The sequence below is a fragment of the Tianweitania sediminis genome, from assembly GCF_017813335.1.
In the GTDB taxonomy this organism is placed as follows: Bacteria; Pseudomonadota; Alphaproteobacteria; order Rhizobiales; family Rhizobiaceae; genus Tianweitania; species Tianweitania sediminis.
Genome location: NZ_JAGIYY010000005.1, coordinates 115343 through 172763 on the forward strand (window position 1 = coordinate 115343; position 57421 = coordinate 172763).

A 57421-nucleotide genomic window follows, 5' to 3' on the forward strand; every position below is an offset into this window, starting at 1 on the left:
AATCGGAAGGATGGGTGGCGATGCAATGCTCGCTCCAACCAAGAACGGCATGAAGCCGGTTTTCGCCGTTCAAAGCGTCGCAGCCAGATCCCGGCGATCTGCGGTTGCAGGCGCTCGAAAGATCATGGAAATAAGCGCAGCGTGTGTGTTGCATCACGTTGCCGCCTGCTGTGGCCGCATTGCGCAGCTGAGGCGATGCGCCTGACAGCAGCGCCTCTGCGACGGACGGGAAGCGTCGTGCAAACCGCTCGTCATAAGCAAGATCGGCATTGCGAACGAGGGCGCCAATTTCGACGCTTCCATCCGGCAGCCAGTCGATCCCGTCGAGACCGGGTAAACGGGTGATGTCGACCAGGCGCTCCGGCTGAGCCGACCCGATCTTCATCATGTCGAGCAGATTGGTGCCGGCTCCAAGGATGGCAGATCCAGGGAGGGCAGCCGCCGACACCGCCTCTGCGATGCTGGAGGGGCGGACGTAGTCGAACCGCTTCATGCCGCGTCCTTCCGGTTGCGCGCAATCATCTCACGCTGGGCTTGCTGCACCGCTTCCGTGATGCCTTGGTAAGCGCCGCAGCGGCAGATATTGCCGCTCATCAACTCGCGAATGCGCTCGGGATCGTCGCCGGCCTGCGCTTCCGCGATCAGACCCGCAGCACTCATGATCTGGCCGGGTGTGCAGAAGCCGCATTGGAAACCATCGTGCTCGATGAAGGCGGATTGAAGCGGGTGCAGCGTGTCGCCGTCAGCCAGACCCTCGATTGTTGTGATCACGGCCCCATCAAGGCTTGCCGTGAGCGCCAGGCAGGAATTCATGCGCCGGCCGTTCACGAGAACCGTGCAGGCTCCGCACTGGCCGCGGTCGCAGCCCTTCTTTGTGCCGGTGAGATCCAGCCGCTCGCGCAGGAGATCAAGGAGCGTCACGCGGGGATCATCGAGCGTGATGTCGCGCAACTGCCCATTGATGGTCAGGTTGATGGAGAGTGACATGCGTGTCTCTTCGAAAATGAAAGATGGAATGGTTCGGTCGAAAATGGCAGAAGACCGATCATTCAGGTGGCACGGCGGCCGGGCACCCGAGATCATCCGGCGGGAGTTCGTACCGTCTCCGTGCACCCGCGCAGGGGTAGTTATACGGAGGTTGCCTCCGTTTATCAAGAGTGCTGAAATCTTTGCAAGACATGGGACCGGAGCCACAAAAGCAGAAACGAAAGGTTCGCGCGGACGCGGCGCGCAACCGAGCGCTGCTGCTCGAAGCGGCAACCGTGATCTTCAGCCAGGGCGGTCCGCAGGCCAGCCTTGAAGACGTTGCTCGCCAAGCGGGCGTCGGGATCGGCACACTTTATCGCCATTTCCCGGCGCGCCAGGATCTCTTTGAAGCCGTGTACCGCCATGAAGTGGATCAGCTTGGTTTATTGGCCGAAAAGCTCGCGCAAACGCCGGGTCCTGTTGAGGCACTGCGATCCTGGCTACATGCCAGCGTGCGGCTCGTTGCAACTAAGAAGGGTATGGTGGAGGCGCTGCAGCTCGTGGCCCATGGCCCAACCGAGCTGACCGCCTACTCACTGCAGCGCATGACGGGCGCGATCGCTTTGCTGCTCAGCCGCGGAATCGAAGCGGGTGTTCTGCGCGATGACATCTTCGCGGAAGATCTCTGGCGAACGATCATCGGCATCTACAACGCGCAGCCAAAGGGAAACTGGCAACCATTGGCGATCAAGATGGTCGACGTCTTGGTTGATGGCCTGCGCCGCTCCTGAGGGGCGGGAATTGCTGGCCTTAGATAAATCTAACGCAGTTTCTTGACACACAGGAACAAGAGCCGCTTCCTGCCGTGTAAACAGCAAGGAGCCAATTGCATGCTGCATGCCTTCAGGCTCTGATCAGCAGCAAGAAGGTCTACGATGTTCACCACCCGGCCTGAAATACTGGGATCAATTGGTGTCGTGACCTCAACCCATTGGGTCGCGTCTTCGGTGGGCATGGCAATGATCGAGCGCGGCGGTAACGCCTTCGACGCAGCCGTCGCCACAGGCTTCGTACTGCAGGTCGTTCAGCCGAACTTATGCGGTCCGGGCGGAGACGTTCCGATCATCTTTCATTCCGCAAGAACGGGAAAAACAGAGGTGCTGTGCGGGCAGGGCACAGCACCGAAGCGTGCCACTATCGAGCATTACCGCAGCGAGGGGCTGACGCTGATCCCCGGCAACGGCCTGCTGGCCACGGTGATCCCGAGCTCGTTCGACGCCTGGATGCTGCTCCTGCGCGATCACGGCACGCTCACCGTTCGGGATGTGCTGCAGCCCGCGGCTCATTATGCGGAACACGGGCACCCCGTTTCGAACCATGTTTCCGGAACGGTCGCCCGCCTGCTACCTTTCTTCGAAAAGAACTGGCCGACCACCCTGTCGCTTTACGCCCCGAACGCGACCGCCATCGAGACGGGGAGCCTGCTGCGTAACCCGGCGCTTGCCAATACCTGGAACCGCATCATCCGTGAGGCCGAGAGCGTTAGCGGACGCGAGGCACAGATCGAAAAGGCGCGAGACGCCTTTTATCGCGGCTTCGTCGCGGAGGCGATCGAGCGCTTCATCAACGAAAGCGCCGTGATGGATGACAGCGGCCACGTTCATAAGGGCGTGCTGGGCGCCGACGACATGGCGGACTGGCGTGCGACTTACGAGAACACCGAGAGCTACGATTATCACGACCACACCGTGCACAAAACCGCAGCCTGGGGGCAGGGGCCGTCCTTCCTTCAGATGCTGGCCTTGCTTAAACGGACGGATATCGCCGCACTGGACCCTGTGGGAAGCGACTTCGTCCATCTGGTTGCGGAAGCCATCAAGTTGGGCTTTGCCGATCGCGAATACTTCTACGGTGATCCGGAGTTCAATGCAGTGCCGATGCGGCACCTTTTGTCAGATGCCTACAACGATCAGCGCGCAACGCTGATTACCGACCAGGCGTCGATGGAATTCCGGCCGGGCCTCGTTCCGGGCTACGAGAAACAGGTAGAGCGCGTGAGCTCGGTGTTGGCGCACTATTCGAAAATCGCAGCCGCTGACGCCGCGATCATGGAGCCGACCCTTGCCGCCATGCGTGCGGAAGGGCGCGGTGACACGGTTCATCTCGATTGCGCCGATGCACAAGGCAACCTCGTGGCGGCCATGCCATCAGGTGGTTGGTTCCAATCCTCTCCCGTCATTCCCGAACTTGGCTTTCCCCTGAACAGCCGTGCGCAGATGTTCTGGCTTGAGCCCGGTCTTGCCAACAGCCTGGCACCGGGTCGGCGGCCGCGCACGACATTGACGCCAACGCTGGTCCACCGGAGAGGGAAGCCGTATCTCGCCTTCGGCAGTCCCGGCGGTGACCAGCAGGAGCAATGGCAGCTGCAGTTCTTTCTGCGCCTCGTGCACGGCAAGATGGGGCTGCAGGAGGCGATCGACCTTCCCATGTTTTACACAGCCCATGCGCCGAGTTCCTTCTTTCCGCGCGAACAACGCCCCGGGCATCTCGCGGTGGAGGAAAGCTTTGGCGCAGAAGCAATCAGCGCCCTGCGGCGGCGCGGCCACTTTGTCGATGTGGCTCCGCCCTGGACTATTTCCAGCATTGTCGCTGCAGCGCGCGACGAGAACGGCATCCTGCACGGGGCAGCAACACCGCGACTGATGCAGGCCTATGCGGTGGGCCGATAGCGTTGATCACGGCTCACCGTCGACTGCGCCCTTGACGAGACGCGCCGATCTTCCGCACGCCGCGAAAGCCCTGGCTGTCCAGTGGCCGCAGTTCCTCTCTGATGTGTTCTGTCGCCTTTCACAAGAACGACCTTGCTCGCTCCAGAGAAGTGATATATCATCGCTCAGATTAGATGTGGCGAGAGCAAGATCGAGTGACGACCACGAGAGCTTCATTTCCCGAAGGCGGCCGCGGCTGGAATGAGTTGCAACAGGCGATGCGGGCCACTTCGAGCGGCGACATCGACTGGAAGCGGGGCCGCTCTCCGCTGTTCGTATTTCTCAACGATGCCGAAACCTACGAGATCGGTCGCAAGGCCTATTTCGAGTATTTTTCGGAAAACGCGCTGGGTGGCAGCCGCGCCTTTTTTGGCATCGGCAAGATGGAGCGCGATGTCATCGACTACGGGCTCAGCCTGTTTTCGGCTCCGGATGATGCGACGGGTGTTTTCACCAATGGTGGCAGCGAAAGCATCTTCCTGGCCGTCAAGGCTGCGCGAGATGCCCACCGTGCCCGCGTTGGCTCTACCGGTTCGATGAACATCGTCATGCCGGATACCGCCCATGCGGCCTTCGACAAGGCGGCCAATGCGATGGACCTCGAGATCCGCCGTGCCTCGCTGCGGGCAGACAAGCGCGTCGACGTCGAGGCCATGGAGCAACTGGTCGACGGAAACACCGTGCTGCTGGTCGGTTCGGCGCCGTGCTATCCCCACGGCGTCATCGATCCGATCGAAGAGATCAGCAGCCTTGCTGTGCGCTTAAACATCTGGATGCATGTTGACGCCTGCGTCGGGGGCTGGATCGCACCGTTCTTCACGCGCATCGGCCGACCAACGGCTCCTTTCGATTTTAGGTATCCTGGCGTTCGGTCGATTTCGGCAGATCTGCACAAGTTCGGCTTCTGTCCCAAACCTGCTTCAACGGTGTTTTACCGGTCGCTGGAAGATCAGCAGCGGGCGACTTTCGTTTGCGACCAGTGGCCGAGCGGCGTTTTCCGCACAGCCACTTTGTCCGGAACACGGCCCGCCGGCGCCATTGCCGCGGCCTGGGCCGTGCTCAATCATTTGGGAACCTCCGGCTATGAACGCGCGGCGCACAATCTCGCTTCGATGGTTGATGCCTATGTCGATGACATCAATGGGATTCCTGAGCTGGAATTCTGGGCCAAGCCGGAAGTGTCGATCATCAATTTCGGGTCCAAGGAGCTCGACATTTTCGAGGTGGCGGAAGGCATGGCTGCCCGCGGCTGGCTTCCGGCGCTGACCCGCCGCCCGAAGGGTCTCCACCTGATGATGTCGTTGTTCCACGAGCCGGTCCGCGACGAATTCATCGCCGATCTGCGTGCTTCGGTGGCGGACGTGAAGCGTGGAAGTACCGGCACTCCGAAGATCGAAGCGACCTACAGTTGAGTTCTCATGGAAGGAACAGCGCGCATGCCTCGGCAGGTTCTGATCGGATCCATCAAGCAAGAAACGAACGGCTTCAACCGGCACACGACGCCGCTGGCTGCCTTCGAGCGACAAGGCATCAATATCGGCGAGCAGATCTTCGCGGCTTACGAGAACGCCAATCTTGAGATCGGCGGGTTTATCCAGGTTGCGCGCGAAGAAGGCTGGACGATCATCCCCTCCGTTGCATCCTTTGCTCCGCCCGCGGGACCTGTTGAAGACGAGGCATTCGAGCATATCCTGGGCATCCTGATCGAGCGAATTCGCGCCGCATCGCCGCTCGACGGCGTTCTGCTGGCCCTGCACGGTTCCATGGTGACGGTAAGCCACGAGGATGCAGAACTGGAAATTGTGCGCCGGGTTCGGGAAGCGATCGGTCCAGACGTTCTCCTGATGACGTCTCTCGATCCCCATTGCAACATATCGCAGGCGATGGCGGAGGTGGTGGATGGCATGTTTGCTTTTCGCACAAGTCCTCACATCGACCAGCGAAAAACCGGCGTCACAACCGCGCGCATGATGGCGGAGGCCTTCAAGCGCGGGACCAGGCCCGAGGTGGTTTTGGAGCGGCGGCCGATGTTGATCGGTTTCGATGGCGCGCGAACCTACCATTCCTATGGTCCGATGCTGGAAGCGATCAGCCTCGCGGCCACTCATGAGAAAGACCCGGACATTTTGCCGATCTCGATCCATGCCGGCTACTCGAAGGCAGACTGCTCGATGGTGGGCCCGTCCGCCGCTGTGACAGGATTTGCGCCGAAAAGCAGGCTTCAGGAAATCGCGTCCGCCATGATGGACGAGTGCTGGCGCACGCGGGAAACGACGTCAGAGCGCATCGTGTCCGTTGAAGAAGCCATGGCGGCGGTCAAGGCCCACAAGGACGGCGACGCCCCGGTGGTACTCGGCGACTACGGCGACTCTCCCGGAGGCGGTGGCTACGGAGACGGCACAGCGCTTCTGAGCGCATTGATGGAAAGCGGCGTAGGAAATGCTGTCCTGACGCCCATCTTCGACCCGGAAGCAGTCGACCAGGCCCTGTCTGCTGGTGTGGGAAATCGCGTCACGATCAGCATCGGCGGTCGCAACGCGCCGCAACAGGGCGGCGGCCCTGTGACTGCGGACTGGCTCGTCAAGACCATTTCGGATGGCAGGTTCGTTTACACGGGGCCTTACGGCACAGGAACGACGGGCACCTTTGGACCGAGCGTCGTGCTCGAAAGCGGTGGTGTTCAGGTGATCGTCACCTCGATTCACAAGGGCATCTACGATCAAGAGCAGCTGCGGATTTACGGCATTGAGCCTCGTGACATGGCGGTGATCGTGGTGAAGTCGATGCAGGGCTATCGCGGCGATTTCCAGGGCATCGCCAGCGTTTGTCTTGATGTCGACAGTGGCGGCATCACCAGCCCCGATCCCGCGAAGTTCGACTGGAAGCGCATACCCCGGCCGATCTGGCCACTCGACCCCCTACGGCCTTAATTGTTGGAGAACAGCATGCGCAACTCTCTTTTCAGTGCCACAATTCTGGCTGCCGCCGCCTTGGCGGTTGTCCAGCCGGCTTACGCCGCCACACCGGCCGACACCCTGGTCATCGTGCGAGAAATCTCGTCCATCGCGGACTGGGATCCGGCAGTTTCCCAGATCCTCGACGTCAACGAGATCAACAACGACGTTTATGAGCGGCTGGTCGGCTTCGACCCGCGCAACCCGAAGGAACTGATCGGGACGCTTGCCGAAAGCTGGACCGTTGCGGAAGACGGCAGCTCGATCACCTTCAAGATCCGGCCCGACGTCAAATTCCACAGCGGTAATCCCGTGACCGCCCAGGATGTGCTTTTCAGCTTCCGCCGGCTGATGCTGCTTGGTCGCGAGCCATCGGCCAGCATGCGGGCCATGGGTTTCACCGCGGACAATCTGGACGCCGGCCTGCAGGCGCCGGACGACCTGACTTTCGTGTTGAAGCCTCCCCTGAAGCTGGCACCTTCCTTCGTGATCAACCTGGTTTCGTCGTCGCCCTTTGCGATCGTGGACTCGGAACTCGTGAAGAGCCATGAGAAGGACGGCGATTTCGGCTCCGCCTGGCTTTCGAGCCGCTCAAGCGCTGCTGACTCGGCTGGCTCCGGACCGTTCAAGATCAGTACCTACCGTGCCGGCGATCTGCTGATCCTCGACCGCAACGACGAGTACTGGCAGTTCACACCAAGCATGCGCCGCGTGATGTTCAGGCACGTTCCGGAAGCGGGAACCCAGCGCCTGCTGCTTGAAAACGGCGACGCAGATGTCGCGTTCAACATCACCGCCTCGGATGCAGAGGCGATGGCAAACTCCAAGGACGTGCGCGTAGACTTCCACCCCTCGCGAAGGCTCCTTTACTTCGGGTTCAACACCGCCAAGGAGCCTTTCGATGACCCGCGCGTCACCAAGGCGATGAAGTACCTGATCGACTATGAGGGTCTCGAAAAGACCATCATGAAAAACCTCGGAACCATCCAGCAGGGCTTTATCGCGCAGCCCTTCCTGGGGGCTACGGATGAACGGCCGTTCAAGCTCGATGTCGAAAAAGCCAAGGCGCTGCTCGCCGAGGCAGGACTGAGCGATGGCTTCTCCTTCACGTTCACGGCCTATAATCGCAAGCCCGAAATGGACCTGGCGACCAGCTTCCAGGCGACCGCCGCACAGGCTGGTGTGAAGGTCAACATCGTCAACATGCCGGTGTCGCAAACGATCCCGCTTTACCGCGATCGCAAGCTGGAAGCCTTGCAGCTTTCCTATTCCGGCGGTTATGGCGACCCCCATGCGACGGCAAGCAAGTTCGCCTTCAATCCTGGCGCCTTGCCGGGAGCGGATCCGGCCGCGCAATGGCCTTCAGAACTGAGTTGGCGCCTGGGCTGGGCTCCCAAGGAGCTTTCCGAACTCACTGTACAGGCGTCTCAGGAACTGGACGAGGCCAAGCGAGCCGAGCTTTATGCCGAGATGCAGAAGAAGGCTTGGGAGATCTCGCCTTTCGCCATCCTGTTCCAGGCAACGCAGGCGCTCGGAATGCGCGCCGATGTGCAAGGCTACAGCTATGGTGCGCGGGGCGCCGACATCAGCTTCGCTGCTGTGACGAAGAACCGGTAAGACATGGCGGCCCGATCCAGCGAACGTCTGATGCGTGTGGCGAAGATCGTCGCACGACAAGCAGCGATATTGCTGGCAACGTTTGTTGGGCTGCTGCTTGTGACATTCGTGATCGGGCGGGTAATGCCGCTCGATCCCGTCATTGCTGCCATTGGGCCGGACGTCAGCCAGGAGATCTACGATCGCACACGCGAACAGATGGGGCTCAACGATCCCATCTGGGTGCAGTTCTTGAGCTACATTTGGGCAATCCTTCACCTTGACTTCGGCGTGTCGTTCTTCACCAAGCAGCCGGTGGTTGAGGACATTGCGCGGGTGTTCCCCGCGACGCTTGAGCTTGCCAGTGTCGGCATTCTGATCGGCGCGCTTATCGGCATCCCGCTTGGGATGCTTGCGGCGCTGAACCGCGGCACCTGGATCGACGGCGCCGTGCGGGTGGTTACGCTTGCCGGCTATTCGGCGCCCGTGTTTTGGAAAGGTCTGGTCCTCCTGATCGTGTTTTATGCCTGGCTTGGCTGGGCAGGCGGTCCGGGCAGGCTTTCGATTTTCTACGAAGGACTGGTGCCGCAGGTCACGGGGCTGCTGCTGATCGACGCTGCTCTTGCAGGGGAGTGGGAGGTGTTTCGCGACGCGTTTGGCCATCTCGTTCTGCCCGGCTTGAGCCTTGGCTATGGCGCCGCCGCCTATATCGGTCGAATGACCCGGTCCTTCATGCTGGACCAGTTGAAACAGGAATATGTTTCCGTTGCCCGGGTGAAGGGAATGTCCGAACGCCAGGTCGTCCTGAATCACGTCCTTCCCAACTGTGCGGTTCAGTTGGTGACGACGGTGGCGCTGACCTACGGCCTCCTTCTGGAAGGAGCTGTGCTGACGGAAACGGTGTTCGCGTGGCCTGGCTTGGGCCAGTACATGACCAAATCCATGTTCAATGCAGACATGAACGCCGTTTTGGGCGGAACGCTCGTGATCGGCACGATCTTCATCTTGCTCAACCTGTTTTCCGATGTGCTTTACCGCATCCTCGATCCGAGGACACGATGAGCGAGGCAACTGCTACCACGCTGTGGGGACGGATCAGAAGCGATGTGCCTGCATCGTCACGCGAAGCGCGCCTGACTCGGCTTTATTTCGGATGGCGGCGCCTCGCACGCAGCTCAGCGGCCTTGGCGGGCCTCGCGATCATCGCGCTCCTGCTTCTGCTGGCGATTTTCGCACCCTTTATTGCGCCGTTCGATCCTTATGCTCAGGAACTGTCGGCACAGCTGCGACCGCCTTCGACGATCAATCTTTTCGGGACCGATGAATTCGGCCGCGACGTATTCAGTCGCGTCATCTACGGCTCGCGTTACACGCTCTACATCGTGGTGCTGGTGGCGGTGATCGCAGCGCCCATCGGCCTGATCATCGGTGCCGCTTCCGGCTTCCTGGGCGGCTGGGTCGATACCGTGTTCATGCGCTTGACCGATATCGCGCTCGCCTTTCCCCGCTTGATCCTGGCACTGGCGTTCGTCACGGCCTTCGGTCCCGGGTTGAACAACGCCATCCTGGCGATCGCCGTGACAGGCTGGCCGCCTTATGTGCGGATTGCGAGAGCGGAAACCCTGTCGATCCGCAAGAGCGACTACATCGCTGCCATCCAGCTGATGGGCGCGTCTCGCCTGCGCATCATCCTGTTTCACATCATCCCGCTTTGCTTTCCCTCCCTGCTGGTTCGCGCAACGCTCGACATGGCAGGGGTTATCCTGATCGCGGCAGGTCTCGGCTTCCTCGGCCTGGGTGCCCAGCCGCCCTCCGCAGAATGGGGTGTCATGCTGTCAAACGGCAAGGATTATCTCCTCAGCGGTTGGTGGGTGGCGACATTCCCCGGGATCGCGATCTTCCTTGTGTCGATGGGCTTCAATCTGCTGGGCGATGGCCTCCGCGACGTGCTCGACCCGCGTCAGGAGGATTGAGGATGCAAGACAGTCCGCTTGTTGAGATTGAGGATCTCCGGGTCACCTTCAAGGAGCGGTCCGGCAGCTTCGACGCGGTGCGCGGCGTTTCTTTCTCGATGGGCCGTGAAAAGCTTGGAATCGTTGGCGAGTCCGGCTCGGGCAAGTCGCTGACGGGCAAAGCGCTGCTTGGCCTGGTGCCGGGAAATGCTGTGGTCACAGCCAAGAAGTTAGCCTTCGATGGCCACGACATCCTTGCAGCAACGCCGCGGGAGATGCGCAAGCTTCGAGGCCGCCGCATCGGCCTGGTGATGCAGGACCCAAAATACTGTCTCAACCCAGTGAAGACAGTCGGTTACCAGATCGCAGAGTCGTGCAAGCTGGCATCCCGCGTGAGCAGCGCCGACGCAAAGGTCCGTGTGCTGGAAACGCTTCGGGCGGTGCAGATCAACGATCCTGAACGTGTCGCTCGCGCCTATCCGCACGAACTGTCCGGAGGCATGGCACAACGCGTCATGATGGCGATGATGGTGATTGGCGAGCCCGACCTTCTGATCGCCGATGAACCAACCTCCGCGCTGGATGTCACGGTCCAGCTTGAGGTGCTGGCGCTGCTTGATCGGCTGATTGCCGCGCGGGGCATGGGGCTGATCTTCATCAGTCACGACCTGCGCCTGGTTTCGCAATTCTGTGACCGGATCGTCGTGATGTATGCCGGCCGGATCGTGGAAACGCTGCCGGCGAAGGACCTGTCTCAGGCCACGCACGCTTATACACGCGGGCTCCTCAACTGCCTTCCTTCTCTGGACCGAGCGGCGGGAACGCGGCTGCCGACCTTACAACGCGAGGCAGGATGGCGGACATGAATAAGGGCAGCCTCCTTTCTCTGGATCGCCTCGTCGTCACCTATGGCGCAGTAAGGGCTGTGCGTGACCTTTCCTTCGCGATTAGTCCTGGCGAGTGTTTCGGCCTCGTCGGCGAATCCGGTTCAGGGAAATCGACCGCCTTGCGAGCTATCGCCGGGTTAGCGCCGATCGCGTCGGGCAATGTGATGCTCGCTGGCCAAACCCTGATGGGACCGCGCGATCTCCATTTCCATCGTAGGGTTCAGATGGTGTTTCAGGATCCTTATGGATCGCTGCATCCGCGCCAAACGATAGAACGTCAGCTGATGGAGCCGCTGCGCATCCAGCGTTTTCCCGATCGCCCGGATCGGGTGCGAGGCGTCATCCGGCGTGTCGGACTGCCGGAATCCTTTCTCTACCGCTATCCGCATCAGCTTTCCGGCGGTCAGCGCCAGCGCGTGGCAATTGCGCGGGCTTTGTTGATGGAGCCCGATGTCCTCCTTCTGGACGAGCCGACCTCGGCGCTCGATGTTTCGGTCCAGGCGGAAATTCTCAACCTCCTGATGGACCTGCGGGAGGAGAGGGTGCTGACCTATCTCCTCGTCAGCCACGACTTCGGCGTGATTGGAACGATGTGTGATCGTCTTCTGGTGATGCGCCACGGCCTCGCGGTCGAGGAAATGTCGAATGCGGACCTGCGCGCCGGACGCGCCACGAGCGCCTATGCCCGCCAGTTGCTAGAAGCCAGCCGCGGTTATCATCCAGAAGCTTTGGCCGACGTAGGCTGATAGTCTTAGATATCCTTGCGGCCATCCGCAGATCGCGGTGGAGAGACGCATCAGCCCTTTTCTAGGACCGGATGCGTTCGAGCGAAAGAGATCGCATCTGGGTCAGCTGCGCGCCTGCACAGACGTGACTGCGATCATATGGAAAATGTCGCTCACGCTGCAGCCGCGTGAAAGATCGTTGGCGGGTTTCGCCAGTCCCTGCAAAATCGGCCCGATTGCTTCCGCGCCCCCTATACGTTGAGCGATCTTGTAGCCGAGGTTGCCCGCGTTGAGATCTGGAAAAACAAACACATTGGCATCGCCGTGCAGCACCGAAGACGGCGCCTTGGATCTGCTGACAGCCTCAACAAAGGCGGCATCGAACTGAAGCTCGCCGTCGATGATCAGATCGGGCGCCGCCGCTCGTGCGCGTTCTGTCGCCTCCGTCACCTTTGACACAAAAGGGTGTGCTGCGCTGCCCGCCGTGGAAAAAGACAGCATGGCTACTTTCGGCACATTCCCCGTCAGACCGCGAAAGGAGTTGGCAGACATCACGGCAATGGCTGCGAGTTCCGCAGCACTGGGTTCAACCACAAGGCCGCAGTCGGCAAAGACGAGGACGCCCTTCTTCACGTGGTGGGGCTCGCAAAGCAGCATCAGGAAGAAACTGGAAACGAGTTCCACGCCCGGCGCTCGCCCGATCGTTTGCAACGCGGTTCGCACAGTTTCCGCGGTGGTGTTGGTGGCGCCGCCTACTGTTCCATCTGCAAAGGCCTCGCGCACCATCATGGCCGCGAATACAAGCGGTGATCGCAGGGCAAGCGCGGCCGCGTCAGCATCGACGCCTTTGTTCCGGCGAAGCGCAAGATAGGCATCCGCCAGCCGCGGCGAAAGCGGGGAGGTGGAGGGATCCTCGAGATGTAGCATATCGCTGCGCCCGCCCGCCGTCTCGATGAGACGATGAACGGCATCCGCCCGGCCGACCAGCGTGATCTCGGCGATGCCCTCGCGGACGGCGCGAACACCTGCTTCAACGACGCGCGGATCCTCACCTTCAGACAAGACGATGTGGCGAGGCTGCGCCTTGGCCGCCTCGATGAGGTGGACGAGCGGCTTCATCAGGCGTGCCCCAGATAATGGATTCCGGCGAGAATAAAGAGGCCGATGAACAGGGTTTCGGCGACGATCAGGATCACGGCGTCGCCGCCAACGTCGAGCAAGCGGCGCAGCGACGCTTTCATGCCCACCGCAACGATGCCGATCAGTAGTGCCCACCGCGAAGCTTCCGAAGCTGCGGTCGCAACGGCCGCTGGCACCATCCCGGTGGAATTCAGCGCAGCAAGCACAAGAAAGGCGATCACAAAACCGGGCAACAGGGGCGGCCGCTTGCCCGAAGCTTCGGGCGAGGCGACGTTGCGGGTTGCCAGCGAAAACACGATCACCACTGGCGCCAACATCGTGACGCGGATCAGCTTCACCAGCGTGGCTGTTTCGCCAGCTTCAGGAGAAACGGAGAAGCCTGCTCCCACGACCTGCGCCACGTCGTGGATGGTGCCGCCAAAGAAGATACCGGCGGCCCGCGCATCCAGTCCCATGCCTTCAGCAAGCATCGGGTAGAAGATCATGGCGATTGTGCTGAGAACGGTCACCGACAGCACGGTGAAGATCAGGTTGCGCTCTGAGAACTGGTTCTTGGGCAGAACGGCAGCGATCGCCATGGCAGCAGACGCACCGCAGATCGCCACCGCGCCGCTGGTCAACAGCGCCAAGCGCCACCCCCGGCCAAGCAAGCGAGCCGCTGCCAGCCCGAACAGGATCGTGGCGGCAATCGCGCAAACAAGAAGAAGAATGGTGGAAAGCCCGAGCCCGATCAGGAGGTCCACGCTGATGCGGATGCCGAGGAGGGCGACACCGAGGCGCAACACTTGGCGGGCGCAGAAGGCGATCCCGGCCACGCAGCGCCCTTCTTCGGCCAGGAAGTGAAAGGCGATGCCTAAAAGGAGTGCCATGAGCATGGCCGGCGCACCATAATGCTCCGACAGGAATTGGGCCGCCAGTGCAACTGCGCAGGTAACCGCTACCCCCGGCCATAGTGATGCGGCCGCGTCTGTTAGACCTTGAACGCTGGTGCGCGACTTAGATGGTGTGCTCATGGCGATCCTAGAGGAAGCAGGGAGGCAAGCGCCCGATCCAACTGGACCAGGCGCCTGCAACGTCAGGCGCGCTGCTGCGGGCGCATGTCGGCGCGGTCGATGCCCGCAACGGGCACCGGCTTCTTCATGGCGTCGCGGCGGAAAGGTTCGCCGAGTTCCTGGTTCAGCACGACCTCGATAAAGGTGGTTTGACCGTTCATCTGGTCCTCGATCGCTTGGCTCAGGGCTGCAGTCAGCGCTTCGGTGGAATCCACCTGGACGCCTTTCAAACCGCAGCCTTCTGCAACCTTGGCGTAGCTGAGGTTGGGGTTGAGTTCAGTGCCAACGAAGTTGTTGGAGTACCACAGCGTCGTGTTCCGCTTTTCCGCACCCCACTGATAGTTGCGGAAGATCACCATGGTGATCGCTGGCCAGTCCTTGCGGCCAATGGAGCCCATCTCGTTCATGGAAATGCCGAAAGCGCCGTCGCCGGCAAAGCCGACCACTGGCACATCCGGGCAGCCGATCTTCGCGCCCACGATGGAGGGGAAACCGTAGCCGCAAGGCCCGAACATGCCGGGCGCCAGGTATTTGCGGCCTTGGTCAAAGCTTGGATACGCGTTGCCAATCGCGCAATTGTTGCCGATGTCGGTGGAGATGATGGCTTCGCGCGGCAATGCGGCCTGGATGGCGCGCCAGGCCTGGCGCGGCGACATGCGGTTCGGTTCCCGGTTGCGGGCGCCTTCGTTCCATTCGGTGCCCGGATCGTCATCCTCGTGGTCGAGCGAGGACAGGAGCTGCAGCCAGGCCGAGCGCGTTTGGTGAATGGTGGCCTTGCGCTCCTCCCGGCCGGTGTCGCCGGCCTCTGGCGAAAGCTGCGCCAGGATCTGTTGTGCAACCTGCTTGGCGTCGCCGCAGATACCGACGCTGACCTTCTTTGTCAGGCCGATGCGGTCGGCGTTGATATCGACCTGGATGATTGCGGCGTCCTTCGGCCAATAATCGATGCCATAGCCCGGCAAGGTCGAGAACGGGTTGAGGCGGGTACCGAGCGCCAACACGACGTCGGCCTTGGCAATCAGCTCCATGGCGGCCTTGGAGCCGTTGTAGCCGAGCGGGCCGACGGCCAGGGGATGTGTTCCAGGAAAGGCGTCGTTGTGCTGGTAACCGCAGCAAACCGGCGCGTCCAGGCGCTCGGCAAGCGCCATCGAGTCTTGAATGGCGTTGCCGATCACCACGCCGGCACCGTTCAGGATCACCGGGAACTTTGCCGATGACAAAAGCCGGGCGGCTTCCGTGATCGCCTCCGGTCCACCCGCCGGACGTTCGAACCGCACGATCCTGGGCAGCTCGATGTCGACCACCTGTGTCCAGAAATCGCGCGGGATGTTGATCTGAGCCGGCGCGCTGCCGCGCCAAGCCTTTTCGATCACCCGGTTGAGCACCTCGGCGATACGAGAGGGGTCGCGCACCTCTTCCTGGTAGCAGACCATGTCCTTGAACATGGCCATCTGCTCCACTTCCTGGAAACCGCCCTGGCCGATCGTCTTATTGGCCGCCTGGGGTGTGACCATGAGCAAGGGCGTGTGGTTCCAGTACGCAGTCTTCATCGCGGTGATAAAGCCGGTGACGCCCGGACCATTTTGCCCGATCGCCATCGACATGGTGCCGGTTGCGCGGCTGTAGCCGTCTGCCATCATGCCGGCATTGGTTTCATGGGCGCAGTCCCAGAAGCTGATCCCAGCCTTCGGGAACAGGTCGGAAACCGGCATCATCGCCGAGCCGATGATGCCAAAGGCATGTTCGATGCCATGCATCTGCAGGACTTTGACGAAGGCTTCTTCCGTGGTCATTTTCATGGGTAGGGTCTCGTTCTCAGTTCAGAGGGACTGTTGAAGGGCGACGCCGGTCGTGGCGGGCAAGGCGAACTTGCTCGGTGGAGGGTTTGATCAGCATCGCGGACACCATCGAAACAACCGCGGCAAACACGACATAGCCGGCCAGCAGCCACGGTTCTCCGCCACCCCAGTCGAGAAGGTAGGTTGCGATGATTGGCGTGATGCCGCTCGCGAAGATCCCGGAGAACTGGTACACGAACGAGATGCCGGTGTAGCGAACCCGGGCGTGGAACAGGTCGGAGAACAGCGCTGCTTCCGGGCCATAGCACATGGCATAGATGATGCCGAATGGTACGATCAGCCCAAGTGCTACCCAAACGAGGTTGCCGCTGTCCATCATCATGAAGGCCGGGTAGGTCGAAAGCGCCAGAAGCAGGCTACCCACGGCGTAGGTCTTCGGCCGCCCCCAGCGATCAGACAGCGCACCGAAAAGCGGGATGGCCGCGATCATTACAAGCGCAGCGACGCAAACGAGAACCAGCGCCGTGGTACGCTCGATCTGGACATACTTCGACAGGTAAAGAATGGAAAAAACGGCGAAAACGTTGAAGAACACGCCGTCGATGTAGCGCGCGCCCATGCCAAGAATGATGTTTTTCGGATAGGTGCGGATCAGTTCGACGAAGGGGATCTTCACCTCTTCGCGTTCCTGTTTAACCGCAACGAAGTCCGGCGTTTCGGCGACCTTCAGTCGGATGTAGAGGCCGACGATGATGAGCACGATGGAACCAATAAAGGCCGTGCGCCAGCCCCAGGCCATGAAGGCCTCGTCCGGCATCAGGCTGAGCAGAGCAACCACGCCCGAAGAAAGGCACAGGCCAATGGCGAGGCCGATCTGCGGAATGGAGGCATAAAAGCCGCGCTTGTGTTCCGGCGCGAACTCATAAGCCATCAAGACCGCACCACCCCATTCGCCGCCAATCCCGATGCCTTGCGCGATACGTAGGATGAGCAGCAGGATGGGTGCGGCAACGCCGATCTGTTCATAGGTAGGCAGCAAGCCGATCAGAACAGTGGCAACACCCATGATGAGGATGGTGAGCACAAGCATCTGCTTGCGCCCGATCTTGTCTCCGAAGTGCCCGAACACGACGCCGCCGAGTGGACGCGCCACGAAGCCAACGGCAAAGGTCGCGTAAGCGAGGACGATCGACACCAGCGGGTCGCTTGCCGGGAAGTAAAGCTGATTGAAAACGATGCCGGCGATCACGCCGTAAAGGAAGAAGTCATACCACTCAATCGTCGCCCCGATCAGCGAGGCCATGACGACCCGCTTCACTTCCCGCTCTCTTTCCAGTTCTGCACTGTTCGACATGGTTTCCCTCCCCAATGTCCGTTTACTTGCGAAGATGGTCTGCTAGTTTTTCCCCGATCATGATCGCCGGCAGGTTGGTGTTGCCCGAAACGATGCGCGGCATCACCGAGCAATCCGCGATCCAAAGTCCTTCAAGTCCGCGCACCTTCAGGTTGGGATCGACCACAGCCCCTGCATCGTCTGCCGGTCCCATCCGGCAGGTGCTGGTCGGATGGAAGATGGTTGCGCCGTTTTGGCGGGCGAATTCGAGGATTGACGCGTCGTCCTGCGCCGCATCGCCTGGCAGGATCTCGGCATCAACGATGCCGCGCAGCGGCCCCGTTCGCGCAATGCGGCGCGCGAGCTTGATGCCCCCTATTGCCACCCGCCGGTCGAGTTCCGCTTCGAGATAGTTCGCGTTGATCAAGGGCTGCGCCGCAGGATCAGCCGAGGCCAACCGAATGGTGCCGGTGCTTTCCGGACGCAACTGGCACACTGACATGGTGAAGCCGGAATATGTGTGGACCTTGCCGCCAGCCATGTCGGCCGAAAGCGTTGCGACATGGAACTGGACGTCCGGCCGATTGGCGCCAGGCATGACGGAAGCAAACATCCCGCCCTGGTTGATGCCCACGGCCAAGGGACCGGTTCGCGTCATCAGCCACTGCAGCCCGATCTTCATCTTGCCGAACAGGCTGTTGAGCTGGTCGTTGGTGCTGATCGGCCGGTTGCAGCGGAAGATCAGCCGGAATTGCAGGTGATCCTGTAGATTGGCGCCAACACCCGATAGATCGTTCAGAACAGGGATCCCATGATCCTGGAGATGCCCAGCCGGCCCGACGCCGGAGAGCATCAGGAGCTGCGGCGTGTGAACCGCGCCCGCGCTCAGCACGACCCCGCGGCGGGCTGTCAGGCTGCGTGCCTGCCCGCCGCTGAGGTAATCAACCCCCGTCGCGCGCCGACCATCGAAGCGGATGCGGGTGACCCGTGCATCCGTCAGGATGTCTAGGTTCTTGCGTTTGCGCGCCGGGCGCAGATATCCAACGGCGGCGCTGCTGCGCAGGCCCTTGCGGGTGGTCAGGTGGTAATAACCTGCTCCCTCCTGTGACGGGCCATTGAAGTCGTCGTTGCGCGGAATGCCAACCGCGTTGGCCGATTGGATGAAGGCTTCGATCAGCGGATGCTTGTGGCGGATGGCATCCACGCTGATCGGTCCACTCTTGCCATGAAAGGCCGGGTTGGCATCCGAATTGAAGTGCTCCAGACGCTTGAAGTACGGCAGCACGGAGCGATAGTTCCATTGCTCGCCCCCGTAGTTTGCCCACTCGTCGTAATCGGCTGCTTGTCCGCGAATGGCGATCAAGCCGTTGATGGCGGACGATCCACCAAGCACCTTGCCACGCGGCCAGTAGATGCGGCGGTTGCCCATATTTGCATCCGGCTCGGTGAAGAGCTTCCAGTTAACGCGCTCGTCCCACATCGTTTTTCCGTAGCCGAGCGGGAGATGGATCCAGGGGCTGGTGTCTTTCGGTCCCGCTTCCAGCAGGGCAACGCGATATTTGCCGCCTTCGCTCAAGCGGGCCGCAACGGCACAGCCGGCAGAGCCGGCGCCAATGACGATGACGTCATACTGCGCTTCATTCACTGGTCGTTCCTCCCGAACAGCAGAAGGCAATTCGAAAGCAGGTCTCGTCAAAGGATCTGCAGAAGAAAGTCTCATTCTATGAGACATCTTGAAAAACAGTCCGGTAAATGCCACTGGTCGCGGAAGATGCATCTCAGCTGGTGAGATTTTCTGATGAAAGACGCTCCGGAGAATGCTTCGTCGGCTGTTACCCGCAGCCTGAATCTCATCGAAGCGATCGCTTTGGCCGCACGGCCCATGAAGCTCACTGAACTCGAAGCCACCAGCAATCTGCCTAAGGCTACGCTGCACCGGCTCTGCCACCGACTCGCAGCGGAGGGATTTCTGTTTCGCGAGCCTGGTCGCCGGCACTATTCGGCTGGTCCACGTCTTATTAAGATGGGGCTGAGCATCGTCGGCGAGGGTGTCAGCACCCAAAGACATGTCATCCTGAGGCAAGTGGTGGAGGCCACCGGCGAGACCTGCAACTTCGTGACCCGTAGCGGCTCGGAGGCGATCTATCTGGCGCGTGTTGAGTCGAAATGGCCGCTGCGGGTCCATCTGGAGCCCGGCTCCCATGTTCCGCTTCATTGCACGGCAAGCGGCAAGCTGCTGATGGCCCACATGGACGAGCAGGCGCGTGACAAGCTGTTCGCCACGCTGACGCTCGACGCGCAGACCCCTGCAACGCTCACCTCTCGCGAAGCGCTGGAAGCCGAGTTTGCCCAGATCCTGCGCGACGGCTACAGCACCGACCAAGAGGAATTCATGATCGGTCTGATTGCCATTGCGGTGCCGGTTCTCGACCGCAACGGTCGCGTGGTGGCATCGCTCGCCTGCCATGCGCCGGTAGCCCGATTGTCGCTCGACGCGGCAAAGCGCTATCTGCCAATGCTCCAGGCTGCATCGCGCAAGCTGGCGCAAACCTTCTAGCCGCATCCGAGCCAAACGGGCCGGGGCGGTGCCCGGCTGCAAGGGCGCGGTGGAGGTCACGCCTCAGAGGACCTCGTCCTTGAGGTAGTACCAGCGGTACATTCCCCATTGGCCAAGCCGCCGGAACGGTGTCAACGGGCCATGACCTGGCAAGGCAGAGGTGAAGATCGGCAGATCGAGTTCGCCACCTTTGCCTGCAACCAGCTGCGCAAGCCGGCGTCCGGCCTGCGCCGAATACATGACGCCATTGCCACCATATCCCATAGCGTAGAACAGCTGTTGCGCGGGATCAGGCTGGAAGATGCGTGGCATCATATCGTGGCTGACATCCACCCAGCCCCACCAGGAATAATCGACCTGGATATCCCGGAGGGCCGGGAACTTGCGGTGGAGTCCGGCCAGGAGAAGGTCGTAGTGTTTCCGATTGGCTGCGTCTCGGCCCGTGATGGCGCTGCGGCTGCCGATCTGGACGCGGTTGTCGGGCAGCAGCCGATAATAATGGCGCAACGTGCGCGTGTCGGTGAGCGGGATCATGGTGCGGAAGTTCAATCCCTCGCGCTCCGAAGCGGTCAGCGGGCGCGTCACCAAGGAGTTCGAGAGGATCGGCATCAGCCGGTGGCGGGTGAGCGGATGGAGACCGGGCGAGGTGTAGCCGGCCGTCGCGAAGCATACGGCACGAGCCCGAACGATCCCGCCCGGCGTGACGAGGCGAAAGCCCTGCTTGTCCCGGATGCACTGCGTCACCGGGCTTGACGTGTGGACCTTTGCGCCAAGCTTGCGCGCAAGCTTGAGATAGCCGAAGGCGAGCTTGGCGGCATGGATGCTCATCCCGTCCGGCTCAAACATTGCACCCTGCGCTTCAGCATCGTGCACATAGTCGGCGTGAACTTCCGCACGGCTGACCAGCTTTGCCTTGTAGCCGAACACCCGGTTCAGGAGATCCACTTCCTTGGCGAGAACCGGCATCACCTTGTCACGGTGGGCGATGTAAAGGTGCCCGCCGTCCTGCGGATCACAGTCAATTTCTGGCGCGCGGATCAGGTCGCGAAACAAATCAAAGGCTTCGACGATCTCGACGTGCAGCTTCTTTGCGACATCGACGCCCCAGCGCTCGATCCACTGAGAACGCTTCAAGCGGCCGGACGAAAGCTGCGCCTGGCCGCCATTGCGGGTTGAGCAGCCCCATGCAACCCCGTTCGCCTCCAGAACGGTGGCTTTGATACCATGGTCACGAGCCAGATGAATGGCGCAGGACAGGCCGGTATAGCCGGAGCCGATCACCGCCACGTCGACATCCATGTCAGCGGACACCGGCCCGTCGTCTTCCGGAGGCGTTCCGGCCGTCGCGATCCAGTATGTCGGGGCGTATTCCTTCCCGTGGCCTGGGTGAGGCGCATGGAGGGGATCATAGGCAGGATCAAATGGGCGCCTTGCCTGGACTGCCGAAATGCTGCTGTTCATGATCCTCCTCCCGCAGACGGCGTTAGGCTGCAGCAGCCGGGATCACCGGCCGGTTCTTCCGGAACGCCTGTTTGCGCACGATCTTGCCGCCCTGCAGCGTGAACAGGTCGCAGCCTTGGGCTTCAACACGGCTGCCGTCCTTGGCAGTTCCCTTGAAGGTCCATTCTGAGACGCCGCGATCGCCGGCGAGGAAGTGCGTGTGATCGGCCCATTGCGCGTCAGGCATGGCCGTCCATACGCCCGTGAAAGCGGCGGCGATCGCGTCTTTCCCTTGGAACCGCGTGCCGTAAACTTCCGCTCCGCCGATGGCATCGAAGGTGCAGGCGTCATCGAAGAAGCGCATGATTCCCTCGATGTCGTGCCGGTTGAAGGCATCGAAAAGATCGGACAGATCCGTGGCGTTGCTAACGGTCATGGCGTGGGTTCCTTGTTTTGAGGGAGCCGGACGCGCGCCTTCAGGCATGGCTCCGCAGGTGCTGCTGCAGCGCGCGTTTATGTTGAGGTGAAAAGACCGGATCAGCGAGGCGGGGCGTTGGCCTGGCGGATACGCCCCGACATCAGACCTTGCCTTTCCACGGGATGAGCATCTTCTCGAGGTAGCGGATCAGGAGGTCAAAGGCGAAGGCGAACACACCGATCACGATGATGCCCATGATCACGGTTTCGCTTGCCAGAAACTCGGCCGCGTTCAGCACCATGAAGCCGAGCCCGCGGTGAGCGGCCACCATCTCGGCAGCAACCAGAGTGGTCCACCCGACGCCGATGCCGATCCGCATGCCCGTGAAGATCTCAGGTAGCGCCGCTTTTAAGATCACATGCGTGATCACCTGGCTGCGTGTGGCACCCATCGCATAAGCGGCATGCACCTGTTCAGTGGACACGGAGCGCACGCCGGCACGCGCAGCGATCGCCAGGGGCGCGAAAATCGCGAGATAGATCAGAAAGACCTTTGGAAATTCGCCGATGCCGAGCCAGATGATGATCAGCGGGAGGTAGGCGAGCGGAGGCAGGGGGCGGTAGAACTCGATAATCGGATCGAACAGGCCGCGCACGACCCGATTGACGCCCATCAGGATGCCGATGGGAACCGCGGTCACCAAAGCAAGAGCGAAAGCGCCAAGAACACGGCCGAGGCTTGCAAGCGTATGTTCAAGTAGTGTCGAGTTCGAAACGCCGTCCGTCATCGCCGCCAGGAATTTGTTCCAGACGGTGAAAGGGGAGGGCAGAAACAAAGGCTTTACCCAGCCCATCTCGGTGATCAGTACCCAACACGACAGAAGCACCAGGGCTGTGACGAGACTGATGAGGCCGCTTTGTCCTTCACCCGGCGCGCCATAGACTTTGCCAGGCTTCGAGGCTTTCGCTCGCGTCAACTGGTCAAGCATGGATCAACTCCGGGTTGCCGGACTGCAGTTCGTCGCCATAGATGATGCCGAGTACCTGCTCTCGCATGGCGATGAAGTCGGGGCTGGACTTGATGGCGCGTGCATTGCCGTTTTCGAGAAAGCGTCGATTGAAGTCGAGCTCATAGGTGTGAGTGATGCGACCCGGCCGCGGCGACATGACGATCAGGCGGGAGCCCAGAAACAAGGCTTCTTCCACACTGTGCGTAATAAAGAAGAACATCTTGTTCGTGACGCTCCAGACCTTGAGCAGAAGCTCCTGAATGGTTTCGCGGGTGAGCGCGTCGAGGGCGGCCATCGGCTCGTCCATCAAAAGCATCGCCGGATCGCAGGTGAGGGCACGTGCAATGCCGACGCGCTGCTGCATGCCGCCTGACAGGTGGTAGATCATGTGGCGGTGAAAATCCTGAAGGCCAACCAGCGCCAGATTGTCGGCGGCGCGCTTGCGCCGTTCCGCGCGATCAACGCCGCGCAGCTTCAAACCAAATTCGGTGTTGTCGATCACATTGAGCCACGGCAGGAGCGCGTGCTTCTGGAAAACAACGCCGCGATCGGCGCCGGGACCGGTGACTTGGCGCCCGCCAAGCGTGATCTCACCCGTGGTGGGAGCCATGAAGCCGGCCATTAGGTTCAGCAGCGTGGTCTTGCCGCATCCGGATGCACCCAGCGCCACCACGAAGTCGCCTTTGGCTACTTCCAAGTCGACGCCTTTTAGCGCCACAACCGCCTGGTCGGAATAAAGCCCCGGATAGGTGAGGCTGACATCGTTGACTTTGAGACTTTCCATCGCTCGGGCCTTTCGCGGCAGCGTATCCAAGGGCGAGCCAGATCGCTGGCCGGTTGCCCGGCCAGGCAGGTCTGGATGCTCGCTTCAGAACTTACTTCGCTGCTTCGGCGGCGTAGGTCGTGTTCACGAACGGCGCGTAATCGTCGAGCGCCGTGTCGATCTGCTTCTGTTCAACGAGGAACTTGGCGCTTTCACTCAGGGCGCGCTGCGCACCCCCGCCGAGCCACGCGTCGGAGGCCTGCTCGTCCGCATTGGGGAAGCTGAGTAGGTTGAGCGCCTCGACCGCACCTGCGCCGTCGCCGCCAATCATCTTGACGATGCCCTGAACCTGCGGCGAGTCCGCTGTCCATGCAGCCTTGTTGGCATTGTAGTCCGCGTAGGACTCGGCCAGCACCTTCGTGAAGGCTGCCATGAACTTCGGGTTTTCTTCCGCGAAGTCCTTCGACGCAACCAGGCCGTCGAAGGTTGGTACCGATGCAGCTCCGATCTGTTCAGAATCGGCGATAACCTTGCCGTTCTTCATGAGTTCGCTGAGCGCCGGAGGCCAGACATAAGCGGCGTCGATGTCGCCACGCTGCCAAGCGGCGACGATCTGCGGCGGCTTCATGTTAAGGATTTCCACTTCGCGCGGATCTATTTTCCAAACCTGGTCCAGACCAACAAGCAGATGGAAGTGCGACGTCGAAACAAACGGAACGCCGACCTTCTTGCCCTTGATGTCCTCAGGCTTCTCGATCCCTGAACCTTCACGCGCCACAAGCGCTTCGGACTTGCCGATGTTGTCGAGGATCCAGAACAATTCGAGGTCGACGCCGCGGCTTGCGGCAGAAGCCGTTCCCGTGGAGCCGAGCACGCCGATCGGAACATCGCCGGATGCAAGCGCGGTGGAGATGTCGCCGGCCGAGCTAAACTGGCGCCAGTCGATGGTGTAGCCAGCTTCCTTGGCGGCGGTATCAAACCGGCCGTCAGCGATTGCAGTGATGAACGGCCCCACGATCTGCTGGTAGCCCACCACCACGGTTTCTTGTGCATTCGCGCTGCCGGCGAATGTGCCCACGGCAATCGCCGCTGCATAGGAAAGTGCCTTCAGTCCCTTAAAAAGCATCATAGTTCCCCATTGTTTTGATGATCCTCCGACGTTGCGGATCTCGTGTCAGCTTCAGCTGATCTTTGCCCGACCGGAAGATTAGCCGAGGCATCGATATTGCTTTATAGCCAGCTGCAGACTTGAATATATCCAGTTTGGGATGGGAGGTACAAAGAACGAATGGCGCGTTTGACTGCCTCGGAAACGATCTTTTTTCTAAAAAGAGGCGAAGGAGGAAGTCTCCAGTCGCAGATCCGCGAAATGATCGTTTCGGCCGTTCTGGAAGGGCGGCTGTTGCCCGGCATGCACTTGCCCTCGACTCGCCGGCTCGCAGAATACCTAAACATCTCCCGCATCACGGTGACGCTCGCCTACGGAGAACTCGTGGTTCAAGGCTACGTCGAAGCGGTTAGCCGCAGCGGGTTTCGCATTGCCAGCAATCCGCCGACCAGTCTTGCCGAGCCGGAAGCTGTTGCCTCGCCCACGCAGCCTATCGATTGGGGCAAGAAAATTACGCGTAGCTTCATCATGGCCAAGCAGATGCGCAAGCCGCTCGACTGGCGCCGCTACCCCTATCCGTTTCTTTACGGCCAAATGGACCCTTCGCTGTTTGATCTCGCGGCCTGGCGCGATTGCGCGCGCCGGGCGCTCGGCAGGGGTGACTTCGAGATGATGGCGGGGGATTTCGCTGCCGCAGACGACATGCAGCTGATCGACTATATCCGTTCGCGGACGCTGCCCGGCCGAGGCATTCGCGCCAGTCCCGATGAGATCCTGGTTACGGTGGGGGCGCAGAACGCGCTTTGGATTGTCACCCAACTGCTTTTGCGCACCGGCAGCCATGCAGCCTGCGAAAACCCTTGCCATCCCGACATCAGCGCAACGCTCCATTTAAGCGGTGCGCGCGTGTCCGCCATCGACGTGGATGCGGACGGACTTTGTCCCAACGCGCTCCCCGCCGGCATCGACGCCGTTGTTGTTACGCCTAGCCACCACTCCCCAACGGGCGTCACCATGCCGCTGGACCGTCGCACCCGGCTTTTGGAAGCCGCGGCACGCGACGACTTCGTGATCGTGGAAGATGACTACGAGTTCGAGATGAGCTACGTGGCGCCGCCTTCGCCGGCGTTGAAGGCGTTTGATCGAACAGGCCGGGTTTTCTATATCGGCAGCTTCTCCAAGTCGCTGTTTCCGGGCTTGCGTTTGGGTTACCTCGTGGCGCCGGCACCGGTGATCCGCGAAGCGCGCGCCTTGCGAGCCTTGATGCTGCGCCATCCGCCGGGTCATCTCCAGCGCACCGCGGCTTATTTCCTGGCGCTTGGTCACCATGATGCGGTCTTGCATCGCATGCGCCTCGAATACCATCAGCGGCACATAGCCATGACCCAAGCTCTACAACGGGAGGGGCTGACGATCGCAGGGTCCACAGCCTTCCGAGGCACGTCCTTCTGGATCGAAGGGCCGGAAGGCCTGGATGCCGACCGATTGATGGAAGAACTGCGGGAACAAGGTGTGCTGATCGAGTCAGGCTCCCCCTTCTTCCAGGGCGAGAAAATGCCCTGCCGCTATTTCCGAATGGGATTTTCCTCCATCCTGCGCGAGCAGATTGCGGAAGGGGTTCGGCGAACGCGCGTGGGAGTAGAGGCCCTGCGCTGCGAACCCAGGGCAGACAGGTAGCGACACTGACGTACGCCGTCCCCAGCCAGACACCTGCACTGCTTCGTCAGCGGCCTCAAGGCGACTTAGCGCGAAGGATGGTCTTCGACTGGGGAACAGATCCATCTCAATTCGTAAGCAGCTTGCCAAACGCACTATCCGATATATCATCGCTCACTAAGGCTTGAGGCGAGCTCACTTCCGGAACGCTTTCTCAACAAGCAGCAGCTCGATGCGAAAGCCGCAGCAAGACAAACGAAGAAGCGCTTTGAACAAGATGTCTTCTTCCAATCAAAAGATGATAAGAGGAGAACGCAAACATGAAGAACGGCAGTATCTCGCGACGCGATCTTCTGCGTGCGAGTGCAAATCTGGGGATCGCTAGCTTCGCGCTGTCGCTCGGCGCAACTTCCGTGGCGACCGCGCAGGAGAAGCGCGTCGTTCTCGGTCATTTCGCATCCGCAAACCAGCAGAACTATGCCAAAGCGACAGGCTCAATGCAGGCTGCTATGGGCTCCGACGTGGCGGTTGATTTCGTTGGTGTCAGTGCGGGTCCCCAGATCCTGACCGCCATGGCCGCTGACAGCATGGACTTGTGCAATATGGGCTCCAGCCCGATGCTGGTCGGCTTCGCGCAGGGGCTTCCGGTCTCGATGGTCTACGTCCACAAGATTGTGAAAGACGGCGAGGCGCTCGTCGTTCGTGAAGGATCAGGTATTTCCACTTTGGAAGACTTGAAGGGCCGCAAGATCGGCTGCCCCTTCAACACATCAGTTCATTTCGCGCTGATCGCCGCCCTTCAGAGCGTGAACCTGACCCCAGCTGATGTTGAGCTTATCAATCTTCGCCCAGACGCCACGCTGGCAGCCTGGCAGCAGAACGCGATCGATGCAGCCTACATCTGGCACCCTGTGTTGGGAACGCTGCAATCCGAGGGGGGCTCTGTCATCTTCGAGACTGGAGATCTTGCATCCCAGGGGATCCTCATCTTCGATGCCATCGTGTGTCGCAATGCGTTCAAGGAGGAGCATCCCGACCTCGTTCTCGCCTACTTGAAGGAACTCGCCCGCATCAACGAGATCTACCGCAGTAAGCCTGAGGAGATCGCGGATACGATGGCGCCCTTCCTGCAGATCCCGCGAGAAACGGCGCTCCTGGTCGCACGAACCACGCACACGATCACTCCGGAGGAGATGCTCACTTCTGAATGGTTGGGTCAGCCAGGCTCCGATGAATCCGGCGTCATCACCGCATTGAAGAAGCAGGTTCAGTTCATGGTTGACACTGGACAGATGCCGAACCCGCCTTCGAATCTGGCCAAGTTCATCGACAGCTCCTTCGTTCAGAAGATGGTCAGCTAAGCTGTCTCCATCCTCTCGTCGGGGCTGCGAAAAGCGGCCCCACTACGCTTTCGAGGGACTGACCGAGGAGCCCTGTGATGATGATTGAGCCGATCGACTTACGTCAGCCACGGCATGGGACACCACCCAAGCTACAGGTGGAACAACTCTCCAAGTCATTCGGCAGTTCATCGGGCTCCGTGCAAGCGCTGGCTCCTTTTGACCTCTCCGTTGAGGCTGGGGATTTCCTTTGCGTGGTTGGACCGTCGGGGTGTGGCAAGACAACCTTGCTCAACATCGTGGCGGGTTTCGAGAGCCCAACATCCGGTTCCGTCTATGTTGATGGCAAACCTGTGACTGGTCCAGGCGCCGACCGCGGAGTCGTGTTCCAACAAGGCGCACTGTTCAACTGGATGACCATCCTAGACAATGTCGCTTTCGGACCTCGTTCAACTGGCTTCTCGCAATCTGTCGCGCGGCAGAAGGCAATGGAGCTCCTCGAACTTGTCGGACTATCCGCTTTCGCCAAGAAGTACCCGTACCAGCTTTCGGGTGGCATGCAGCAGCGGGTCGGTATTGCGCGTGCATTGGCAAATAACCCGCAGATGCTGCTGATGGACGAACCATTCGCCGCCCTTGACCAGCAAACGAGGGAACTTCTTCAAGAGGAGATACGCTCGATCTGGCAGCGAACCAACAAGACGATTTTGTGGATCACGCATTCCATTGAGGAGGCTCTGCTCCTCGCAACGCACATCATCGTCATGACGGCTCGTCCTGGCAGAACAAAGGCATCCTTTGTTTCGCCCTTCGCGAGGAGCAGCGATCCTCATGTGGCGTCCTCGATGGAGTTCGCTGCTGCCAAGCGAACCATCTTTCAGTTGCTTCGCGGAGAAGCGAAGCAGGCGCAGCAAATGGAGGAGGTGCCATGACTGCGGCCACCCACAAGCTCGCCGAACTTGATGATGTAACGGTGCAGCACATCCTGGGTCGACGAGATCGTCGCCTGACGTTCCTGACCTTCGCCGCGATACTTGGCGTTTGGACCGCTGTCACCGGGTCGGGTCTATGGGAGCCGCTGATCCGTCCAATGTTCCTGCCGTCCCCGGTCGCTGTGGCTGAAACGTTTTGGCAGCTCCTTCAAACCGGTTATCAGGGAAGATCTTTGGCACACCACGTTGCGGTGAGCCTCTACAGATTCGCAACGGCTTTCCTCATCTGTATCTTGGTCGGAGTTCCTGTCGGGCTTCTGATGGGCACGAGCCGTCGCATCCGCGCCGTGGTGGAACCGCCGATCCAAGCCATTCGTCCCATCCCGAAGCTCGCCTTGCTGCCGCTGTTCTTGATCTGGTTTGGCATCGGCAACCTGTCGAAGATCATCGTAATCGCCGCGCCAGTTTTCCCGCTTATCGCGATAAGCTCCATGCAGGCCGTGCGATCTGTGAGCGCCAAGAAGATCCAAGCGGCTCAGTCTCTTGGCGCCTCCCGCTTCACCATCTTCAGGCGCATCTTGCTTCCGGCAAGTCTGCCTGGAATTTTCACTGGGATCAGAGTCTCGATCTCAATCGGTGTTACCATGCTCGTAGGAGCAGAGCTCACGGCGACGTCAGACGGGATCGCGTGGATGGCTCTCACCGCCGCCGAATATCTTATGACCAATGTGGTTCTCGTCGCGGTGTTGATCATGGCGCTGCTCGGCTATGGGCTGGATCGCTTATTTCTTCTGATCGAGACTTCGATCGTCCACTGGACTGGCAAGGATTGATCTGCGCAGGCCCGGATGAAGCACCAACAAGTTGCGTTTCGTGCGCCGTGGCAGCATACCCTGCGGCCAGAATCCTAGCGGCAGTGTCTTCATGAGCGGACCCAAAGAGATACCTCCCGAAGGCGTTAGCCGTGGCGCAACGCTGACGGAGCAGGTCTATTTGCAACTCCGCAACGGGCTGCTGCGAGGCGATTGGAAGCCGGGGGACAAGATATCTGCGCGTTCCCTCAGCCGCTCGCTGGGGGTGAGCCTTACGCCCAGTCGGGAGGCCATTGCCTATCTGGCCAATGAAGGAGCGATCCATGTCTCGGACACGCGGATGTACTCCATACCCGAGCTGGATTGGCAGCAATATGAAGAGATTACGCGCATCAGGATCCAACTCGAGCCTATGGCGACCCAGATGGCCGTGGAAGCAGCGGCGAGTGACTTCGTGGAGCAACTGGAACAGATCAACGAGGATCTGAAGCAGAGGATCAAGGCAGAAGATTTCGACGCGGGTTTAAGGCTCGACTCGGATTTCCACCTGACCATCTACGATGCTGCTGGCTCTGCCGTGCTGCGGCGTTTAATCGACACCCTCTGGCTTCAAATTGGACCGACCAGAACACGGCTCTCGCACGAGTACCGTCGTCGTCTTGTCGGTTACGAAAACCATCGAGCCGTGATCGCAGCTTTCAAAAAGAACGACGCTTCTGCCGCAGCTGAAGCCATGCGGCGCGACCTACGACAAGGTGCGGACGCCATCATCACGGTTTTGAAGAATACGCCACCGCAAAGCGACTGAGGCTCGATACGCCGGTCAGCAGATCCTGCAACTCATCGCCTCCTAGCACTTCAGGCGGCTTCGCCCAGCGCTACTGCAGGCCGAAATCCGCCAGTCGCTTGTAGAGATAGGATCTCGAGATATCGAGTTCGCGCGCAACCTGCTTCTTGTTGCCGTTGAACTTCTTCAACGCGGCCGCGATAGTGTTGCGTTCAAGCTGAGCGATCTGGTCGGCCAGCGTGTTCCCCTCTCCACTTGGCACGAACGAAGACGAAATGTCCGCGGTAGGAAAATCGTCTTGATCCCGATGGTCGATCTTGAGGTCTGCTGGTGCAATAAACCCGGTGGAATTGAAGATCGCCGCTCGTTCCAGCTGATGTTTCAATTGGCGGATGTTGCCGGGCCAGGTCCCGGTCTGCAGATACTGGACTGATTCTGTTGGAAGCTTGCAGACGTCCCGATCGTGCCGCCTTGCGAAATCCGTCAGGAACTGTTCGCTCAAGAGGGGAATGTCATCAAGACGTTCGCGCAAGGGCGGGACGCGCAGAACCACCGGGCTGATGCGATAGAAAAGATCCAGCCTGAACTGGTTCTGGGGGATCATGTCCTCCAGGTCGCGGTTTGTGGCCGACACGAGCCGGAAATCCACCTTGATGGGCTTGGTCCCGCCAAGCTTTTCCACGGAACCGTCTTGAAGCACGCGCAGCAGTTTTGCCTGCACATCCAGGGGCATGTCGCCGATCTCATCGAGAAAGAGCGTGCCGCCATTCGCCTGCTCAAACTTGCCCAGATGCCCCTTCTGGTTTGCACCGGTAAACGCGCCGGCCGAATAGCCGAACAGCTCGCTTTCTACCAAGGTCGCAGGAAGGGCGGCTGCGTTGATCATCACCATGGTCTTCATGCGGCGAGCGCTCAGCCGGTGAATGGCCTGCGCGACGAGTTCCTTGCCCACGCCGCTTTCGCCGACAATGAGCACCGGCACGTCCAAAGGAGCGACGCGCACGATGTCCTTCTTGAGGTGGATCATCTGGCTGCTTTGACCGATGATGCTGTCGAGGCTGTAGTCTTGCCGACGCATCGCTTCGGCTTCCCGCTTGTAGAACGCGACCTCGTTCTCGAGCGAATTGATGCGCTGGTTGAGCTCATCCAATTGTCGAGGACCCTTGAACATCACGCGGCCAATGGCACCAACAACTCGTCCGTCGCGAAAGATCGGCGTCCGGCTGACCACCCGATCATTCCCCTGCATTTTCTGGATGTGTCCAACCTCCGCTTTCCCGCTTTGGACGATCGTGTGCAGCCTCGTGTTCTCGATCACCTTCTGAACGGGCAGGCCGAGCGCTTCGCCGCGTCGATGGTTGAAGAACTGCTCGTGGATGGGCGAGATGAAGCGCAGGATGGCTTCATGGTCGACAACGGTCATTCCATCAAAAGGATTGCTCAGAAGGTGCTCGAAGATGTCGAAGGCGAAGTCGACCGCCGCGATGAAATCGAAAACGACGTCACCGGCACCTTCATAAAGCAGGAGAAGTGCACCGTCCTCCACCTTCCGCCACAGGACGGTCAGCTTGCGATCCTTCAACGAAAGCACGCCTAGGCGCTTGCGTTCGATTTCAGCGATCCAGTCCCGATCCGTCGCGAGGCGGCGAACCACGGCGTCGTTACCCGAACCCGTGGCGTAGACGATCTCGCCAGCCGAGTTCAGGACAAGAAGGGATGCCGGCAGCGTCGGCTGGCCAGCAGGTGTAGTCTTGGTGGACATGGAAAGCCTTTCAGTGCAGCGGAGGGATACACCGAAAGCGGTCCTTCGCAAACTGTAGCACGGGAGGCAGCGGTATAGCCTGTTGGCATAGGACTTGCTGAGTGGTCTGTGTACTCGCAAGCAAGTGACCAGCATGCCCCTTAGCAACCACTCTGCCGACCTCCATGATACAAGCCAGCTGCCTTTGGCTACCTTGCCGGTTGTCAAGCCGGCTGAAGGCGTCAAGCTGCTGAACGGCGTCAAGGTGGTTGACCTCACAACCTCCATTGCCGGTCCCTACGCATCGATGTTGCTGGCTGACTTCGGGGCCGAGGTCATCAAGGTCGAGCGGCCGGAAGGAGACGATGCCAGAGGCTGGGGGCCGCCGTTTTTAAACGGAGAATCTCTGTGGTTCGCAGCCGTGAACCGCAACAAGAAGAGCGTGGTGCTTGATCTCGGCCAGGACGGGGATCGCGCTCGTTTGAAAAAACTCGTCGCCTCCGCGGACGTGTTCATTACAAACCAACCCCCCTCGGTTCAGAAGAAGCTGGGGCTTGATCACGCCTCCATCACCGCGATGCGAGAGGACATCATCTTTACCTCGATCACCGGCTTCGGACTGGATGGGCCGCGTGCCGACCTGACCTGCTATGATCTGATTGCGGAAGGCTATTCCGGGATCATGGATCTGACGGGTGAAGCTGGTGGTACAGCACAAAAGATCGGCGCACCGGCAGCCGACATGCTGGCGGGGCAGGATGCTGCAATGGCAACCATGGCCGCTCTTTATGATCGCGCGCGAACCGGAACGGGCCGCCGCATCGATGTTTCGCTTGTGGAAAGCATGACACGCTTCCTGTCGTGCCGGATTGTCCCTTATCTCGGCTCTGGCGAGGTTCCTACTCGATCCGGCGGTACCGACAGCGTTATTGCCATCTACCAGGTTTTCGAAACTGCGGACGAGCCGCTCACGCTTGGCCTGGGCAACAATGCGATCTGGCAGCGTTTTTGGAGCGCATTGGGCGAGCCAGACTATGCAGCGCGACCAGAGTTTGCGAGCAATGCGTTGCGGCGCCAGCATCGGGCGGCGATCGTTGAGCGCATACAATCGATCTTGAAAACCGCACCACGCGCGCATTGGCTCTCGCTTTTCGCCGAAGCACGTGTCCCTGCGGGGCCGATCAATGGCGCCGATGCAGTGGCTGCGGACGTCGAACTGCAGCAGCGCGGCCTCTTCTACGCGCTGGACGACAATGGTCGCCTGGTTCCACAGGTAGGGCTTGGTATCCACATCGATGGTGACCCTGGCAGGGCGCGGTCGGCTCCTCCCGGGTTGGGGCAACACTCCGCGGAACTGCTGCGGTAGATTTGCACCGGCAGCACGCCGGGTCGGAAAAAGTATGGAGGAACAGATCATGACATACAGCGAGATATTGTACGTTGAAGACGGCCCGATCGGGACGCTGACGCTCAATCGACCCGACAACGGCAACATGTTCACGGAGACCATGTGCCATGAGATCCGCGATTGCATCGAGAAGGTGCGTCGCGAAACGCGAACCCGCGTGTTGGTACTGACCGGCGCCGGCGATCGCTTCTTCTGCATCGGCGGCCAAAAGGACGGCATGGAGAAGACCAAGCTTTATGCGGGGGTTCTGCCGACACTGGAGATGTATGAGGCGATCGACCGGCTACAGAAGCCTGTGATCGCCAGCGTCAATGGTTTTGCCGTGGGCGGCGGAAACGTCCTTCAGATGGTTTGCGACCTCACCATTGCAAAGCAGAGCGCCGTGTTTCGACAGGTGGGCCCGATGATGGGGTCATTCGATGCCGGCTATGGCACCTGGTACCTGGAAGACCTCGTCGGAAAAAAGCGCGCCAAGGAAATGTGGTACGCGAACCCGAAGATCAGCGCGGCGGAAGCCAAAGAGATGGGCCTCATCAATCGGGTGGTTCCCGATGCGGAACTGGCAGAGCGGACTCGCGAGTTCGCCCTCGAAGTTGCTGATCGCGGCGCGTTTGCGCTCGCTTCCATCAAGGGCGCCTTCAATGCCCGTCACGGCGGCGTCAGCGGCCTGTCGCGCGTCACCCATGATCTCCTTTTGTCGCAATATCTCGGCACCGAAGAAGCAGAGGAACTGAAGGAAAGCTTTGCCGGAAAGCGTAAACCCGACGCTTCGAAGTTCGGCCACTGACGGTAACGTAATGCGGCCTTTTCTGACCCTCCACGATCCCGCGCGCGCGGCAGCCTGGTACGAAGCCGGCCTTTGGACGAGCGACACCTTCTATTCCCTCATGGCCGATCATGCCGCAAGGCGACCGGATGCGATCGCCCTGCGGGACGGGCATGAAGCGCTCAGTTGGGCCGAGCTCAAGCAGCGCGTCGACGCGCTTGCTGCCGACTTCGAGGATCTCGGGCTGGTGGCAGGAGACCGGGTGTCATTATGGCTATCGAACCGCCTTCACGTGCACGTGGCTTTCCTCGCCTGTTCCCGCGTCGGTATTGCTTGCAATCCGTCGCTCCATCGCACGTATACCTGCGGTGAGATCGTCGAACTGGTGACACGGCTTGGCAGCGCCGCGCTGATCACCGAAGAAGGGTGGGGCGCCGATCGCGGGAACCACGATCTCCAGGCGATGCTCAGTGCGCTTCCTTTCATGAAGCGGGTCTACGACATCGCGGACCTTCCGCGCACCGGGCGGGAACCGTCTGGTCCTCCGCACGCCAATCCGGATACCGTCGGGTATCTGGCTTTCACATCCGGTACGACCGGCAAGCCGAAATGCGTCATGCATTCTGCCAACACCTTGCTGGCGAACGCGCGTGACCTGGTGCGTGACTGGTCTGTTGGTGAAGACGCGGTGATCCTGTCGCTGAGCCCGCTCTCGCATCACATCGCCTGGGTGGGGGTCGGTCAATGGCTGACCAGTGGCGGCCTGTTTGTCACGGATGATCCACGTCCGGGCATGAGTCGCCTCGACTGGATCCTGGAAACAGGGGCGACCTATGTGCTGGGCGTCCCAACACATGCCATGGACATCCTGGAGGAACAAAAGAAGCGGGGCATCACTAAGCTCGGCAAGGTCGAGATGTTCTACATGGCGGGCTCTCCGATCCCCTCCGTTGTCGCAGAAGCTTTCGTTCTTCAAGGCGTGACGCCGCAGAACATCTACGGGATGACTGAAAATTCCTCTCACCAATACACCCATCCCGATGATGCCCAGGATATCTGGGTTTCGACCTGCGGGCGTGGCGGCCCCGCCTACGAAGTTGCCATCTTCGATCCTGAAAACGAGGAGCGCCGGCTTGGCCCCGGTGAAACAGGACAGATCGGAGGACGAGGCGCCGCGCTGATGCTCGGCTACTTCGACAACCAGTCTGCCACCGAAAAAAGCTTCAACCGTCAGGGCTGGTTCATGTCCGGCGATCTTGGATCGATGGACGACCGAGGCCACCTGAAAATCGAAGGGCGGCTGAAGGACCTCATCATCAGAGGCGGCCACAACATCTATCCGTCCCGAATCGAAGCTTTGGCCGTGTCGCACGTCAAGGTGGCAAAGGCAGCGGCCTTTCCGGTTGCGGATGAACGACTGGGCGAAAAGGTGTGCCTCGCCATCCTGGGAACAGCGGAGGCTGACGAGGTGCTGGCGCATCTGGCAGCCGAGGGGCTGTCGAAGTTCGACATGCCGGAATGGTTCCTGCGTATGGATGCGCTTCCGCTGACACCGAGTGGCAAGATCCTGAAGCGCGAGCTGATAGCGATGGTTCAGCGCAGTGAACTGACGCCGCAGCCGGTGCGGTATGTGGCTCGTAAGGAACATGCGTGATGGCGGTGACCTTGAAACGCGACGGCGATTTTGCCGTCCTCACCCTTGATCGTCCGGAAGCACTCAACGCATTGTCGTTCGCCATCATCGGGCAGATCGGCGAAGCGCTGGATGCCGTCGCCGAAGACAGAACAGCACGGGCCCTGCTGATTACGGGAGCGGGCGACAAAGCCTTCTGCGCCGGAGCGGATATCAAGGAGCTGCGCAGCCGTTCCCTGGTCGACCAGAAGCGCGGTGCCGAACTCGGTCAGCGCGTGTTTGCGAAGCTGGACGATCTGCCGATCGCTTCGGTCGCGCTTGTGAACGGCTATGCATTCGGCGGCGGAATGGAACTGGCGCTCGCTTGCACATTCCGGCTCGCGTCTGCGAATGCGAAATTCGGCTTGCCTGAGGTCAAGCTCGGCCTCATTCCGGGTTATGGCGGCACCCAACGCTTGCCGCGCCTCGTCGGCGAAGGACGGGCTCTGGAGATGATCCTGAGCGGCCGAACTGTCGACGCAGGGGAGGCGGAGCGGATGAACCTCGTCAACAAGCTGATCGAGGATGATCTTCTGGAGGCCGGCAAGGCGTTCGCATCGACCTTCACGCGCTACAGTCTGCCGGTTTTGAACTTCGCGCGTCGAGCAGTGCAGCGGGCTCACGACTTGCCCTTGCATGAAGGCCTGCGGGTGGAAGCGGAACTCTCGACACTCGCCTACCGCACCGCGGATGCGGAGGAGGGCATGGAAGCCTTCGAACAGAAACGCAAGCCGGAGTTCCGTGATGCCTGAAGGGACAATCATCGTCACAGGAGCGAGCAAGGGCATCGGCGCAGCAATCGCAGCCGACCTGGCAAAGCGCGGCTACGACCTCGCCTGCTTGTCCCGGTCGGGGTCCGCTTCCGTTGGAAGCGGATATGCCTGTGACATGACCGACGAAACCGCCGTCAAAGAAACCTTCGCGAAGATTGCGTCGGGGAGCAGGCTGGTTGGACTGGTCAACAACGCCGGCGTTCATCTGGGTGGCTCGACCGCAACCCTTCAAACGGCTGAGTTCGAAAAGGTCATGGCGTTGAACGCCACGGCCGTGATGGTGGCGGCGCGGGAGGTCTATCCACACCTGAAGGCGCACGGCGGCATGATCATCAACATCGGCTCGTTCTTCGACAAGCTGGGCGTGCCGGACAACCTGGCTTACTGCGCTTCAAAGGCAGCGGTTGCCGCGATGACCCGCTGCATGGCAGTGGAATGGGCAGACGACGGCATTTCGGTCGTCAATATTGCACCGGGCTACATCGAGACGGATCTTAATCGTGACTTCCTCGCCCGCGAAAAAGTGCGCCGCTGGATGGAAACACGGATACCCGTGAAACGGCCGGGCAGTTCCGAGGAAGTTGCGCGCCTCGTAGGCGCGGTTTTCGCCGAGCGCATCGGCTTTCTGACCGGCGAAACCATCTACATCGACGGCGGACAGGGGATGAACCACTGATGAAATTGCTTGAGCAAATCGACCGTCGCCGCATGTGGAGCGATGACGAGCGCATGATTCTGGATGCGGTTCAGCGCGTGGTCGATACCGTCGTGGCGCCAAATGCAGCCCGTTATGATGAAAGCGGCGAGTTTCCCTGGGAAAACATCGAGGCGATCAATGAACTGGGCCTCAACGGCCTGTTCGTTCCGGCTGCATTTGGCGGCACGCCGATGCCGTTTCGGTTGTATCTTGAGGTCGTGTCGCTGCTTTCCGAGGCTTGCGCTTCAACCGGCATCATTTACGCAACGAACTGCCACGGCATGAAGCCGCTGATCGACTTTGGCAGCCAAGATCAGCGCGAGCGCTTGCTGCCCCGGATCGCCGAGGGCGGCCTCGGCGCGCTGGCTATCACCGAGCTAACGGCGGGCTCGGACGCCACAGGGATGAAGACGCGCTTCACTCCAGATGGCGACGACATCGTGGTCAATGGAGGCAAGGTCTTCATTACCAACGGCGACGTCGCCGATCTAATGCTCGTGTTCGGCAAATGGTCTGAGATCGACGACCCAAAGAAATCCATCTCCGCTCTGGTTCTGGAAAAAGACACGCCGGGCTTCTCCGTCGTCAGCAAGGAACGGAAGATGGGGCACCGCGCTTCCTCCACTTGCGCACTTTCGTTCGAGAATATGCGCGTCCCGCGCGCCAACCTGCTGGGCGAACCGGGCGAGGGGCTGTCGATCTTGTTGGCTTCGCTGAACAAGTCGCGGCCCTCCGTGGCAGCGCATGCGCGGGGCATCGCCCGCGCGGCCCTAAAGGACATGGTCGCCTATTCCAATCAGCGCAGCCAATCCGGCAAGAGAATCATCGAGTTCCAGGCCAACCAATTCACGCTCGCCGACCTTGCATCCGAGCTGGCGTTGATCGAGCAGTGGATCGACTATGTCGCGGCCCTGGTAGACGACGACGTGGCGGACTTCGGCGTCGAGGCCTCGTTGGCCAAGCTGCGAGCGTCTGATCTCGCCATGCGGATGAGCACTGAATGCGTGCAGTTCCTGGGCGGCTACGGCTATTGCAGCGACTACCGAGCCGAGCGCCTCATGCGTGATGCCAAGATCACCCAGATCTGGGAAGGCACCAACCAGGTCCATCGCCAGCTCATCGGACGGAGCTTCAGAACATCATGACGACGTCGATCAAGGTTGTGGCGGTCTGCGGGGCAGGCGGCACGATGGGAGCTGGTATTGCCCTTGTGGCCGCCCGCGCCGGTTTCCGCACGTTGTGCTATGATACTCAGGACGCAAGCCTCGCGGGCGCTCGCAAGCGCGCCGAACGCTTTTTCAGCAAGTCGGTCGAGCGTGGCAAGATGACCGCGGAAGACCGCGAAAGCGCGCTGGCTAATCTCGTGGACACGACGGATCTTGGTGCGCTGGCCGAAGCGGACCTGGTGATCGAGGCGATCTTCGAAAGCCTTGAAGCCAAGCAAACGCTGTTTGCCAAGCTCGACGCCGTGTGTGCCCCCCAGGCGATCTTCGCTTCCAATACTTCGACCCTGTCGATTACGGAAATCGCCTCCGGCTGCGGGCGTGAAGACCGTGTTGTCGGCATGCATTTCTGTTTGCCAGCCGAGATGATGAAGCTGATCGAGATGTCGCGGGGGATCAACACATCCGATGCGACGTTCGAGACGGCTTGGGGGTTTACGCTTGCCGCTGGCCAGAAGCCCGTGGAAACACAGGACAAGCCTGGCTTCATCCTCAATGCTTTGCTTGTGCCCTTCAACAACGACGTCATCCGGGCCATCGAAGCAGGGTTGACCACTCCGGCCGAAATCGACACCGCCATCAAGGTGGGGCTTGGCTACAAGATGGGCCCCTGCGAACTGCTCGACCTGATCGGACTCGATACGCAGGTACGGCTTTGCGAAGCCTTCTACCCGGTCACGCTTGATCCGAGAGCTTCCGCTCCGCCTTTGCTGCGCCGGATGGTGGCGGCGGGTCGCCTGGGCAAAAAATCCGGCGGCGGATTCTACAACTACGAACAGCAGTAGGAGGCGGATGCGATGCGCGACTACATGATCCTGCAGAACGGCCCCAGCCGCTCCTTCGCAGAAGGTGACGCTTTTCTCGCGGGTGCGAGTGATGCCGCTGACGTCCTTGTGCTTCTCGGCGGATCCGGCGAACAATTGCCGGAGGATGCTTCGAAGGCAGCAATCCTTGTCGAGTTGGATACTGAGTGCCTGGGTGTCCACACGGGCGAAATGTCCGGACGCGAAGGGTCCCAAGTCTTGGGCTTCGCGCGCTATCGCAATGGCAACGATGCGCCCACCAACCTCATCGAACTCGTGCGCCAACCGGCTAGCGATCCGGAGGCGATTTCGGCCGCAACCCTGATGTTTGAAGCAGCCGGCTTCTCGGTCGTTGTCTGCGCAGATCAGCCGGGCCGCATCATCGACCGGCTGGTTCGCCCCAAATACAACGCCGCCCTGCGCTTCCTTGATGAGGGACTGGCAACGGCCGAGGCAATGGATATGACCTGCCGCATGGGCCTTGGATATCCTGACGGCCCGATCGAGCGCGTTGAAAGGGGTGGTCTTGCACGGCACTGCGACATTTCAAGAGCAATCTTCGACATGACGGGTCTGCCCTCCTACATGCCGGCGCGGCGGGCGGTTGTTGCCCGGGCGCGGGAAGATCGGCAATGATGCCAGGGGCGCTATCGGGCGTGACCGTGCTTGACTTCAGCACGCTCTTGCCAGGACCGATGGCGACGCTGTTCCTGGCAGAGGCAGGCGCCGACGTCATCAAGGTTGAGCGGCCCGGGCGTGGCGAGGAGATGCGCAGCTACGAGCCCAAATGGGGGAGCGACAGCATCAATTTCGCGATGCTCAATCGCGGCAAGAAGAGCATAGCGGTGGACCTCAAGGACCCCGCGTCTCGGGAGCGGCTACGCCCGCTTATCGAGAAGGCGGACATCGTTGTGGAACAGTTCCGACCAGGCGTGATGGCCCGTCTCGGGCTGGGCTATGACGACATACGGGAAGTTCGGCCGGATGTTATCTACTGCTCCATAACAGGCTACGGTCAGACAGGACCGCGCGCGGCTCAGGCCGGTCATGATCTCAACTATATCGGCGACACAGGGCTTCTGGCGTTGAGCTGCGGGACAACCGAGAGCCCCGTTGTGCCGCCGGCGCTGATCGCGGATATCGCAGGTGGCAGCTATCCTGCTGTTCTCAACATTCTGCTGGCTCTGCGCCAGCGCGATAAGACCGGCAGTGGCGCCTATCTCGACGTCGCCATGGCAGATAACCTGTTCCCCTTCATGTATTGGGCGTTTGGGCAGGGGCAGGCGACGGGTACGTGGCCGGGCAACAGCGATGCGCAGGTGTCGGGCGGTTCGCCGCGCTACCGGCTGTATGCCACCGCCGACGGGCACTTTGTGGCCGTAGCTCCCTTGGAACAGAAGTTCTGGTTGGCCTTCTGCGCGGCGATTGGCCTCGAACAGGAACTGGTTGATGACACGGTCTCGCCGGAGCGCACGACGCGGCGCATCAGCGAGATCATCGCTGCGCGCACGGCGCGCGAGCTGCAGCCGGTTCTGGCCGCAGCTGATTGCTGCTGCAGTATCGTGCGCTCCTTAAACGATGCGATGGCTGATCCTCACTTCGCCCAACGCGGGCTTTTCGCAAGGCCGCTGACGAACGATCATGGACAAGAGATGGCTGCACTGCCAACGCCGATCGCCGCTTCGGCACGAGGTGAGGGAACCGCGGCCAGCCGCGCGCCACGTTTGGGCGAACACACGCGGGAATTGCTGGGGCCCGAAGCGGAATGAAGGCTGTTCTCGTCGAGAGATTTGCGCCGTTTCAGGAGGCCCGTTTGGTCGACGTGGCTGATCCCTCCCCGGGCCGGGGAGAGGTGCTCGTCGATGTTGCCGCGGCAGAAGCCAATTATCCAGACATCCTCGTGATGGAAGGGCGCTACCAGGTAAAGCCGCCGCTGCCTTTCTCACCGGGCAAGGCTGCTGCCGGCGTTGTTTCCGCGTTAGGCGAGGGCGTGACCCGTCTCGCTGTGGGCGACAAGGTTGCCGCGCAGGTGGAATATGGCGCTTACGCAGAGAAGCTCCTTGCACGGGACGAAAGCTGCTTTCGGATTCCGGACGGAATGACGTTCGAAACCGCGGCGGCGCTTGGGCTGGTTTACCAGACGTCCTACTTCGCGCTCCTCGAACGCTGTCAGTTCCAGCCCGGCGAAACCGTTCTCGTGCTCGGCGCTTCAGGCGGCGTCGGCTCCGCTGCCGTCCAGCTTGCAAAAGCAATGGGAGCATCGCTCGTGATCGCCTGCACGCGTGGTCCCGAAGGGGCGCAAGTGGCGCGGTCGATGGGCGCCGATCATGTCATCGACACCAACAGAAGCGACCTTCGCGAGGCGCTACGGACCGAAGTTTCTGCCGTTACCAACGGCCACGGGGCAGATGTCGTCGTGGATCCGGTTGGGGGTGAGGCCCATGCCGCTGCTATGCGCGCGATGGCATGGTGTGGGCGCATGGTGATCGTGGGCTTTGCCGGTGGGGACATTCCGGCAATTCGCTCGAACTATCTTCTGGTGAAAAACATCACGGTTTCAGGCCTGCAGTGGTCAGACTACCGCGACCGCAGCCCTGAGAAGGTGGCGCAGGCACAAGAAGCGATCTTCGCACTCTGGCAGGCGGGGAAACTCGACCCTCACATCTCAAAGGTCCTTCCCCTCGAGCAATTTGGCGAGGCCCTATCCGCATTGGCGGAAGGTCGGGCCAAAGGCAAGATCGTCCTTTCCACGACGGAAAGGTGAACCGGGATGGGAGGAAAATCGGATCACGACATCATTCTAGCGGCCGAGAACCTGACCAAGGAGTTCAGGGGTTTTGTAGCGGTCGATGGCGTCAATCTTTCCGTGCGCCGGGGGCAGATCCATGCCCTGATTGGGCCGAACGGGGCTGGCAAGACCACCTGCTTCAACCTTTTGACCAAGTTCCTGCAGCCCACCAGGGGCAAGATCACCTATGCCGGCAAGGACATCACCAACCTCTTGTCCGCGGATATTGCGCGGCTCGGGCTGGTGCGCTCGTTCCAGATCTCGGCGGTGTTTCCGCATCTGACGGCGCTGGAAAATGTCCGCATCGCCTTGCAGCGCAAGCGCGGCGACAGTTTTGACTTCTGGCGCTCGCAAAAGATCCTGTCGCGCTTCGACAACGAAGCGCTGGCGCTGCTTGAGGAAGTGGGCCTGGCCGAGTTCGCCCACCACGAGGCCACTGAACTGTCTTACGGCCGCAAGCGTGCGCTGGAGATCGCCACGACGCTCGCGCTGAACCCCGACATGCTGCTTCTGGACGAACCGATGGCCGGCATGGCGCAAGCCGATGTCGAGCGCATCACCGCCTTGATCAAGCGCATTTCGGCCAACCGCACCATCCTGATGGTGGAACACAACCTGTCGGTCGTGGCGACCTTGTCCGACACGATCACGGTTCTGGCACGCGGCAAGGTTCTGGCCGAAGGCGATTACGCCACCGTGTCCCAGGATCCGCGCGTGGTTGAAGCTTATATTGGAGCCGGTCATGGCTGAAGCTGCACTCGCCACCGAACGTCCCGCCACCGCCGCTTCGGCAGCGCCGCTGCTCACCGTGCGCGGGCTTGAAGCCTGGTATGGCGAAAGTCACGTCTTGCATGGCATCGACCTTGATGTGCGCTCCGGCGAAGTTGTGACCCTGCTTGGCCGCAACGGCGCAGGCAAAACCACCACGCTGAAGTCGATCATGGGCATGCTGCCCAAGCGCAAGGGCTCGGTTGTGTTCGAGGGCAAGGAACTGATGCACCTGCCGGCGCGCCACATCGCCAAGGCAGGCATCGCGATCTGCCCGGAAGAACGCGGTGTTTTCGCCTCCTTGTCCGTGCAGGAAAACCTGATGCTGCCGCCGAAAGTGCGCGACGGCGGCCTTTCCGTCCCGCAGATCTTCGAGCTTTTCCCGAACCTCAAGGAGCGGCTGTCGAGCCAGGGCACCAAGCTTTCGGGCGGCGAACAACAGATGCTGGCGATCGGCCGCATCCTGCGCACGGGCGCCAACCTGTTGCTCCTGGACGAGCCCACGGAAGGGCTGGCACCGGTGATCGTGCAGCAGATCGGCCACACGATCGCACGGCTGAAGAAAGAGGGCTTCACGATCGTGCTTGTGGAGCAGAATTTCCACTTCGCATCGTCGGTTGCTGACCGGCACTACATCGTCGAACAAGGCCGCACGGTGGACATGATCGAAAACAGCGAACTCGATGCGAACATGGACAAATTGCACGCCTATCTGGGGGTTTGAAGAATGATCGACCTTCTCGGGATTCCGCCCCAAGCCTTGTTCGGGCAGTTGCTGCTCGGCCTTATCAACGGCGCCTTTTATGCGATCCTGTCGCTGGGGCTGGCCATCATCTTCGGTCTTCTCAACATCATCAATTTCGCCCATGGCGCGCAGTACATGCTGGGTGCGCTGGTGTCCTGGATGCTCTTGAACTACCTCGGCATCAACTACTGGTGGGCGCTGTTGCTCGTGCCGATCATCGTGGGCTTCACCGGGGTGGTGCTTGAGCGCGTCCTGATCTCGCGGCTTTACCACCTCGATCATCTTTACGGGCTGCTCCTGACCTTCGGCCTCGCGCTGATCATCCAGGGCTTTGCGCGCAACTATTACGGCATCTCGGGGCTGCCTTATACGATCCCCAGCCAGCTTGCAGGCGGCCAGAACCTCGGCTTCATGTTCCTGCCGAACTACCGCGGCTGGGTCGTCGTTGCCTCGCTGGCGGTTTGCATCACCACCTGGTTCGTGATCGAAAAAACCAAGCTCGGCGCTTACCTGCGCGCGGCAACGGAAAACCCGTCGCTTGTTGGCGCGTTCGGCATCAACGTGCCACGCATGATCACCCTGACCTACGGCTTCGGTGTTGCGCTTGCCGCCTTTGCCGGCGTGCTTGCCGCGCCGATCTATTCGGTCAATCCCAACATGGGCGCGGACCTGATCATCGTGGTGTTTGCCGTGGTGGTGATCGGCGGCATGGGGTCGATCCTGGGCTCTATTCTCACCGGCTTCGGGCTCGGCCTTGTTGAGGGGCTGACCCGCGTCTTTTACCCCGAAGGATCGGCCGTCGTGATCTTTGTGATCATGGCCCTCGTGCTGCTTGTGAAACCTGCGGGTCTGTTCGGGAGAACTGCTTGATGTCCGTTGTTGCTGAACCCAACACGATGCGCCTTCCGGAAGAACGCACCACCGGTGCAATGCCCGGCTACCACATCGCCATCTTTGCCCTGCTGCTCGGGCTAGCCTTGATCGCCCCCTTCTTCCTTTATCCGGTGTTCCTGATGAAGGTGATGTGCTTTGCGCTGTTTGCCTGCGCCTTGAACCTGCTGCTGGGCTTCGGCGGCCTTCTGTCGTTCGGGCATGCTGCCTTTTTCGGCGGTGCGGCCTATGTGTCGGCCCATGCCGCCAAGGTCTGGGGCCTGACGCCGGAGGTCGCGATCATCCTTGGCACCTTGAGCGGCGCGCTGCTTGGCCTGGTGATCGGCAGCTTTGCCATTCGGCGGCAGGGCATCTACTTCGCCATGGTGACGCTCGCCTTTGCGCAGATGGTCTATTTTGCGGCGCTGCAGATGCCCTTCACGGGCGGCGAAGACGGCATCCAGAACGTCCCGCGCGGCGACCTGTTCGGCGTGATCAGCCTGAACTCCGACATGTCGCTCTACTTCATGGTGCTGGCCATTGTGTTTGGCGGTCTGCTTGCGATCTACCGGATCATCCATTCGCCGTTCGGGCAGGTGCTGAAGGCAATCCGCGAAAACGAACCGCGCGCCATCTCGCTTGGCTACCGTGTCAACAACTACAAGCTGACCGTGTTCGTGTTGTCCGCCGCTCTCGCCGGTCTTGCCGGCGCCACCAAGGCGATCGTGTTCCAGCTGGCTTCACTCACCGACGTCCACTGGTCGATGTCGGGCGAGGCGGTGTTGATGACGCTGATCGGTGGCATGGGCACGGTGTTCGGGCCGCTTGTGGGCGCCGCGATCATCGTCACCATGCAGAACTACCTCGCGAGCCTCGGCGCCTGGGTCACCATCATCCAGGGCTTCATCTTCGTGATCGCGGTGCTCCTGTTCCGCGAAGGCGTCGTGGGCCTGATCGCCAAAAGGCTGCGCCGGCCGCTTTGACGGCTTCGGAACGAGGAAGGCGACGCAGATTGCGCGCCGCAACAGACACAACACCAGCAGATAAGGATCTCTACAATGGCTTCCGAAAGACAGCGATCGGAAAAGTTCGAGAAGGGTTTGAAGACCAGGCGAGAGGTTCTGGGCACTGACTATGTCGACAAGAGCGTCGGCGCGGCCACTGACTTCAACTGGCCCATGCAGCAGCTGGTGACCGAATATTGTTGGGATGAGATCTGGAACCGTCCGGGTCTAGACCGCCGCAGTCGCTCCATCCTCAACCTTGGCATGATTTCCGCGTTGAACCGGCCGCATGAGCTGAAGCTTCATATCCGGGGTGCGTTGAACAACGGCCTGAGCCGCGAGGAGATTCGGGAAATCCTGCTTCAAGTCGCCATTTACTGCGGTGTTCCGGCTGCCATTGACAGCTTCCGGGTCGCTCAATCCGTGTTCGACGAAATAGACGGTGGCGCCTGAATGTTCAGCAAGATCGGGTTCATTGGGCTTGGGCGCATGGGACATCCTATGGCGCGCAACTTGACGAAGGCGCGCTTTGAGGTTGTCGGCTTCGACATGAGCGAAGCTGCCCGCCATTCATTCGCGCAGGCAGGCGGGCAGGTCGGCCAAACAGTGGCCGACGTGGCCGGCAACGCCGACCTTCTCATCACGATGCTGCCCACGGGCAAGATCGTGCGCCAGGCGCTGCTTGAAGAGCCTGGTTTTGCCGCTGCCCTGCGTCCGGGTACGCTCGTGATCGACATGAGCTCATCGGCTCCAACGGACACGACAAGCCTCGCCGGAACGCTGAACCGCCAAGGCGTGACGCTGCTCGATGCGCCAGTATCCGGTGGCGTTGCAAAGGCTGTCGATGGCACACTGGCGATCCTAGTTGGCGGTGAGGAAGCCGAAGTTGAACGCGTGCGGCCTGTCCTCACGGCTATGGGGGCGTCCATCATCCACACCGGGAAAACCGGTTCAGCGCACTGCATGAAAGCGCTCAACAACTATGTTTCAGCCGCCGGCCTCGTTGCCGTCAGCGAAGCGCTGCACGTCGGAACTCAGTTCGGCCTGAACCCTGAAACCATCGTGGAAGCGCTGAACGCCTCTACGGGGCGCAACAATACCACTGAGCGAAAGGCGCTGCCGTTCATGGTGTCGCAGGCTTTCAATTCCGGCTTCGCCATGAATCTTATGGCCAAGGACATCGGCATCGCCGCTGACCTTGCTGCCGACCTGGACCTCCAGGTGGCCGAACTGGCTCTGATGGCAAGGATGTGGCGCGAAGCCTCGGAAGCGCTGGGACCAGAAGCGGATCACACCGCAATGCACCAGTTTCTGGCGGACACGATCAGACGGAAGGGTTAGAACGGTTCACTATGGCTTTTGCACCGCTCCAGCATCTAGCGCGAAGGCGGCAGGTGCAAGGCTGCCACGAAGCCATCGTCCTTTTCCCTTGGCGCGGGGTAGCGCAGAAGAACCTCAGGGTCGTGCCCCGGCACGATCCGAGACGCTTCGCCTCCGATCTCCCGCAGGCGCCTGAACCCCGTCACCATCGCGCCGAGGCTGTCAACAATGCCGAACAGCCGATCCTCTTCGAAGCTTTCATAATAATGGGCAGCGTCAGAGGCGACCACGACCGGTCCACGGGCCGTTGCCACCCGAACGAACTGCAGCCCGCGTGAATGACCACCGACCTTGAACAGCTCGATCCCGGGCATCGGGCTGGCATCACCGTTGTGGAAGATGACCCGTTCGCCATAGACCGCTCGAACCATCTCCACGACGTCTTCGACTTCGAACGGCGCGCGAAGGGCTGGATGGCCCATGTCGCGCCCCGTGGCGAACGCCATCTCGTCGTCCTGGATGTGAAAGCGCGCGTTGGGAAACAAGGAGAAGTTTCCGGCATGATCGTAATGCAGATGCGTGACGATGACGTTTCGGACCTTGGTCGGATCGACGTCGATCCTCGCGAAGAGCTGGGTCGGATGTTCGAGGAAGACCCGTCCCCGCTTGGCGGCTGTCTCAGGCGTGAAGCCGGTATCGATCACAACCGCCTCGCCATCATCCCGAACGGCGACCCAGATGTAATAGGCCATGTCGATATGGCCGTCATGGGGATCGGCGGTGAGAAACACGTCGGACCGCTTCCGGCCCGTCAGTTCGGCATACTTCAAAGCGTAAAGGCGGAACATGACCCTGCATCTGGAAGGGGTAGTGTTTGAAGGGACGGGGTTTAACCGTTCTGCGGAAGATGTTGTTTGCCTGAGCGTGAGCAGTCAAGCCCGAACCGCTGGCGGCAGTCCTTGTTTATCGAAGACGAGAAAAGCGTGCTCCTTGGCACCAGGCTTGCATCGCGTTTGGCCAAAGAAGTGGGTGCACTCCATTTTTTCGAAAGTCATGTCGCCCATGCGGCCATCCTGTACACGGCGGCAACATCCGTCTGACCAAGCACGGACATGGCTGCGGTGAATGACCCGTCAAATAGCCGAGCGGCCGCCTTCTTCTGAAGGAATCCGGTGGCTTCATCTTGTGCTCTTGAGGAGTTGGAAGAACAATGCCTGGCCTTAAAAAGAATGCTGTTGTCGCGGTCGTCGGGGCGGGCGCTATGGGCGCCGGTATCGCGCAAGTTGCCGCCCAGGCAGGGCATGAGGTGCTTTTGTTCGACGCCGCCGAAGGCGCGGCCACGAAGGGGCGGGCCTCGATACTGGCTGCGCTGGACCGGCTGGTCGAGAAGAGCCGCCTTTCATCCGTTGAGCGAGACGCGGTCGCATCCCGGCTGATCGTCGCGCAATCGGTCCACTCTCTTGCGCCCGCACAACTGGTGATCGAAGCCATCGTAGAGAAGCTCGATGTGAAGCGGCAGGTCTTCGCCGCCTTGGAGGAAATCGTCGGAGCTGACACCGTTCTCGCCACCAACACGTCGTCCCTTTCCGTAACCGCCATTGCGGCCGGTCTGCAGCATCCGAACCGAGTGGCGGGGCTGCACTTCTTCAACCCTGCGCCTGTGATGAAGCTGGTGGAGATCGTCGCCGGCCTCGCTTCGGACAAGGGGGTGCTGGAGGTGCTGGAAGCCACGGCCCGCGACTGGGGCAAGGCGCCTGTCCATGTAACGTCCACGCCGGGCTTCATCGTCAATCGCGTGGCACGGCCGTTTTACGCGGAGGCACTTCGGCTTCTCGAGGAAGGAGCGACTGGCTGCGCCACCATCGATGCCATCATACGCGACACGGGTGGCTTCCGGATGGGGCCTTTCGAGTTGATGGATCTGATCGGCCACGACGTGAACGCGGCGGTCACGCGCTCGGTGTTCGAGGCCTATTTCTATGATCCTCGATTCAGACCCTCCCTGGTTCAACAGGAACTCGTGTCGGCCGGCTGGCTTGGCCGAAAAAGCGGTCGCGGCTTTTATGACTACAGGGACCCTTCGTCCCGCGCGGAACCAGAGGACGCTTCCGCGTCGGCGTCCTGTGACAGCGTCACCGTCGAAGGAGATTTGGGCCCCGCAGAGCCGCTCGTGGACAGCTTGAAAGCGGCCGGTGTGAAGGTCACGCGCAAAGAAGGGTCGGCAGCTTCTATCACGAGCCAGGGTGTACGGCTTGCACTGACCGATGGACGCACGGCCACTGCTAGAGTTGCTGCAGGCGAGCCGGGCGACCTGGTTCTGTTCGATCTCGCTCTCGATTACCGGGTGTCCCCGCGCATGTGCATTGCGGTAGCGGACCAAGCATCGGGCGAATGCCTGCCTGCGGCAGTCGGATTGTTAAGGGCGGCCGGAAAAACAGTGAGCGTTGTGGACGACGTTCCCGGCTTGGTGGTTTTTCGGACCCTCGCGATGCTGGTCAACGAGGCGGCCGAGGCTGTTCTTCAGGGCGTGGCATCAGCTGATGACATCGACAAGGCGATGACATTGGGCGTGAACTACCCACGCGGACCGCTTTCCTGGGGAGATGCTGTGGGTCCGAGCCGCATCCTCGCTGGCCTGGGCGCGCTGCAGTCCGCCTACGGAGACGATCGCTATCGCGCCTCCCAGTGGCTGCGCCGACGTGCGCAGTCTGGTCGTGCCCTTATTGAAGCGAAGCAGGATCGGTCTCGTTCATGAGATCGGGCGCCTTGCACGCCCTGCTATCGCGTCATCCATGGTCATGAACAGCAGGCTCTCATCGCTCCTCTCGCTGACGCTGCCGGTCGTCGTGATCTGGGGACTGAATTTCGCAGTTATCCGTGTCGGGGTGGCCCATGTTGGGCCGTTCACGCTGGCTGCGCTGCGATTTGCGACAGCGTCGTTGCCGTTGCTTTGGTTCGTTGAGCGGCCCCCGGTGCCGCTCCCATTCCTGCTCAGCTACGGCCTTCTGTTCGGCGTCGCCCAATTCACCTTTCTGTTTATCGGGATGACGTGGGGCTTAGCGTCCGGCATCGCATCTCTGTTGCTCCAGTTGCAGGCCGTCTTCACGCCGTTGCTCGCTTTGCTTCTGCTTAAAGAGAACTTCACGCGTTACACAGCCAGCGCCTTGGGGCTGAGCCTCGCTGGGCTTGCGGTCATCATCTCCAGTGCCGAAGGCGATCACGGTGGTATCGCGGCGGTTCTTCTGGGCGTCAGCGCCGCCCTGTGCTGGGCTATGTCCAACGTGGTTGTTCGCTTCGGTGTGCGGAAAGGCTATTCTTACAAGCCGCTTTCGCTGGTGGTGTGGGCGAGCTTTGTTGCTGTTGGCCCTTTTGTTGTTCTTGCTTGGGCGTCGGGGGAGGATCCCGGCCTATCGTGGGAAGCCAGCGGTTCGGCTGTTCTGGCAGGGCTCTATCTCGGTATTCTGGGCACCATCGTTGCCTATGTCTTGTGGGTGCGAGCCTTGTCCTTGTTCGACGCCGGAACTGTTGCGCCATTCTCATTGCTGATCCCGATCCTGGGCTTGGCCGCGGGGGCTCTCATCTTTGGCGAAAGGCTTACAACATCTGAAATCGCTGGCAGCCTGATGATCGTTGCGGGCGTGATCATTCACATTGCTGGCACGACACGATCTCGATCACTCTGAATGGGCTGACCGTGCGCCAGACAGCTCAACGCGATTGTGTCGGTATTGAGGACAGGCTGAAGGCGAGCAAATGCTTGCATTGGCCAAGTTTCTGGGCCTCGTTGCGCTCCAAGAAGTGGCACGAGGCTTGCAGAGCGTCACATGTTGCGACGACCGCATCAAACGGGAGGTTATCATGATGAAAAAAACTCTAACAACGATGGCGCTGGCGGCCTGCGTGAGCCTTTCCGCTCTCACCGCATCAAGTGCTCAGACCGTGTCAGGCGATGAGGTCACGATCGGTGCGATCGTCGATATGTCTGGCGTCTACTCGGCAAATGGCGGCCAGGGAGCCGTGGTCGGCGCGCAGATGGCGATCGATGACTTCGGCGGCACGGTGCTTGGCAAGCCGATCCGGCTCCTGTCTTCCAACTACCAGAACAAGGTGGACGTCACGAACACCATCGTGCGCAGTTGGATCGACAACGACAATGTCGACATGGTGATCGAGTCGACCGACTCTGCGTCGGCGCTCGCCATCCAGGCGCTCGGAAAGGATCGCAATCGTCTCACCATCGCGGCAGGTTCTGCCACCACGGCCTTGACCAACGACGCCTGTACGCCGCTTGGCATCCACTACGTGTATGATACCTATGCCTTGGCAAATGGCACCGGCAACGCGATCCTGCGTGAAGGTGGCGACAGCTGGTACTTCGTCACGGCAGATTACGCCTTCGGTCACTCGCTGGAGCGTGACACAGGCAACGCGGTCACCCAAGGAGGTGGGACCATCCTTGGTGCTGCGCGGCATCCGCTCGGGACTGCTGACTTTTCGTCCTTCCTGCTTCAGGCACAGTCTTCCGGTTCGAAAGTCGTTGGTCTGGCCAACGCAGGCGCCGATTTCTCCAACGCCGTAAAACAGGCCGCCGAGTTCGGTATTGTTCAAGCCGGTCAGCAAATCGCCGGCATGCTCGTCTTCCTGACGGATATCAAAGCGCTGGGTCTTGAAACCGCGCAGGGGCTGACGTTCACGACCGGTTTTTACTGGGATCTTAACGACGAAACGCGGGCATTCGCCGAGCGCTTCTTTGAACGTCACAATGCGATGCCCACGATGATTCAGGCGGGCTTCTATTCGGCCGTAACGCACTATCTCAAGGGCGTCGAGGCAACCGGCACGGACGATTCTGCAACCGTCCGCAAGTGGATGGGCGAAAACAAGATCAACGACTTCTTCGCTAAGGATGGCTACATCCGCGAGGATGGCCGCATGATTCACACCATGTATCTTGCAAAGGTGAAAGCGCCCGAGGAATCCAAGCGTGATTGGGACTTCGCCACCATTCTTTCCGAGATTCCGGGTGAGGACGCCTATTTGAAGCCGGAAAACAGCACCTGCAGCTTGTTGAAGAAGTAAGGGATTGGGCGAGGTCGCGCTCTGTGGGGTGCGACTTCGCTGTTCCCGGTGCGTGTCGGCGCTCGGGCTTCTCAAAACTGCGTTGACGAACGGGGCGCTGCAACCTTTTGGAGCCGGCAAGGCTCGCCACCGCCAAGCCGGCTAGGTCACAAACGAATCGTGTGACTGCGGCTGCCGGCCAGAGGCTGGCTGCAAGCCGATGCAGTCAGGCGACGTTGTACAAGGCGTTCCGGCTGTCCAGGGCGGGGATCCACAGCCGGACCTGGTTGCGACCGGTTCGCTTCGCGTCATAAAGCGCAACGTCGGCCCGCTTCTGGAGGACGTTGTCGGGAAGCGTGGTCGATCCGACGGCAACTCCGATGCTGATCGTGACCACTGGCGTCACGCGAGACAGGGGATTGGGATGCGCGGCCGCTGCTACGGCGGCTCGTATTCTTTCCGCAACCGCCATCGCGTCGGCTTCTGTGACCCCGGGCAGAAGGACCAGAAACTCTTCGCCGCCAAAGCGGGCAACGCAGTCCAATTCGGAGCGGGTGAAATTTGTCAGGATGCGCGCAACATCGACGAGGCATCTGTCGCCATCCAGATGTCCCAGATGATCGTTCAACGCCTTGAAATCATCGATGTCGCACATGAGGATCGCGACTGTGCCGCCCGCTTGGCGCAGGTCTTCCAAGCGTTCCCGTAAAAGGTGGCGGTTTGCCACGCCCGTCAACCCGTCGATCTTGGACAGCTGCTCCAGACGGCGATTGGAACGCGCGAGGTCGGACAGACGCTGCCGATCGCGCAATTCTAGGAGAAAGGCCTTATAGGCGAGCTTGTTCATGGTCCTTCGGCCAAGCACGGTCGCTGCCATGCCGCTGCCGAAGAAAAGCACGCCGAACAAGATCATTCCGACGCTCTCGGTGCTGAAGGCGATCTGGGTTGCAAAGAAGAGCGAAACGGCGAATGCGGCGATGGCCACCGTCTGCCGGAACGGGATGCTGAAGATGACAACGCCGGTGATCGCAACCGACAACATTACGTGGAGGTAGCGGTTGAGCAGCGGTCCGCCCGCCGCCACGCCCATCCAGCAGACGCAAAGGAGTATAACGGCCATTCCACCCAGCAGGGCTGAGCCTAGGGCGCGGTCCGGACGCCTCTTTTTCCAGATTTGCCGCACGCCCAGAGCGGCAGGGATGATCACGAGGCTTGGTGCCGTGATCGCAAGTGCGGTGTCGCGCGACAGCAGGAAAAAGCTGAGAGCCAGCAGAAGGAGATCAAGGAGGATCACGAAAACCATCCACGACCGGATGATGCTCGCTGCGCTTCGCCAACTGCGCTGCTCGAACGCTCTTCTTATCTCGCCCTTCAAGTGGATGTCGCGCGTGCGGCCGGACAGAAGCTGCTCCACCTGCGCCATGACAACCGGATTGCTGAGGAAGCGCTCCAGCAACTGCTGGCTGGAAGAGGTCACGGACGTCTTCTGTCCGTCATGCGATGGTGAAGACTGCGGCTTCCTGCCGATCTGCGCATCAACAAACCGCCACATGGTCTCGCTCCGCTAAACGCTGCCATCACAACGGCAGGGTCGAGGCGCCTTTGCCCGTCCTTTTCCGGGCGGAGGTTAAAGCGTGAATCCTACCGATCGCTAAAGAACTGATTACCCCGCATGGGGAGCCGCTCGTCAGCTGCCAGCACATCGAACCCGCGGGCAGGGCGCCTTGGCCGTCTTGTCGACCAGCCGTGGCGAAGATGAGGCAGAAGAAACCGGCACCCTCAGGTGCCGGTTCTTCGTGGCGACGGCGCTAGAACAATGCGGCCGTGCTTTTCAGAGTCACCCACACGCCCCAAAGGATCGGGATGCCTACGGCAAGCCAGGCCAGAAGGGCCCGGCCATCGAAGCTTCCCCGGCCGATGCCGAACGAGCCATGCGAACCCTGGTAGCCGGTAGCCGCTGTTTTCGCCTGAAGCGATGCGACTTCCTCGTCCGACATGAACCACTTCTGGTCGAGCGGCTTCACCAGCATGTTGGCTATCAGGCCGATCACCAGCATTCCAGCCAAGATGTACATGGTGAAGTCATAGACCTGTTCGCGCGGTACGCCCGCCTGGAGCTGGAACTCGCGAATATAGTTCACCACAACCGGACCAAGGATGCCGGCGGTTGCCCAGGCCGTCAGCAGGCGACCGTGGATTGCGCCAACGAACTGCGTCCCGAAGATGTCCGCCAGGTAAGCCGGAATGGTCGCGAAGCCGCCGCCATACATCGACAGGATGATGCCGAAGATCAGGACGAACAGCACCTGATTGCCCATGCCTGCTGCGGTTGGCGCCAGCGCATAAAGAACAATGCCCAGGACAAAGAAGGTGAAGTAGGTATTCTTTCGTCCGATCTTGTCGGACAAGGACGCCCAGAAGAAGCGGCCGCCGATGTTGAACAACGAAAGCAGGCCGGCGAAGCCTGCTGCGATCGCCGCAATCCCGGCCTTCTGCTCGACGGACAACTCATTGAAGGTGAGGTCCGGCAAACCGATAAGGCGGCCGCCGAAGATCTCCTGCAGCATCGGCGAAGCCATGCCGATGACGCCGATGCCCGCCGACACATTCATGCAAAGCACGATCCAGATCATCCAGAACTGCTTGGTCTTGTGGGCGTCACGCAGATGGACATGGCGCGTGGTGATCATGCTGGTGCTGGAGCCTGCAGGCGGACTCCATCCTTCCGGGCGCCAGCCCGCCGGGGGAATGCGATACCCGAACGCGCCGGACATCATGAACGCGAAGTAGATGATCGCCATTACGACGAAGGTCTGCCAGACACCGACGGAATCCGGTGTCCGGAAGTAGCCCATCAGGAGATTGGCAAGTGGAGCGCCGATCATGGCGCCGCCGCCAAAGCCCATGATGGCCATGCCGGTCGCCATGCCGCGCCGGTCCGGGAACCACTTGATGAGGGTGGACACGGGCGAAATGTAGCCGAGGCCCAGACCGATGCCGCCAATCACGCCAGCACCCAGCCACATCACCCAGAGCTGATGCGTGTAGATGCCGAGCGCGGCGATCAGCATGCCGCCGCACCAGCAGACCGCCGATACAACGCCTGCCTTTCGTGGGCCGGATCGTTCCAGCCACCCGCCCCAGATTGCTGCCGAACAGCCGAGAAGCACGAAAAACAGCGTGTAGATCCAGCCAAGATCGGCAACGCGCCAGTTGCAGTTCGTGGAAAACAGAGCCGCTCCCAAACTTCCGCAGGCTTCGGCGCCGGTTGTGCCCAGCGCCTGGGATAGCGGCAGCCAGAACACGCTGAAGCCGTAGGCCATGCCGATGCAAAGATGAATGGCGAGAGCCGCCGGAGGCACGAGCCACCGGTTGAAGCCAGGTTTGGCGACGATGCGTTCGCGGTCGAGAAGCCCGACCTGTCCCACGCCGCCTATGACGTCCGTTGCTGCTGACATTAGTTCCTCCCAAAACCCGGCGCGAGGCCGGGTGATCTCCTCCAGATGCACGGTCTGTTAAGCAACCGGCATGCCAAGCAAAGGAACTGCGGGATCGCTGGTTTCGATCAGCTGATAGAGGTTCTGGATGGACAGTTTGTCCAACGGCGGCAGACAGATTGTCCGCCTTTTCGGGAGCGTTAGCTTACTTCCGGCAGCCAGATCTCGAAGGTGGTACCCTTGCCCAGCTCGCTGCGAACCGTGATCCGTCCGCCCTGACGCGTGATCAAGGTCTGGCTGATCGACAAACCAAGACCGGTGCCCTCGCTTTTTTTGGTCGAAAAGAACGGATCGAACACTTTTTCAAGCACATCCGCCGCCATGCCAGTGCCGGTGTCCTCGACCTCGACTGTCACGCCCGCCCTCCCTTCATGCTCGGTATCGCGCGTTCGCAGATGAAGGCCGCCGCCGCGCGGCATGGCATGCACGGCATTGACGATCAGGTTGACCAGCACCTGCTGGAGTTCCGTTCGGTTCATCAGCACGAGGCGCGTTGCCTGATCATCGCGCCCGATGGTGATGGCGGCCTTGTGCAGGAGGTGCTGCACGAGGGGAAGTGTATCGGTGACCACGTCCGGCAGGGCGTGACGTTCGACATAGCCGGCATATTCTTCCGGCTTCGCGAACTGCAGCAGCTTGGTTACGATCTGGTGGATGCGATGAACCTGCTCATCCAGCAGGCGAAACTCTGTGTCGGCCTTGATCGCGTCGGTCCCCATCACGGCACGCACGACCTCAAGGTTGCCTTGCATGACGGCGATGGGATTGTTGATCTCATGTGCCACGCCGGCGGTGATTTCCCCGATGGTCGCGAGCTTCTCCGACATGATGAGCTGACGCGTCGTGGCTTCGAGCTGGCGGTTGGCCATCTGGAGTTCCCGCGTGCGTTCCTCCACCCGATCGTTGAGTTCCTCGTTCCAGGCCCGCAACTCCCGGTCACGCGCTTGCAGTTGGTCCAGCAGGTGGTCGAGATGGAGCGCAACCAGACCGATCTCGTCCTTGGCTTCGCGCGCGCCGGTGCGGGCGCCGAGATCACCGCCTTCAACCTGGCCGATGGTGCCAGCCATCTGTTCCAAAGGCCGAAAGATGCCGCGCGCCCACCGAAGGAAAAGCGGCACGCTGGCTGCCGCCACGACGAAGAAGGCTGCCACAATCAGGAGAAACGTTTCGTATTTCGCTTGTGTGAACGGCCGCTCCAGGAACCCGACGTAAAGCATTCCGACGCGGTTGCCGAAACTGTCTACGATCGGCTCATAGGCGGAGATGTACCAGTCGTTGACGACAAACGCGCTGTCGAGCCAGGTTTGCCCACCCCCGAGAACAGCCTGGCGCACGGCGGCCGAAACACGCGTGCCGAGTGCGCGCCGCCCTTCGAACAGGCGCACATTGGTGCTGATGCGGACATCCTCGAGAAAAAGCGTGGCGGTGCCTTGGCTGCCTTCCGGCAGGCTTGCTTCGCGATAAACGAGATCGTTGATCGTATCGATGAAAACCAGGTTCTGGTTCAGGAGCACGCCACCCACGAGCGCGCCTCGAGTGCCATCTGGAAGAAGCACCGGGCTCGCCGAATGCACCACCATGCCGCGCGTTTCATGGGACCGATCGGTGGGCACGGCGTTGGGCGTTTCCACGAGCGGAAGGCGGGCGCGCTCGGCAAGGTCCGGTGATATGCCGGCGAGTTCAGCCGGTTCGAAGATGTCGATGCCGGTTCGGGCCTGACCAGCCAGGGCTGCGGTGACCACCGGCCAGTCAAACCTTTGCTGCGGCGAAAGCGTCGGCCGCGAGGACGCCAGCACTTTGCCGCTCGCATCGATCACATACAGGAAGTCGAGCTCCAGATCGGGCCCGCTGAGCGCAAGCAGGTCGGTGAGGCCCGTTTGATCGATCAGCAGTGACGCATCGCGGAACCGCACGGAACCACCCAGGGCGCTTACCTGATCCTGGGTGTTTTCCAGGATGCGAGCGAGATACTGGTGGGCGATGGTCAGGTCGCCGTTGACCTTTGAGATCAGCGTCGCATCGAACTTGTCGTTCCACCGGTAGATGGTGACACCAAGCAACAGCGGCAGGATAACGAGCGTCGGCAACAGCGCGATCGCCAGAAGACGGTAGCGCACCGAATGGGGGTTGAAGGCCACGTCAGGCGTTCCAGGCCGCGACCTTGCGATCGATCGTCTTGCGCGAGATCCCCAGGCGGCGGGCAGCTTCCTCGCGATCGCCATTGGCTTCCCGCAACACGGCGAGGATGTGCTGGCGCTCGATGTCAGCAAGGCTGCCGCTGCTTGGCGCACCAT

The 57421-nt window shown here is 60.8% G+C and carries 52 protein-coding genes (2 of these 52 cut by a window edge); 34 read left to right on the forward strand and 18 right to left on the reverse strand.

The features are described 5' to 3' along the window. Window positions 1–493: the 5' end (the start) of an FAD binding domain-containing protein gene (locus J5Y06_RS15325; RefSeq protein ID WP_209336068.1), read on the reverse strand. The gene continues 566 nt to the left of window position 1, outside the view; the window shows 493 of its 1059 coding nt (coding positions 1–493); it begins with the start codon at window positions 491–493; its stop codon lies beyond the left edge, outside the window. Continuing rightward, window positions 490–987, reverse strand: a complete 498-nt coding sequence (locus tag J5Y06_RS15330) for a (2Fe-2S)-binding protein (protein ID WP_209336069.1) — start codon at window positions 985–987, stop codon at window positions 490–492. The genes J5Y06_RS15325 and J5Y06_RS15330 overlap by 4 nt, the downstream gene beginning before the upstream one ends. Window positions 988–1178: 191 nt before the next feature. On the opposite strand from J5Y06_RS15330, the gene J5Y06_RS15335 reads away from it, so the two are divergent. From J5Y06_RS15335 to J5Y06_RS15375, 9 genes are all read left to right on the forward strand, one after another. Then, window positions 1179–1757: a TetR/AcrR family transcriptional regulator gene (locus J5Y06_RS15335; RefSeq protein ID WP_209336070.1), complete on the forward strand. Its 579-nt coding sequence runs from the start codon at window positions 1179–1181 to the stop codon at window positions 1755–1757. A gap of 144 nt (window positions 1758–1901) precedes the next feature. After that, window positions 1902–3695, forward strand: coding sequence for a gamma-glutamyltransferase family protein (locus tag J5Y06_RS15340; RefSeq protein ID WP_209336071.1), 1794 nt, complete (start codon window positions 1902–1904; stop codon window positions 3693–3695). A gap of 194 nt (window positions 3696–3889) precedes the next feature. Next, a complete protein-coding gene (locus J5Y06_RS15345) occupies window positions 3890–5146 on the forward strand; it encodes a pyridoxal phosphate-dependent decarboxylase family protein (RefSeq protein WP_209336072.1) in 1257 nt (418 codons plus the stop codon). 24 nt (window positions 5147–5170) lie between these two features. Further along, window positions 5171–6664, forward strand: coding sequence for a M81 family metallopeptidase (locus J5Y06_RS15350; RefSeq protein ID WP_209336073.1), 1494 nt, complete (start codon window positions 5171–5173; stop codon window positions 6662–6664). A 15-nt stretch (window positions 6665–6679) separates the two neighbouring features. Beyond that, window positions 6680–8305, forward strand: a complete 1626-nt coding sequence (locus J5Y06_RS15355; RefSeq protein WP_209336074.1) for an ABC transporter substrate-binding protein — start codon at window positions 6680–6682, stop codon at window positions 8303–8305. A gap of 30 nt (window positions 8306–8335) precedes the next feature. Further along, window positions 8336–9346: an ABC transporter permease gene (locus tag J5Y06_RS15360; RefSeq protein ID WP_209336075.1), complete on the forward strand. Its 1011-nt coding sequence runs from the start codon at window positions 8336–8338 to the stop codon at window positions 9344–9346. Next, complete coding sequence (locus tag J5Y06_RS15365) at window positions 9343–10257, forward strand: ABC transporter permease (RefSeq protein WP_209336076.1); 915 nt, start codon at window positions 9343–9345, stop codon at window positions 10255–10257. The genes J5Y06_RS15360 and J5Y06_RS15365 overlap by 4 nt, the downstream gene beginning before the upstream one ends. A gap of 2 nt (window positions 10258–10259) precedes the next feature. Further along, a complete protein-coding gene (locus J5Y06_RS15370; RefSeq protein WP_209336077.1) occupies window positions 10260–11102 on the forward strand; it encodes an ABC transporter ATP-binding protein in 843 nt (280 codons plus the stop codon). After that, complete coding sequence (locus J5Y06_RS15375) at window positions 11099–11869, forward strand: ABC transporter ATP-binding protein (protein WP_209336078.1); 771 nt, start codon at window positions 11099–11101, stop codon at window positions 11867–11869. The genes J5Y06_RS15370 and J5Y06_RS15375 overlap by 4 nt, the downstream gene beginning before the upstream one ends. A gap of 102 nt (window positions 11870–11971) precedes the next feature. Here J5Y06_RS15375 and pta read toward each other — a convergent pair whose 3' ends face one another. The 5 genes from pta to J5Y06_RS15400 all read right to left on the reverse strand — a co-directional run bounded on the left by pta (window position 11972) and on the right by J5Y06_RS15400 (window position 18817). Further along, a complete protein-coding gene (pta, locus tag J5Y06_RS15380) occupies window positions 11972–12967 on the reverse strand; it encodes a phosphate acetyltransferase (RefSeq protein WP_209336079.1) in 996 nt (331 codons plus the stop codon). Further along, a complete protein-coding gene (locus tag J5Y06_RS15385) occupies window positions 12967–14001 on the reverse strand; it encodes a YeiH family protein (protein WP_209336080.1) in 1035 nt (344 codons plus the stop codon). Before J5Y06_RS15385 ends, pta begins: the two co-directional genes overlap by 1 nt. 62 nt (window positions 14002–14063) lie before the next feature. Further along, window positions 14064–15839 carry a sulfoacetaldehyde acetyltransferase gene (xsc, locus tag J5Y06_RS15390; protein WP_209336081.1) on the reverse strand — a complete coding sequence of 592 codons (1776 nt, stop codon included), beginning with the start codon at window positions 15837–15839 and terminating at the stop codon, window positions 14064–14066. Window positions 15840–15855: 16 nt separating this feature from the next. Then, complete coding sequence (locus J5Y06_RS15395; RefSeq protein ID WP_209336082.1) at window positions 15856–17193, reverse strand: MFS transporter; 1338 nt, start codon at window positions 17191–17193, stop codon at window positions 15856–15858. Between the two features lie 22 nt (window positions 17194–17215). Beyond that, complete coding sequence (locus tag J5Y06_RS15400) at window positions 17216–18817, reverse strand: GMC family oxidoreductase (protein ID WP_209336083.1); 1602 nt, start codon at window positions 18815–18817, stop codon at window positions 17216–17218. 153 nt (window positions 18818–18970) lie between these two features. Between J5Y06_RS15400 and J5Y06_RS15405 the strand changes: the two genes are divergently transcribed. Beyond that, the gene (locus tag J5Y06_RS15405) at window positions 18971–19729 is read left to right on the forward strand and encodes an IclR family transcriptional regulator (RefSeq protein WP_209336084.1); all 759 of its coding nucleotides are present in this window, start codon (window positions 18971–18973) and stop codon (window positions 19727–19729) included. Between the two features lie 63 nt (window positions 19730–19792). Here J5Y06_RS15405 and J5Y06_RS15410 read toward each other — a convergent pair whose 3' ends face one another. The 5 genes from J5Y06_RS15410 to tauA all read right to left on the reverse strand — a co-directional run bounded on the left by J5Y06_RS15410 (window position 19793) and on the right by tauA (window position 24488). Next, window positions 19793–21190 carry an NAD(P)/FAD-dependent oxidoreductase gene (locus J5Y06_RS15410; RefSeq protein WP_209336085.1) on the reverse strand — a complete coding sequence of 466 codons (1398 nt, stop codon included), beginning with the start codon at window positions 21188–21190 and terminating at the stop codon, window positions 19793–19795. Between the two features lie 22 nt (window positions 21191–21212). Then, the gene (locus J5Y06_RS15415; RefSeq protein WP_209336086.1) at window positions 21213–21605 is read right to left on the reverse strand and encodes a nuclear transport factor 2 family protein; all 393 of its coding nucleotides are present in this window, start codon (window positions 21603–21605) and stop codon (window positions 21213–21215) included. A gap of 142 nt (window positions 21606–21747) precedes the next feature. Beyond that, a complete protein-coding gene (locus tag J5Y06_RS15420) occupies window positions 21748–22575 on the reverse strand; it encodes an ABC transporter permease subunit (RefSeq protein ID WP_209336087.1) in 828 nt (275 codons plus the stop codon). Then, window positions 22568–23380, reverse strand: coding sequence for a taurine ABC transporter ATP-binding protein (locus tag J5Y06_RS15425; RefSeq protein ID WP_209336088.1), 813 nt, complete (start codon window positions 23378–23380; stop codon window positions 22568–22570). The genes J5Y06_RS15420 and J5Y06_RS15425 overlap by 8 nt, the downstream gene beginning before the upstream one ends. A 91-nt stretch (window positions 23381–23471) precedes the next feature. Continuing rightward, window positions 23472–24488: a taurine ABC transporter substrate-binding protein gene (gene tauA / locus J5Y06_RS15430; RefSeq protein WP_209336089.1), complete on the reverse strand. Its 1017-nt coding sequence runs from the start codon at window positions 24486–24488 to the stop codon at window positions 23472–23474. Window positions 24489–24647: 159 nt separating this feature from the next. On the opposite strand from tauA, the gene pdxR reads away from it, so the two are divergent. The 5 genes from pdxR (at window position 24648) to J5Y06_RS15455 (ending at window position 30015) form a co-directional block, all read left to right on the forward strand. After that, window positions 24648–26144: a MocR-like pyridoxine biosynthesis transcription factor PdxR gene (gene pdxR, locus J5Y06_RS15435; RefSeq protein WP_209336090.1), complete on the forward strand. Its 1497-nt coding sequence runs from the start codon at window positions 24648–24650 to the stop codon at window positions 26142–26144. Window positions 26145–26443: 299 nt separating this feature from the next. Further along, window positions 26444–27484, forward strand: coding sequence for a taurine ABC transporter substrate-binding protein (locus tag J5Y06_RS15440; protein WP_209336091.1), 1041 nt, complete (start codon window positions 26444–26446; stop codon window positions 27482–27484). A 77-nt stretch (window positions 27485–27561) separates the two neighbouring features. Continuing rightward, window positions 27562–28395, forward strand: coding sequence for an ABC transporter ATP-binding protein (locus J5Y06_RS15445; RefSeq protein WP_245247914.1), 834 nt, complete (start codon window positions 27562–27564; stop codon window positions 28393–28395). Continuing rightward, window positions 28392–29228 carry an ABC transporter permease gene (locus tag J5Y06_RS15450; protein ID WP_209336092.1) on the forward strand — a complete coding sequence of 279 codons (837 nt, stop codon included), beginning with the start codon at window positions 28392–28394 and terminating at the stop codon, window positions 29226–29228. The genes J5Y06_RS15445 and J5Y06_RS15450 overlap by 4 nt, the downstream gene beginning before the upstream one ends. Before the next feature lie 91 nt (window positions 29229–29319). Beyond that, window positions 29320–30015, forward strand: a complete 696-nt coding sequence (locus J5Y06_RS15455; protein ID WP_209336093.1) for a GntR family transcriptional regulator — start codon at window positions 29320–29322, stop codon at window positions 30013–30015. A gap of 70 nt (window positions 30016–30085) precedes the next feature. Here the strand turns inward: J5Y06_RS15455 and J5Y06_RS15460 are convergent, their stop codons facing one another. Continuing rightward, window positions 30086–31756 carry a sigma-54 interaction domain-containing protein gene (locus J5Y06_RS15460; RefSeq protein WP_245247916.1) on the reverse strand — a complete coding sequence of 557 codons (1671 nt, stop codon included), beginning with the start codon at window positions 31754–31756 and terminating at the stop codon, window positions 30086–30088. A gap of 133 nt (window positions 31757–31889) precedes the next feature. On the opposite strand from J5Y06_RS15460, the gene J5Y06_RS15465 reads away from it, so the two are divergent. The 16 genes from J5Y06_RS15465 (at window position 31890) to J5Y06_RS15540 (ending at window position 46593) form a co-directional block, all read left to right on the forward strand. Further along, entirely contained in the window at window positions 31890–33101 is a 1212-nt protein-coding gene (locus J5Y06_RS15465) for a CaiB/BaiF CoA transferase family protein (protein ID WP_209336094.1), read from the forward strand. Between the two features lie 49 nt (window positions 33102–33150). Next, entirely contained in the window at window positions 33151–33930 is a 780-nt protein-coding gene (locus J5Y06_RS15470; RefSeq protein WP_209336095.1) for an enoyl-CoA hydratase-related protein, read from the forward strand. A gap of 10 nt (window positions 33931–33940) precedes the next feature. Continuing rightward, the gene (locus tag J5Y06_RS15475; RefSeq protein ID WP_209336096.1) at window positions 33941–35563 is read left to right on the forward strand and encodes a class I adenylate-forming enzyme family protein; all 1623 of its coding nucleotides are present in this window, start codon (window positions 33941–33943) and stop codon (window positions 35561–35563) included. Continuing rightward, window positions 35563–36333 (forward strand): enoyl-CoA hydratase/isomerase family protein, encoded by a 771-nt coding sequence (locus J5Y06_RS15480; protein WP_209336097.1) that lies wholly within the window; start codon window positions 35563–35565, stop codon window positions 36331–36333. Before J5Y06_RS15475 ends, J5Y06_RS15480 begins: the two co-directional genes overlap by 1 nt. Further along, the gene (locus J5Y06_RS15485) at window positions 36326–37030 is read left to right on the forward strand and encodes an SDR family NAD(P)-dependent oxidoreductase (RefSeq protein WP_209336098.1); all 705 of its coding nucleotides are present in this window, start codon (window positions 36326–36328) and stop codon (window positions 37028–37030) included. The genes J5Y06_RS15480 and J5Y06_RS15485 overlap by 8 nt, the downstream gene beginning before the upstream one ends. Further along, a complete protein-coding gene (locus tag J5Y06_RS15490) occupies window positions 37030–38196 on the forward strand; it encodes an acyl-CoA dehydrogenase family protein (protein WP_209336099.1) in 1167 nt (388 codons plus the stop codon). Before J5Y06_RS15485 ends, J5Y06_RS15490 begins: the two co-directional genes overlap by 1 nt. Then, window positions 38193–39059: a 3-hydroxyacyl-CoA dehydrogenase family protein gene (locus J5Y06_RS15495; RefSeq protein ID WP_209336100.1), complete on the forward strand. Its 867-nt coding sequence runs from the start codon at window positions 38193–38195 to the stop codon at window positions 39057–39059. Before J5Y06_RS15490 ends, J5Y06_RS15495 begins: the two co-directional genes overlap by 4 nt. 12 nt (window positions 39060–39071) lie before the next feature. After that, a complete protein-coding gene (locus tag J5Y06_RS15500; protein WP_209336101.1) occupies window positions 39072–39713 on the forward strand; it encodes a 3-hydroxyacyl-CoA dehydrogenase family protein in 642 nt (213 codons plus the stop codon). After that, window positions 39710–40846: a CaiB/BaiF CoA transferase family protein gene (locus J5Y06_RS15505; protein ID WP_245247918.1), complete on the forward strand. Its 1137-nt coding sequence runs from the start codon at window positions 39710–39712 to the stop codon at window positions 40844–40846. The genes J5Y06_RS15500 and J5Y06_RS15505 overlap by 4 nt, the downstream gene beginning before the upstream one ends. Then, entirely contained in the window at window positions 40843–41841 is a 999-nt protein-coding gene (locus J5Y06_RS15510; RefSeq protein WP_209336102.1) for an NADPH:quinone oxidoreductase family protein, read from the forward strand. The genes J5Y06_RS15505 and J5Y06_RS15510 overlap by 4 nt, the downstream gene beginning before the upstream one ends. A 6-nt stretch (window positions 41842–41847) precedes the next feature. Further along, a complete protein-coding gene (locus J5Y06_RS15515) occupies window positions 41848–42615 on the forward strand; it encodes an ABC transporter ATP-binding protein (RefSeq protein WP_209336103.1) in 768 nt (255 codons plus the stop codon). Beyond that, window positions 42608–43357, forward strand: coding sequence for an ABC transporter ATP-binding protein (locus tag J5Y06_RS15520; RefSeq protein WP_209336104.1), 750 nt, complete (start codon window positions 42608–42610; stop codon window positions 43355–43357). Before J5Y06_RS15515 ends, J5Y06_RS15520 begins: the two co-directional genes overlap by 8 nt. A gap of 3 nt (window positions 43358–43360) precedes the next feature. After that, window positions 43361–44248: a branched-chain amino acid ABC transporter permease gene (locus J5Y06_RS15525; protein WP_209335519.1), complete on the forward strand. Its 888-nt coding sequence runs from the start codon at window positions 43361–43363 to the stop codon at window positions 44246–44248. Then, window positions 44248–45231 (forward strand): branched-chain amino acid ABC transporter permease, encoded by a 984-nt coding sequence (locus tag J5Y06_RS15530; RefSeq protein ID WP_425348070.1) that lies wholly within the window; start codon window positions 44248–44250, stop codon window positions 45229–45231. The genes J5Y06_RS15525 and J5Y06_RS15530 overlap by 1 nt, the downstream gene beginning before the upstream one ends. 75 nt (window positions 45232–45306) lie before the next feature. Next, complete coding sequence (locus J5Y06_RS15535) at window positions 45307–45705, forward strand: carboxymuconolactone decarboxylase family protein (RefSeq protein WP_209336105.1); 399 nt, start codon at window positions 45307–45309, stop codon at window positions 45703–45705. Then, entirely contained in the window at window positions 45706–46593 is an 888-nt protein-coding gene (locus J5Y06_RS15540) for an NAD(P)-dependent oxidoreductase (protein ID WP_209336106.1), read from the forward strand. A gap of 35 nt (window positions 46594–46628) precedes the next feature. Here J5Y06_RS15540 and J5Y06_RS15545 read toward each other — a convergent pair whose 3' ends face one another. Next, the gene (locus J5Y06_RS15545) at window positions 46629–47420 is read right to left on the reverse strand and encodes an N-acyl homoserine lactonase family protein (protein ID WP_209336107.1); all 792 of its coding nucleotides are present in this window, start codon (window positions 47418–47420) and stop codon (window positions 46629–46631) included. Window positions 47421–47782: 362 nt separating this feature from the next. Here J5Y06_RS15545 and paaH point away from each other — a divergent pair, with 362 nt between their 5' ends. From paaH to J5Y06_RS15560, 3 genes are all read left to right on the forward strand, one after another. Continuing rightward, window positions 47783–49327 carry a 3-hydroxyacyl-CoA dehydrogenase PaaH gene (paaH, locus tag J5Y06_RS15550; protein WP_209336108.1) on the forward strand — a complete coding sequence of 515 codons (1545 nt, stop codon included), beginning with the start codon at window positions 47783–47785 and terminating at the stop codon, window positions 49325–49327. Between the two features lie 43 nt (window positions 49328–49370). After that, window positions 49371–50255, forward strand: a complete 885-nt coding sequence (locus tag J5Y06_RS15555; protein WP_209336109.1) for an EamA family transporter — start codon at window positions 49371–49373, stop codon at window positions 50253–50255. Window positions 50256–50430: 175 nt separating this feature from the next. Next, window positions 50431–51651: an ABC transporter substrate-binding protein gene (locus tag J5Y06_RS15560; protein ID WP_385932608.1), complete on the forward strand. Its 1221-nt coding sequence runs from the start codon at window positions 50431–50433 to the stop codon at window positions 51649–51651. Window positions 51652–51856: 205 nt separating this feature from the next. Here J5Y06_RS15560 and J5Y06_RS15565 read toward each other — a convergent pair whose 3' ends face one another. The 4 genes from J5Y06_RS15565 to J5Y06_RS15580 form a co-directional block, all read right to left on the reverse strand. Beyond that, entirely contained in the window at window positions 51857–53182 is a 1326-nt protein-coding gene (locus J5Y06_RS15565) for a GGDEF domain-containing protein (protein WP_209336110.1), read from the reverse strand. Between the two features lie 256 nt (window positions 53183–53438). Beyond that, entirely contained in the window at window positions 53439–55088 is a 1650-nt protein-coding gene (locus tag J5Y06_RS15570; protein WP_209336111.1) for an OFA family MFS transporter, read from the reverse strand. A gap of 179 nt (window positions 55089–55267) precedes the next feature. Then, window positions 55268–57349: a sensor histidine kinase gene (locus J5Y06_RS15575; RefSeq protein WP_209336112.1), complete on the reverse strand. Its 2082-nt coding sequence runs from the start codon at window positions 57347–57349 to the stop codon at window positions 55268–55270. Further along, window positions 57267–57421: the final stretch of a sigma-54-dependent transcriptional regulator gene (locus tag J5Y06_RS15580; protein ID WP_385932620.1), read on the reverse strand. 1237 nt of this gene lie beyond the right edge of the window; 155 of the gene's 1392 nt are visible here — the last part of the coding sequence; the start codon falls outside the window, past its right edge; it ends in the stop codon at window positions 57267–57269. Before J5Y06_RS15580 ends, J5Y06_RS15575 begins: the two co-directional genes overlap by 83 nt.

Coding starts and splice junctions, on each gene's coding strand:
- J5Y06_RS15555 (WP_209336109.1), top strand. CDS start 49,371: ATGAACAGCAGGCTCTCATCGCTCCTCTCGCTGACGCTGCCGGTCGTC.
- J5Y06_RS15535 (WP_209336105.1), top strand. CDS start 45,307: ATGGCTTCCGAAAGACAGCGATCGGAAAAGTTCGAGAAGGGTTTGAAG.
- J5Y06_RS15395 (WP_209336082.1), bottom strand. CDS start 17,193: ATGTCGAACAGTGCAGAACTGGAAAGAGAGCGGGAAGTGAAGCGGGTC.
- J5Y06_RS15560 (WP_385932608.1), top strand. CDS start 50,431: ATGATGAAAAAAACTCTAACAACGATGGCGCTGGCGGCCTGCGTGAGC.
- J5Y06_RS15330 (WP_209336069.1), bottom strand. CDS start 987: ATGTCACTCTCCATCAACCTGACCATCAATGGGCAGTTGCGCGACATC.
- J5Y06_RS15570 (WP_209336111.1), bottom strand. CDS start 55,088: ATGTCAGCAGCAACGGACGTCATAGGCGGCGTGGGACAGGTCGGGCTT.
- J5Y06_RS15515 (WP_209336103.1), top strand. CDS start 41,848: ATGGGAGGAAAATCGGATCACGACATCATTCTAGCGGCCGAGAACCTG.
- J5Y06_RS15350 (WP_209336073.1), top strand. CDS start 5,171: ATGCCTCGGCAGGTTCTGATCGGATCCATCAAGCAAGAAACGAACGGC.
- J5Y06_RS15565 (WP_209336110.1), bottom strand. CDS start 53,182: ATGTGGCGGTTTGTTGATGCGCAGATCGGCAGGAAGCCGCAGTCTTCA.
- paaH (WP_209336108.1), top strand. CDS start 47,783: ATGCCTGGCCTTAAAAAGAATGCTGTTGTCGCGGTCGTCGGGGCGGGC.
- J5Y06_RS15455 (WP_209336093.1), top strand. CDS start 29,320: ATGAGCGGACCCAAAGAGATACCTCCCGAAGGCGTTAGCCGTGGCGCA.
- J5Y06_RS15470 (WP_209336095.1), top strand. CDS start 33,151: ATGACATACAGCGAGATATTGTACGTTGAAGACGGCCCGATCGGGACG.
- J5Y06_RS15415 (WP_209336086.1), bottom strand. CDS start 21,605: ATGACCGTTAGCAACGCCACGGATCTGTCCGATCTTTTCGATGCCTTC.
- J5Y06_RS15365 (WP_209336076.1), top strand. CDS start 9,343: ATGAGCGAGGCAACTGCTACCACGCTGTGGGGACGGATCAGAAGCGAT.
- xsc (WP_209336081.1), bottom strand. CDS start 15,839: ATGAAAATGACCACGGAAGAAGCCTTCGTCAAAGTCCTGCAGATGCAT.
- J5Y06_RS15425 (WP_209336088.1), bottom strand. CDS start 23,380: ATGGAAAGTCTCAAAGTCAACGATGTCAGCCTCACCTATCCGGGGCTT.
- J5Y06_RS15540 (WP_209336106.1), top strand. CDS start 45,706: ATGTTCAGCAAGATCGGGTTCATTGGGCTTGGGCGCATGGGACATCCT.
- J5Y06_RS15440 (WP_209336091.1), top strand. CDS start 26,444: ATGAAGAACGGCAGTATCTCGCGACGCGATCTTCTGCGTGCGAGTGCA.
- J5Y06_RS15505 (WP_245247918.1), top strand. CDS start 39,710: ATGATGCCAGGGGCGCTATCGGGCGTGACCGTGCTTGACTTCAGCACG.
- pdxR (WP_209336090.1), top strand. CDS start 24,648: ATGGCGCGTTTGACTGCCTCGGAAACGATCTTTTTTCTAAAAAGAGGC.
- J5Y06_RS15530 (WP_425348070.1), top strand. CDS start 44,248: ATGTCCGTTGTTGCTGAACCCAACACGATGCGCCTTCCGGAAGAACGC.
- J5Y06_RS15460 (WP_245247916.1), bottom strand. CDS start 31,756: ATGTCCACCAAGACTACACCTGCTGGCCAGCCGACGCTGCCGGCATCC.
- tauA (WP_209336089.1), bottom strand. CDS start 24,488: ATGATGCTTTTTAAGGGACTGAAGGCACTTTCCTATGCAGCGGCGATT.
- J5Y06_RS15410 (WP_209336085.1), bottom strand. CDS start 21,190: ATGAACAGCAGCATTTCGGCAGTCCAGGCAAGGCGCCCATTTGATCCT.
- J5Y06_RS15525 (WP_209335519.1), top strand. CDS start 43,361: ATGATCGACCTTCTCGGGATTCCGCCCCAAGCCTTGTTCGGGCAGTTG.
- J5Y06_RS15450 (WP_209336092.1), top strand. CDS start 28,392: ATGACTGCGGCCACCCACAAGCTCGCCGAACTTGATGATGTAACGGTG.
- J5Y06_RS15500 (WP_209336101.1), top strand. CDS start 39,072: ATGCGCGACTACATGATCCTGCAGAACGGCCCCAGCCGCTCCTTCGCA.
- J5Y06_RS15420 (WP_209336087.1), bottom strand. CDS start 22,575: ATGCTTGACCAGTTGACGCGAGCGAAAGCCTCGAAGCCTGGCAAAGTC.
- J5Y06_RS15465 (WP_209336094.1), top strand. CDS start 31,890: ATGCCCCTTAGCAACCACTCTGCCGACCTCCATGATACAAGCCAGCTG.
- J5Y06_RS15510 (WP_209336102.1), top strand. CDS start 40,843: ATGAAGGCTGTTCTCGTCGAGAGATTTGCGCCGTTTCAGGAGGCCCGT.
- J5Y06_RS15520 (WP_209336104.1), top strand. CDS start 42,608: ATGGCTGAAGCTGCACTCGCCACCGAACGTCCCGCCACCGCCGCTTCG.
- J5Y06_RS15495 (WP_209336100.1), top strand. CDS start 38,193: ATGACGACGTCGATCAAGGTTGTGGCGGTCTGCGGGGCAGGCGGCACG.
- J5Y06_RS15475 (WP_209336096.1), top strand. CDS start 33,941: ATGCGGCCTTTTCTGACCCTCCACGATCCCGCGCGCGCGGCAGCCTGG.
- J5Y06_RS15405 (WP_209336084.1), top strand. CDS start 18,971: ATGAAAGACGCTCCGGAGAATGCTTCGTCGGCTGTTACCCGCAGCCTG.
- J5Y06_RS15370 (WP_209336077.1), top strand. CDS start 10,260: ATGCAAGACAGTCCGCTTGTTGAGATTGAGGATCTCCGGGTCACCTTC.
- J5Y06_RS15445 (WP_245247914.1), top strand. CDS start 27,562: ATGATGATTGAGCCGATCGACTTACGTCAGCCACGGCATGGGACACCA.
- J5Y06_RS15360 (WP_209336075.1), top strand. CDS start 8,336: ATGCGTGTGGCGAAGATCGTCGCACGACAAGCAGCGATATTGCTGGCA.
- J5Y06_RS15545 (WP_209336107.1), bottom strand. CDS start 47,420: ATGTTCCGCCTTTACGCTTTGAAGTATGCCGAACTGACGGGCCGGAAG.
- J5Y06_RS15480 (WP_209336097.1), top strand. CDS start 35,563: ATGGCGGTGACCTTGAAACGCGACGGCGATTTTGCCGTCCTCACCCTT.
- J5Y06_RS15340 (WP_209336071.1), top strand. CDS start 1,902: ATGTTCACCACCCGGCCTGAAATACTGGGATCAATTGGTGTCGTGACC.
- J5Y06_RS15335 (WP_209336070.1), top strand. CDS start 1,179: ATGGGACCGGAGCCACAAAAGCAGAAACGAAAGGTTCGCGCGGACGCG.
- pta (WP_209336079.1), bottom strand. CDS start 12,967: ATGAAGCCGCTCGTCCACCTCATCGAGGCGGCCAAGGCGCAGCCTCGC.
- J5Y06_RS15355 (WP_209336074.1), top strand. CDS start 6,680: ATGCGCAACTCTCTTTTCAGTGCCACAATTCTGGCTGCCGCCGCCTTG.
- J5Y06_RS15575 (WP_209336112.1), bottom strand. CDS start 57,349: ATGGCGATCGCGAGGAAGCTGCCCGCCGCCTGGGGATCTCGCGCAAGA.
- J5Y06_RS15490 (WP_209336099.1), top strand. CDS start 37,030: ATGAAATTGCTTGAGCAAATCGACCGTCGCCGCATGTGGAGCGATGAC.
- J5Y06_RS15385 (WP_209336080.1), bottom strand. CDS start 14,001: ATGAGCACACCATCTAAGTCGCGCACCAGCGTTCAAGGTCTAACAGAC.
- J5Y06_RS15375 (WP_209336078.1), top strand. CDS start 11,099: ATGAATAAGGGCAGCCTCCTTTCTCTGGATCGCCTCGTCGTCACCTAT.
- J5Y06_RS15485 (WP_209336098.1), top strand. CDS start 36,326: ATGCCTGAAGGGACAATCATCGTCACAGGAGCGAGCAAGGGCATCGGC.